Source organism: Pseudomonas sp. JZ134 (assembly GCF_051027695.1).
GTDB lineage: Bacteria > Pseudomonadota > Gammaproteobacteria > Pseudomonadales > Pseudomonadaceae > Chryseomonas > Chryseomonas luteola.
In genome coordinates, this window is record NZ_CP069251.1 from 115,343 (window position 1) to 173,013 (window position 57,671).

General features: G+C 54.2%; 54 protein-coding genes (1 of these 54 cut by a window edge). 20 read left to right on the forward strand and 34 right to left on the reverse strand.

Annotated elements, in window-relative coordinates; genetic code table 11:
* Positions 1–213: 213 nt before the first annotated feature.
* The 9 genes from JQR86_RS19980 to JQR86_RS20020 all read left to right on the forward strand — a co-directional run bounded on the left by JQR86_RS19980 (position 214) and on the right by JQR86_RS20020 (position 10,705).
* Positions 214–1,230 (forward strand): zinc-binding alcohol dehydrogenase family protein, encoded by a 1,017-nt coding sequence (locus JQR86_RS19980; RefSeq protein WP_434155277.1) that lies wholly within the window; start codon positions 214–216, stop codon positions 1,228–1,230.
* 192 nt (positions 1,231–1,422) lie between these two features.
* Complete coding sequence (locus JQR86_RS19985; protein WP_010798940.1) at positions 1,423–2,250, forward strand: M48 family metallopeptidase; 828 nt, start codon at positions 1,423–1,425, stop codon at positions 2,248–2,250.
* A gap of 216 nt (positions 2,251–2,466) precedes the next feature.
* Positions 2,467–3,177: a response regulator transcription factor gene (locus JQR86_RS19990; RefSeq protein ID WP_019364546.1), complete on the forward strand. Its 711-nt coding sequence runs from the start codon at positions 2,467–2,469 to the stop codon at positions 3,175–3,177.
* Positions 3,174–4,526: a histidine kinase sensor domain-containing protein gene (locus JQR86_RS19995; protein ID WP_434155278.1), complete on the forward strand. Its 1,353-nt coding sequence runs from the start codon at positions 3,174–3,176 to the stop codon at positions 4,524–4,526. The genes JQR86_RS19990 and JQR86_RS19995 overlap by 4 nt, the downstream gene beginning before the upstream one ends.
* A 95-nt stretch (positions 4,527–4,621) precedes the next feature.
* The gene (locus JQR86_RS20000) at positions 4,622–6,838 is read left to right on the forward strand and encodes a TonB-dependent siderophore receptor (protein WP_286786775.1); all 2,217 of its coding nucleotides are present in this window, start codon (positions 4,622–4,624) and stop codon (positions 6,836–6,838) included.
* Between the two features lie 66 nt (positions 6,839–6,904).
* Positions 6,905–7,825, forward strand: coding sequence for an ABC transporter substrate-binding protein (locus tag JQR86_RS20005; protein ID WP_407363667.1), 921 nt, complete (start codon positions 6,905–6,907; stop codon positions 7,823–7,825).
* Complete coding sequence (locus JQR86_RS20010; protein ID WP_434155282.1) at positions 7,822–8,826, forward strand: FecCD family ABC transporter permease; 1,005 nt, start codon at positions 7,822–7,824, stop codon at positions 8,824–8,826. The genes JQR86_RS20005 and JQR86_RS20010 overlap by 4 nt, the downstream gene beginning before the upstream one ends.
* Complete coding sequence (locus JQR86_RS20015; protein ID WP_434155283.1) at positions 8,823–9,884, forward strand: FecCD family ABC transporter permease; 1,062 nt, start codon at positions 8,823–8,825, stop codon at positions 9,882–9,884. Before JQR86_RS20010 ends, JQR86_RS20015 begins: the two co-directional genes overlap by 4 nt.
* Entirely contained in the window at positions 9,881–10,705 is an 825-nt protein-coding gene (locus tag JQR86_RS20020; RefSeq protein ID WP_434155284.1) for an ABC transporter ATP-binding protein, read from the forward strand. The genes JQR86_RS20015 and JQR86_RS20020 overlap by 4 nt, the downstream gene beginning before the upstream one ends.
* 8 nt (positions 10,706–10,713) lie before the next feature.
* Here the strand turns inward: JQR86_RS20020 and JQR86_RS20025 are convergent, their stop codons facing one another.
* Positions 10,714–11,733 (reverse strand): transporter, encoded by a 1,020-nt coding sequence (locus JQR86_RS20025; protein WP_434155285.1) that lies wholly within the window; start codon positions 11,731–11,733, stop codon positions 10,714–10,716.
* A 135-nt stretch (positions 11,734–11,868) separates the two neighbouring features.
* The gene (ppnN, locus tag JQR86_RS20030) at positions 11,869–13,242 is read right to left on the reverse strand and encodes a nucleotide 5'-monophosphate nucleosidase PpnN (protein ID WP_434155286.1); all 1,374 of its coding nucleotides are present in this window, start codon (positions 13,240–13,242) and stop codon (positions 11,869–11,871) included.
* 279 nt (positions 13,243–13,521) lie between these two features.
* Here ppnN and JQR86_RS20035 point away from each other — a divergent pair, with 279 nt between their 5' ends.
* The gene (locus JQR86_RS20035; RefSeq protein WP_434155287.1) at positions 13,522–15,885 is read left to right on the forward strand and encodes a DNA polymerase II; all 2,364 of its coding nucleotides are present in this window, start codon (positions 13,522–13,524) and stop codon (positions 15,883–15,885) included.
* A 130-nt stretch (positions 15,886–16,015) separates the two neighbouring features.
* Entirely contained in the window at positions 16,016–16,633 is a 618-nt protein-coding gene (locus JQR86_RS20040; RefSeq protein ID WP_434155288.1) for a histidine phosphatase family protein, read from the forward strand.
* Positions 16,634–16,955: 322 nt separating this feature from the next.
* On the opposite strand, the gene JQR86_RS20045 is transcribed toward JQR86_RS20040, so the two are convergent.
* The 9 genes from JQR86_RS20045 to JQR86_RS20085 all read right to left on the reverse strand — a co-directional run bounded on the left by JQR86_RS20045 (position 16,956) and on the right by JQR86_RS20085 (position 29,087).
* A complete protein-coding gene (locus JQR86_RS20045) occupies positions 16,956–17,753 on the reverse strand; it encodes an undecaprenyl-diphosphate phosphatase (RefSeq protein WP_074828313.1) in 798 nt (265 codons plus the stop codon).
* A gap of 402 nt (positions 17,754–18,155) precedes the next feature.
* Positions 18,156–18,917 (reverse strand): ABC transporter ATP-binding protein, encoded by a 762-nt coding sequence (locus JQR86_RS20050; protein WP_010798953.1) that lies wholly within the window; start codon positions 18,915–18,917, stop codon positions 18,156–18,158.
* Positions 18,914–19,954 carry a FecCD family ABC transporter permease gene (locus JQR86_RS20055; protein ID WP_074828310.1) on the reverse strand — a complete coding sequence of 347 codons (1,041 nt, stop codon included), beginning with the start codon at positions 19,952–19,954 and terminating at the stop codon, positions 18,914–18,916. Before JQR86_RS20055 ends, JQR86_RS20050 begins: the two co-directional genes overlap by 4 nt.
* Positions 19,951–21,021: an ABC transporter substrate-binding protein gene (locus tag JQR86_RS20060; RefSeq protein WP_404628456.1), complete on the reverse strand. Its 1,071-nt coding sequence runs from the start codon at positions 21,019–21,021 to the stop codon at positions 19,951–19,953. Before JQR86_RS20060 ends, JQR86_RS20055 begins: the two co-directional genes overlap by 4 nt.
* A gap of 188 nt (positions 21,022–21,209) precedes the next feature.
* Positions 21,210–22,448, reverse strand: coding sequence for a zinc metallochaperone GTPase ZigA (zigA, locus tag JQR86_RS20065; RefSeq protein ID WP_434155291.1), 1,239 nt, complete (start codon positions 22,446–22,448; stop codon positions 21,210–21,212).
* Entirely contained in the window at positions 22,432–22,836 is a 405-nt protein-coding gene (gene dksA, locus JQR86_RS20070; protein WP_434155294.1) for an RNA polymerase-binding protein DksA, read from the reverse strand. Before dksA ends, zigA begins: the two co-directional genes overlap by 17 nt.
* Before the next feature lie 195 nt (positions 22,837–23,031).
* On the reverse strand, positions 23,032–25,482 hold the full coding sequence (locus JQR86_RS20075; RefSeq protein WP_434155296.1) for an EAL domain-containing protein: 2,451 nt from the start codon (positions 25,480–25,482) through the stop codon (positions 23,032–23,034).
* A gap of 150 nt (positions 25,483–25,632) precedes the next feature.
* Positions 25,633–26,517, reverse strand: coding sequence for an EamA family transporter (locus JQR86_RS20080; protein WP_434155465.1), 885 nt, complete (start codon positions 26,515–26,517; stop codon positions 25,633–25,635).
* A 500-nt stretch (positions 26,518–27,017) separates the two neighbouring features.
* Positions 27,018–29,087 carry an acyltransferase family protein gene (locus tag JQR86_RS20085; RefSeq protein WP_434155298.1) on the reverse strand — a complete coding sequence of 690 codons (2,070 nt, stop codon included), beginning with the start codon at positions 29,085–29,087 and terminating at the stop codon, positions 27,018–27,020.
* 503 nt (positions 29,088–29,590) lie between these two features.
* On the opposite strand from JQR86_RS20085, the gene JQR86_RS20090 reads away from it, so the two are divergent.
* Positions 29,591–30,742: an acyltransferase family protein gene (locus JQR86_RS20090; RefSeq protein ID WP_181123519.1), complete on the forward strand. Its 1,152-nt coding sequence runs from the start codon at positions 29,591–29,593 to the stop codon at positions 30,740–30,742.
* A 129-nt stretch (positions 30,743–30,871) separates the two neighbouring features.
* On the opposite strand, the gene JQR86_RS20095 is transcribed toward JQR86_RS20090, so the two are convergent.
* Complete coding sequence (locus JQR86_RS20095; protein WP_010798964.1) at positions 30,872–31,198, reverse strand: hypothetical protein; 327 nt, start codon at positions 31,196–31,198, stop codon at positions 30,872–30,874.
* A 104-nt stretch (positions 31,199–31,302) separates the two neighbouring features.
* Positions 31,303–32,898, reverse strand: a complete 1,596-nt coding sequence (locus JQR86_RS20100; RefSeq protein ID WP_434155299.1) for an isocitrate lyase — start codon at positions 32,896–32,898, stop codon at positions 31,303–31,305.
* A gap of 744 nt (positions 32,899–33,642) precedes the next feature.
* On the opposite strand from JQR86_RS20100, the gene JQR86_RS20105 reads away from it, so the two are divergent.
* Entirely contained in the window at positions 33,643–34,512 is an 870-nt protein-coding gene (locus JQR86_RS20105; protein WP_125888829.1) for an alpha/beta fold hydrolase, read from the forward strand.
* A 401-nt stretch (positions 34,513–34,913) separates the two neighbouring features.
* A complete protein-coding gene (locus JQR86_RS20110; RefSeq protein ID WP_434155300.1) occupies positions 34,914–35,408 on the forward strand; it encodes a 3-phosphoshikimate 1-carboxyvinyltransferase in 495 nt (164 codons plus the stop codon).
* A 96-nt stretch (positions 35,409–35,504) separates the two neighbouring features.
* Here the strand turns inward: JQR86_RS20110 and JQR86_RS20115 are convergent, their stop codons facing one another.
* A complete protein-coding gene (locus JQR86_RS20115) occupies positions 35,505–35,849 on the reverse strand; it encodes a DUF1883 domain-containing protein (protein WP_173869118.1) in 345 nt (114 codons plus the stop codon).
* A gap of 184 nt (positions 35,850–36,033) precedes the next feature.
* Between JQR86_RS20115 and JQR86_RS20120 the strand changes: the two genes are divergently transcribed.
* Together JQR86_RS20120 and JQR86_RS20125 are read left to right on the forward strand one after the other, a co-directional pair.
* Positions 36,034–37,395, forward strand: a complete 1,362-nt coding sequence (locus JQR86_RS20120) for an aryl-sulfate sulfotransferase (protein WP_312270647.1) — start codon at positions 36,034–36,036, stop codon at positions 37,393–37,395.
* 84 nt (positions 37,396–37,479) lie between these two features.
* Positions 37,480–38,403 (forward strand): LysR family transcriptional regulator, encoded by a 924-nt coding sequence (locus tag JQR86_RS20125; RefSeq protein ID WP_434155301.1) that lies wholly within the window; start codon positions 37,480–37,482, stop codon positions 38,401–38,403.
* Between the two features lie 15 nt (positions 38,404–38,418).
* Here the strand turns inward: JQR86_RS20125 and madM are convergent, their stop codons facing one another.
* The 9 genes from madM to mdcA are packed head-to-tail and all read right to left on the reverse strand — an operon-like array spanning position 38,419 to position 45,745.
* Positions 38,419–39,183 carry a malonate transporter subunit MadM gene (gene madM / locus JQR86_RS20130; protein WP_026003682.1) on the reverse strand — a complete coding sequence of 255 codons (765 nt, stop codon included), beginning with the start codon at positions 39,181–39,183 and terminating at the stop codon, positions 38,419–38,421.
* Between the two features lie 8 nt (positions 39,184–39,191).
* The gene (madL, locus tag JQR86_RS20135; protein ID WP_010798972.1) at positions 39,192–39,593 is read right to left on the reverse strand and encodes a malonate transporter subunit MadL; all 402 of its coding nucleotides are present in this window, start codon (positions 39,591–39,593) and stop codon (positions 39,192–39,194) included.
* 60 nt (positions 39,594–39,653) lie between these two features.
* Positions 39,654–40,589 carry a malonate decarboxylase subunit epsilon gene (mdcH, locus tag JQR86_RS20140; RefSeq protein ID WP_434155303.1) on the reverse strand — a complete coding sequence of 312 codons (936 nt, stop codon included), beginning with the start codon at positions 40,587–40,589 and terminating at the stop codon, positions 39,654–39,656.
* Entirely contained in the window at positions 40,586–41,212 is a 627-nt protein-coding gene (locus tag JQR86_RS20145; protein ID WP_434155304.1) for a malonate decarboxylase holo-ACP synthase, read from the reverse strand. Before JQR86_RS20145 ends, mdcH begins: the two co-directional genes overlap by 4 nt.
* 23 nt (positions 41,213–41,235) lie before the next feature.
* Positions 41,236–42,036 carry a biotin-independent malonate decarboxylase subunit gamma gene (gene mdcE, locus JQR86_RS20150; protein WP_434155305.1) on the reverse strand — a complete coding sequence of 267 codons (801 nt, stop codon included), beginning with the start codon at positions 42,034–42,036 and terminating at the stop codon, positions 41,236–41,238.
* On the reverse strand, positions 42,033–42,896 hold the full coding sequence (locus tag JQR86_RS20155; RefSeq protein ID WP_434155306.1) for a biotin-independent malonate decarboxylase subunit beta: 864 nt from the start codon (positions 42,894–42,896) through the stop codon (positions 42,033–42,035). The genes mdcE and JQR86_RS20155 overlap by 4 nt, the downstream gene beginning before the upstream one ends.
* The gene (locus JQR86_RS20160; protein WP_010798977.1) at positions 42,889–43,203 is read right to left on the reverse strand and encodes a malonate decarboxylase subunit delta; all 315 of its coding nucleotides are present in this window, start codon (positions 43,201–43,203) and stop codon (positions 42,889–42,891) included. Before JQR86_RS20160 ends, JQR86_RS20155 begins: the two co-directional genes overlap by 8 nt.
* Positions 43,191–44,075 (reverse strand): triphosphoribosyl-dephospho-CoA synthase, encoded by an 885-nt coding sequence (locus JQR86_RS20165; protein ID WP_434155307.1) that lies wholly within the window; start codon positions 44,073–44,075, stop codon positions 43,191–43,193. Before JQR86_RS20165 ends, JQR86_RS20160 begins: the two co-directional genes overlap by 13 nt.
* Positions 44,075–45,745 carry a malonate decarboxylase subunit alpha gene (gene mdcA, locus JQR86_RS20170; RefSeq protein ID WP_434155466.1) on the reverse strand — a complete coding sequence of 557 codons (1,671 nt, stop codon included), beginning with the start codon at positions 45,743–45,745 and terminating at the stop codon, positions 44,075–44,077. Before mdcA ends, JQR86_RS20165 begins: the two co-directional genes overlap by 1 nt.
* 239 nt (positions 45,746–45,984) lie before the next feature.
* Here mdcA and JQR86_RS20175 point away from each other — a divergent pair, with 239 nt between their 5' ends.
* Entirely contained in the window at positions 45,985–46,914 is a 930-nt protein-coding gene (locus JQR86_RS20175) for an AraC family transcriptional regulator N-terminal domain-containing protein (protein ID WP_434155309.1), read from the forward strand.
* Between the two features lie 129 nt (positions 46,915–47,043).
* Here the strand turns inward: JQR86_RS20175 and JQR86_RS20180 are convergent, their stop codons facing one another.
* The 8 genes from JQR86_RS20180 to JQR86_RS20215 form a co-directional block, all read right to left on the reverse strand.
* Complete coding sequence (locus JQR86_RS20180) at positions 47,044–47,811, reverse strand: SDR family NAD(P)-dependent oxidoreductase (RefSeq protein WP_312270640.1); 768 nt, start codon at positions 47,809–47,811, stop codon at positions 47,044–47,046.
* Between the two features lie 40 nt (positions 47,812–47,851).
* A complete protein-coding gene (locus JQR86_RS20185; RefSeq protein ID WP_434155310.1) occupies positions 47,852–48,691 on the reverse strand; it encodes an oxidoreductase in 840 nt (279 codons plus the stop codon).
* A 30-nt stretch (positions 48,692–48,721) separates the two neighbouring features.
* The gene (locus JQR86_RS20190; protein WP_286790268.1) at positions 48,722–49,027 is read right to left on the reverse strand and encodes a putative quinol monooxygenase; all 306 of its coding nucleotides are present in this window, start codon (positions 49,025–49,027) and stop codon (positions 48,722–48,724) included.
* Between the two features lie 64 nt (positions 49,028–49,091).
* A complete protein-coding gene (locus JQR86_RS20195) occupies positions 49,092–49,847 on the reverse strand; it encodes an SDR family NAD(P)-dependent oxidoreductase (RefSeq protein WP_019364148.1) in 756 nt (251 codons plus the stop codon).
* A gap of 259 nt (positions 49,848–50,106) precedes the next feature.
* A complete protein-coding gene (locus tag JQR86_RS20200; protein WP_434155312.1) occupies positions 50,107–51,012 on the reverse strand; it encodes a LysR family transcriptional regulator in 906 nt (301 codons plus the stop codon).
* Between the two features lie 71 nt (positions 51,013–51,083).
* Positions 51,084–51,515, reverse strand: coding sequence for a nuclear transport factor 2 family protein (locus JQR86_RS20205; protein ID WP_407363685.1), 432 nt, complete (start codon positions 51,513–51,515; stop codon positions 51,084–51,086).
* A 41-nt stretch (positions 51,516–51,556) separates the two neighbouring features.
* On the reverse strand, positions 51,557–52,156 hold the full coding sequence (gene wrbA / locus JQR86_RS20210) for an NAD(P)H:quinone oxidoreductase (protein ID WP_019364151.1): 600 nt from the start codon (positions 52,154–52,156) through the stop codon (positions 51,557–51,559).
* Between the two features lie 122 nt (positions 52,157–52,278).
* Positions 52,279–53,184: a LysR family transcriptional regulator gene (locus JQR86_RS20215; RefSeq protein WP_407363686.1), complete on the reverse strand. Its 906-nt coding sequence runs from the start codon at positions 53,182–53,184 to the stop codon at positions 52,279–52,281.
* Positions 53,185–53,329: 145 nt separating this feature from the next.
* Between JQR86_RS20215 and JQR86_RS20220 the strand changes: the two genes are divergently transcribed.
* The 3 genes from JQR86_RS20220 to JQR86_RS20230 all read left to right on the forward strand — a co-directional run bounded on the left by JQR86_RS20220 (position 53,330) and on the right by JQR86_RS20230 (position 55,933).
* Entirely contained in the window at positions 53,330–54,250 is a 921-nt protein-coding gene (locus JQR86_RS20220) for a pirin family protein (RefSeq protein ID WP_407363687.1), read from the forward strand.
* Positions 54,251–54,512: 262 nt separating this feature from the next.
* Positions 54,513–54,950 (forward strand): DoxX family protein, encoded by a 438-nt coding sequence (locus tag JQR86_RS20225; RefSeq protein ID WP_407363688.1) that lies wholly within the window; start codon positions 54,513–54,515, stop codon positions 54,948–54,950.
* A 59-nt stretch (positions 54,951–55,009) separates the two neighbouring features.
* Positions 55,010–55,933, forward strand: coding sequence for an NADP-dependent oxidoreductase (locus tag JQR86_RS20230; RefSeq protein ID WP_407363690.1), 924 nt, complete (start codon positions 55,010–55,012; stop codon positions 55,931–55,933).
* A 249-nt stretch (positions 55,934–56,182) separates the two neighbouring features.
* Here the strand turns inward: JQR86_RS20230 and JQR86_RS20235 are convergent, their stop codons facing one another.
* The 3 genes from JQR86_RS20235 to JQR86_RS20245 form a co-directional block, all read right to left on the reverse strand.
* The gene (locus tag JQR86_RS20235) at positions 56,183–56,629 is read right to left on the reverse strand and encodes an SMI1/KNR4 family protein (RefSeq protein ID WP_407364009.1); all 447 of its coding nucleotides are present in this window, start codon (positions 56,627–56,629) and stop codon (positions 56,183–56,185) included.
* A gap of 178 nt (positions 56,630–56,807) precedes the next feature.
* Complete coding sequence (locus tag JQR86_RS20240) at positions 56,808–57,443, reverse strand: Imm43 family immunity protein (RefSeq protein ID WP_407363691.1); 636 nt, start codon at positions 57,441–57,443, stop codon at positions 56,808–56,810.
* On the reverse strand, positions 57,444–57,671 hold the end of the coding sequence (locus JQR86_RS20245) for an RHS repeat-associated core domain-containing protein (RefSeq protein WP_407363692.1). Its footprint extends 387 nt past the window's final position; only the last 228 of its 615 coding nucleotides appear in the window; the start codon falls outside the window, past its right edge — the gene reads right to left on this strand; its stop codon occupies positions 57,444–57,446.

Here is a 57,671-nt window from a genome sequence, read left to right on the forward strand (position 1 = left end):
CCGGCAAGTCAGCAGTCCCTTGGATCTACCTTGAAGGTAATCGACTCATGTGACCAGAACTTGACGACTATGTTGCAAGGCAGGGTGATATTCCTGGCTGAATGTAAACGCTATATGCACCTTGACGATCCGACCCCTGACAGTAGACTCTAAAATGAAACGTCGTTTCACAATGGCGAAACCTTTGATAATCACAACAATGAAAGGATCCCTATGAAAGCTCTCATGATCGAACAGGAGTTGCAGTGCCGCTTCCATGAGGTCGAGGCCATCGAGCCAGGGCCTGGAGAGGTTCAGGTAGCGGTTCGCCATGTAGGACTCTGCGGTAGCGATCTCAATACCTATAAAGGGTTGAATCCGTTGGTGGCACTGCCTCGTATTCCTGGCCATGAGATCGGTGGAGAGATCATCAAGGCAGGACCGGGCGTACCGCTGGACTATCGTGCAGGGCGGCGCGTCATTGTGGTGCCCTACACTGCATGTGGTCACTGCACCTCGTGCCGTCAGGGACGCGTGAATGCCTGCAAGACGAACCGGACACTCGGCGTTCAGCAGAACGGCGGGTTGGCCGAGCAGATCGTACTGCCCTACGAGAAGCTCATCCTGAACGATACCTTGCCAGCACGGCACCTGGCGCTGGTTGAACCCCTATCGGTAGGTTTCCATGCCGCGAGACGCGGGCGGGTTGCCAAGGGGGACAGAGTGGTGGTCATTGGCTGTGGAATGATAGGCATGGGCGCCGTGGCCGGAGCTGTGTCACGGGGTGCAACAGTCATCGCGATGGATGTTTCCGAGACCAAGACCGAAATGGCGCGTAAATACGGTGCTTCACACACAATCGTGGCCTCGTCTGGTCATGTGGACAAGCAGATCGAAGCACTGACTGACGGTGACGGGGCTGATGTCGTCATCGAATGTGTGGGCCTGCCGGCCACGTTTACCCAGGCGATCGATATCGTGTCCTTTTCTGGACGTGTGGTGTACGTGGGGTACGCCAAGGAGCCGGTTTCCTACAAGACGCAACTGTTCAATCTGAAGGAGCTGGACATCATGGGCTCCCGTAATGCAACAGCCGAAGACTTTACAGCCGTCGTTCGCTATCTGGAGACCTTGGATCACTCTCCAGATGATCTGATTTCCAAGGTGTTTCCCTTCGAGGATGCCGAGCAGGCCCTGCCGTACTGGGATGCGGAGCGCGCTTCAACCTTGAAGATTTTGATCGAGCGATAACCTTTCCGATACCACGACGCCGTATCGCTTCTGCTTTACGGCCTCGCTTGCGCCTGCGTCAATTATTCATCCGGCGGTGGTATATGTTTCTAGAAATTAAATCGATTACACTAACGCACCAGCCATAGGCTGTTTTTGATTCATTTATCGTGCTGACAAGTAGGTCGGCTCAACATACGCTAGGGAAAGCATATGCGTCGTGTCTTATTCATAACGGGTCTTTCGTTTTCGCTTTTTCTTACTGGCTGCCAGGTAGTCAATACAACCAGTGGCGGAGCAGTAGGGGTCGAGCGTAAGCAATACATGTTCAGCATGCTGTCTGCCCAGCAGGTTGATCAGATGTACGCAGAGTCGTATTCCAGTTCAGTCAACAAGGCCAAATCATCCGGTGCGCTCGCCAACGAGACAGCAGAGGGCAAGCGTGTCCGTACAATTGCCAAGCGGCTGATCGACAGGGTTAGCTACTTCCGTCCCGATGCTGCTGCCTGGGATTGGCAGGTCAACCTGGTCAAAAATGATGAACTCAATGCCAACTGCGGTCCGGGCGGCAAGATCTTTGTTTATACCGGTCTGATCCAACAGCTAAAACTTACCGATGATGAGCTTGCAGCGGTAATGGGGCATGAAATTGCCCATGCGCTCCGTGAGCACAGCAGGGAAAAAATGTCTCGGGCGTATGCATTGCAACTAGGCCAAAGCCTTGGTGGCGCCTTGCTGGGCCTTAACCAATCGTCAATGCAAATTGCGAATAAGGTAACGGAAGTTGGTTTATCTCTCCCGTTCAGTCGATCAAATGAAAATGAAGCAGATCTGATTGGCCTGGAGTTGGCTGCCCGGGCGGGCTATAACCCCAATGCGGCGTTGAGCCTCTGGCAGAAATTTGCACAAGCCTCAGCCAGGATGGGCAACAAGACACCTGAGCTTCTGAGCACGCATCCCTCTGATGAGAGCCGCATGGCCTCGATTCAAGCAGCCGTCCCCAAGGTGATGCCCTTGTACCAAGCCAGCCGCAAGTCTTGAGTTCGATCTTTATCCATGGCTTATATGGATAAGGATATGCACTGCGATATCCTTATCCAGGCGATTTTAAGACATTAATTAAGATCCGCCCGGGTATCTTAACGAGCAGCAATACCCTTCTTCTGCTTTCGAGTTAACATCAGTGTTAACACCTGTCTACGTGAAAAAAGCCTCGGACGGGTACTTTTGAAACCCTTTGGCTGTTCCCCAAACGCTATGAATTCCTTTGTTTCCCTGCTCAATATTCTTGTCGTTGAAGACGATCCGGTGTTGGGTATGCACCTGCAGGCTCAGCTATCGGCGAGGGGATATGCGGTAGTGCTATGCAGTGATGCCTGTCGAGTCGCCGCACTGTTGAAAGAGCAGGTGTTCGATCTGGTAGTACTGGATATTCTGTTACCCAATGGCAATGGGCTTCACCTACTGGAGCAGATTCGTTCCTATAGTGCCGTGCCGGTTATCCTGGTCTCGGCGCTGGGTAGCGAGTCTGATCGTATCGTCGGCTTTCAAAAGGGAGCAGATGATTATCTACCCAAGCCCTTTAGCATGGCGGAGCTGGATGTGCGAATCGGAGCGCTGCTCCGGCGCATTGCGTTTGAGCGCTCGGCCATGGAGACAGCGCCAACCGTGCAGGGAGAGCTGTACTTCGATCTTATCCGGACCGATGTGGTTTATAAGGGGCAATGGGCGGAACTGACCACAACGGAATTTCGTATTCTCGAGCTATTGAACCGGCACGCTGGAGAGGTACTCAGCAAACCAGTGTTGTATCAGGAAGCTCTGCAACGTGCCTACTCACGCTACGATCGTAGTCTTGACATGCATGTCAGCCATATTCGCCGCAAGCTCCAGAGCATTGATTACTCGGCTTGCGAAGTTCGTACAGCCTGGGGGAAAGGCTACGTGCTGGTGTGTTCGTCTTCATGATACGACTCCCGTATCGGCATTCCCTGTTCTGGAAGCTGTCTGGTCTTACCATCGCCGCCTGTCTGGTCATCGTCTGGCTGAGCTTAAGCTGGGGACGCAGCATGGAGCACAGTCATTACGAACTGGCACAAGCCGATAAAGAGGAACTGCTGAATTATGCTGCTTCCGTTGAGCAGGCATGGAGGACACAAGGCAAGGAGGGCGTTGAAACTGCATTACGACGTATCCGAGAGGGAGAACAGGTTTGGGCTGTAGCAGTTGATCGTCTTTATCAGCCGTTAGGTCAGCGCGCCCTGACGCCTGGTGATGCCGATCGGTTCAGCTTTATGCGCCGTCTGGATTGGCCGTTGAGTGGCCGTGCTACTGAATTGCCTGTAATGGATATTCCATTTCCTCAACATCCTGAAGCGGGCCGTTTGGCAATGGAATTGCCCGAGCGCATGTGGTCCGGCAAGCCTTCCGTTCTGGGCCGTCTGGTGATCCATGGGCTGTTTCCCATGGCTACCATGTTTCTGTTATGTGTTCTGCTCTATCGTCAGCTCATGGTGCCTTTGAGATGGCTCCAAGAGCAGGCATCCTCTGCTTGTCGCTCAGGCAGAAAGCCTACAATCGGCGTAAGCGCTCGCAGCGATGAGCTGGGTGAGCTGGGACGCGCCTTTGATCACATGGCGGAGCGGCTGGAAGGTCATGTCGACTACCAGCAACGACTTCTGCGAGATATGTCCCATGAGCTGCGCACACCGCTGTCACGGCTGCGTGTGCTGTGCGAGTCCTCCGAGGATGCGAATACGTTGCGTGCCCGCCTTGAGCGTGAGTTAGCCGGTATGCAGGAGCTGGTCGAGACCACACTGGAGCTGGCCTGGCTGGATACAGATAGACCCTCGTTACTATGCGAGCCGATCAGCATGCAGTCACTCTGGAATATTCTCATTGAGGATGCCTGTTTCGAGACGGGTTGGTCACGAGACGCTTTTGTATATCGCTTACCAGACAATTGCTATGTACAGGCTCATTTGAATAGTCTGGCCCGTGCCCTGGAAAACCTCTTGCGCAACGCGATTCGTCACTCACCGGAAGGAGGATATGTGATTCTGGGGGGGCATTATGAGGGCAGCGAGTGGTTGCTGTGGATACAAGACCAAGGTCCGGGGGTTGCAGAAGGTGCGCTCGACTACATCTTCGAGCCGTTTACCCGGCTCAATGGTGCCCGGCCTGGCGGTGACGGATTCGGCCTGGGTCTTTCCATCGCCCGATCGGCACTGATGATCCAGGGCGGCGCTATCTGGGCTGAAAACTGCAATCCAGGGCTTCGTGTGACCGTGCGCTTGCCTGCTGCTGAAATTGTATAGATTGTAAAAAAGCTTTCTTCTCAAATGGGAATGAATAGCATTTGCGCCAACTTTGGAGCGGTCTCGTTTCGAGATTTGTAGAACAGGAGTTGGTCATGCTGCGTATTCCTCATTCATCCACGCGACTGAGCATCGTACTGTGTGGGGTTCTTGCCAGCCATTCCGGCCTTGCGCTTGCCCAGTATGGCTCCAGCGAGCCGGTTGAGATGGAAGCTACCACGGTTATGGGTACCGCCGAGGAAGAGGCCAGGCAGGCCTTGGGTTACTCAGTGATTACCGCAGAGGATATTGCCAGGCAACCACCGGCCAATGATCTGTCGGAGATTATCCGGCGCCAGCCCGGTGTCAATCTCACAGGCAACAGTGCCAGTGGCGCGCGCGGTAACAATCGGCAAATCGACTTGCGAGGTATGGGGCCTGAGAACACGCTGATTCTGATCGATGGCCTGCCCAGTACCTCCCGAAATGCCGTCCGCTATGGTTGGGACGGTGACCGTGATACGCGGGGTGAGACGAACTGGGTTCCAGCTGAAGAAGTCGAGCGTATCGAAATCCTGCGTGGCCCGGCGGCGGCCCGTTATGGCTCCGGTGCCATGGGTGGGGTCATCAACATCATTACCAAGCGTCCTACGGAGCAATGGCATGGCTCGATGACGTTTTATGCCCTGGAACCCGAAAGCGGCGACGAAGGCAACGGACGCCGTGCCAATTTCAACCTGAGCGGTCCGTTGACGGAAGCTTTGGCATTTCGAGTCTATGGCAATATCGCCAGGACTGATGCAGATGCTTTGAGCATCAATGAAGGACATCAGGCCTCGGAAGGCAGTGTCACGGCGGGTCGGGAAGGCGTACGCAACAAGGACATCAATGCGCTACTCAGTTGGCAACTTGATCCGCAGCAAGTCCTCGATTTTGAAACTTCCTACAGCCGCCAGGGCAACATTTATGCCGGCGATACGATGCTCAATAACTCCGGCGGCAACGATGCCTTTGTTCGAAGTCTGTATGGCCATGAAACCAATGTATTGCAGCGCTCCAGCTTTACGTTGAAGCATAAGGGAACGTGGGATTGGGGTAATTCCACACTGGGCCTTTCCTATGATTACACCCGCAACTGGCGTCTGAACGAGGGACTTTCAGGCCGTACAGAGGGTGGGCCAAGTGAGGGGGATGGCGCGTTTATGTCGCGCCTGCGCAATACCCGCGCCTTTGGCAATCTTGATCTGCCTATCGACAGCGCAATGCCACAGGTCTTAACCATTGGCGCCGAGTATTTACACGAGTCGCTAAGTGACCCTGGTTCTCTGCGCGCTCAGTCTTCTGATCCTGAGCCTGGCCAGATAGCAGGTTTTGATCGCACCCAGACCAAGACGACAGCCAACAGCTACGCCTTTTATGTCGAAGATAATGTGCAGGTTACAGACCGGACGGTGCTGACCCCTGGACTACGCTTCGATGACCATCAGACCTATGGTGATAATTGGAGCCCAAGTCTTAACTTGTCCCATGAGATCACGGACCGACTGACGTTCAAGGGTGGGATCGCGCGTGCCTACAAAACACCGAATCTGTATCAGAGCAATCCAAACTATCTCCTGTACAGTCGTGGTAATGGCTGTACAGCGATTACGTCTGGCAACGGAGGCTGTTATCTGGTCGGTAATGAAAGCTTAAGGCCTGAGATCAGCATTAACAAGGAGCTGGGTCTGGCTTATGACGCCGGAACATGGAGAGCCAGTGCGACCTATTTCCGTAACGATTACAAAAACAAAATCGTGGGCGGAAACGAATTTATCTATCGATTGGGCGACACCGGGCCTCGTGTACTGGAGTGGGAGAACACCGGTAAGGCGGTTGTCCAAGGGGTTGAAGGCAACCTGTTCATTCCGCTGACTGATACCGTGGATTGGAACACTAACTTCACCTATATGATCGAATCCAAGGATAAGCAGACAGGCGACCCCTTGAGCATTATTCCCAAATACACCATCAACAGTACGCTGGACTGGTACGTCACTGAAAAACTCTCTGCACAGCTTAATGTTACCCATTACGGAAAGCAGGAGGCTCCTTCATACTCTCGGCGTACCAATACGGATTATGAGGCTGCTGCCCAGAAGGACATTGATCCGTATACGTTGGTAGGCGTCAGCAGTGGTTATGAGTTTAATGAGCATTACAAAGTGCGTTTTGGTGTGAATAATCTGTTCGACAAGCGCATCTATCGAGAGGGCAACGCTTCGAGCGCCGGTGCGGTTACATACAACGAGCCGGGTCGTGCGTATTTTGCTTCCTTTACCGCCTCGTTTTAATGTTATTAAATCGGGCCGCCTGGCTAACCCGCCGCCCGTGCCGTATTTCTATTGTGGAGTTGTGTCATGAAGCGTGTTGATTCCAGTATTTTCCGTCTTAGTGTTCTTTTGTGCAGTCTCGTGCTAACTACCACGGCAGGTTCGGCTTTGGCGGCTACTGTTCCCACTGCCCACGGCGAGCTGAAAACCCCGGATACACCTAAGCGGGTCGTGGTGCTGGATGAGGCGGCTATGGATACCGCGCTGGCAGTAGGTATTAAACCAGTCGCTACGCTGGCGAGTCGTGGTGGCACCAGCGTATCAAACTATCTGCAGGATCAGGCGGGGCAGCCCGCTATCGTGGGTACGGCTCGTGAAATTAATCTGGAAGCAGTTTTCAACCAGAAGCCGGACCTTATCCTGGCGCGACAGGATTTACCGCAAGAACAATATGCCAAACTTAGCCTGATTGCTCCGACGGTAGTACCAAAAGGAGGGGAGTCGTTAGCTGACTGGCGAGCCAACGCAGAGCTTTATGCCCAGGCGCTCAACCGTAGTGATGAATTGAAAAAGCAATTCGATCAGATAGACCAGCGTGTTGCCAAATTAAAGACGCAAGTCAAACCAGGGCAAGTGTTGTCGGTCGTTCGTTGGAATCCACAGGGACCGATGGTCATGTCGAGCCATCTCTTTGCAGGCCAGTTACTGGAGCAACTAGGCTTTGCCAGTACGCAACTGGCCTCAGAGCTCAAAGATCGTCCTCATAGCGATATCTTGAGCCTTGAGAATCTGTCAAGCGCTGATGGAGACTGGATTTTCCTGGCTACCTTGAATGAGAAAGGTGATGAGGCCTTGGAGGCTGCTCGCAAACAGCCTGCCTTTACTCGCTTGAAGGCCGTTCAGGCGAAGCAGGTGGCCACGGTTGATGGGCAGGTGTGGAGCAGCGGGTCAGGTCCGCTGGCTGCTGAGCATGTACTGGATGACGTGGAACGTATCATTCTCAAATGAAGGTGTCCGCTTCGCCTCGTTTGGGTGGTCCGTTCATTGCCTGTTGTCTAACGCTGCTGGTGATTCTGCTCACCAGCTTGCTGCTTGGTGCTGGGGAAGTTTCCGTGCTCCGTAGCATCAATGTCTTGCTTGGGGGTGGGGACGATGAAGCTCGCTTTGTTGTCCTCGAGCTGCGTGGGGCGCGCACGTTATTGGGACTTCTGGTGGGTATGGCCCTTGGCGTTGGTGGAGCCGTTTTGCAAACGGCAACCCGCAATCCGCTTGCGGAGCCCGGACTCCTGGGTGTCAGCGCTGGTGCATCCTTTGCCATGGTGGTTGCCATTGCGCTCGGCGCCAGCGCAGCTACTGTCAATCTTGGCATGGCCATTACTGGAGCCATGCTTGGATGTCTGCTCGTTGTGGCGGTGACTCAAGTGCGCGGATTTGACGCCGACCCTGTTCGCTTGATCCTGGCGGGAATGGCGCTCACAGGAATTCTGGGCGCCGCCAGTACCTTACTGCTCCTGTATGACCAGCGTACTGCCGATGAAATTCGGTTTTGGGTCATTGGCGCCTTGGCAGGCAGGCCCGCAGATACCCTGTCCTGGGCGCTGCCGGGCACACTGGCAGGCCTGTTGGTCGTGGCCCCTTTGGTCAGACCCCTGGCCGCCTTGAGCTTGGGAGAGCGTATGGCCATTGGATTAGGGCATCACCCTCAATTGACCCGATTGATCGCACTACTAGGCGTTGCCATTTTAGTAGGGACTGCCACTGCAGTAGCTGGGCCTATTGGCTTTGTCGGATTGGTTGTGCCGTTCCTGGCGCGGAGAATGGTCGGGCCTGATGTCCGCCGTGTCCTTCCATTATCACTTGTCCTGGGGCCCGCGGTGCTGCTATTGGCTGATATCTTGTCGCGCCTTTTGGTCAAACCTTACGAGCTTCCCATTGGTGTTGTGGCTGCCTTCATCGGTGCGCCAATCCTGATGATAGTCGTCCGTCAACATCGCCTGCCTTCCCTATGACCAAACCTTTTTCATCTCCAGTTACAGCTCGGTTTTGGTGGCTACAGGCAGGCCGTCAGGTGAGTGTACTCGTCTCGCGGAGAGGCAGTGTCGTTGCGCTGTGCCTGACGGTGCTGTTGATCCTCATGAGCGGTATCAGCCTGGCGTATGGCGTAACCGGGCTTAATCCCTGGCTGGCGCTGAAGGCTGTCATCGGGCACGGCGATCCCATGCATTTATTTTTGATTCAAGAGCTTCGCTTTCCCCGGCTCCTGGCTGGACTTTTGACAGGGGCCGCATTCGGGTTGGGAGGGTGCATGTTACAAACCCTGGCACGTAATCGGCTTGCAACGCCCGGGGTTATTGGTATCGACAATGGTGCAACGGCCTTTGCTGTCGCTTCCATCGTTGCTGTCTCGACAAGCCTCGCGCCATCAGCCCTTGCCTTGAGTGGTGCGGCAACCGCAGCGGCCATGGCGTTTGCCTTGGGCGGTGGTGCAGGCGCACGTGGGTATCGCTTCATTGTTGTTGGAATCGGAGTTGGTGCATTGTTTGGCGCCTTGACTAATCTGATGCTGGCACGTTCGTCCATCGATGCGGCCAACCAGGCCTATCCCTGGACGGTTGGCAGTCTTAACGCACGCTCCCCAGCCTCGGTTCAACTATTGGCTATTGGTTTGCTGATAGGTTTACCGCTAGCCAAGATCCTGGGGCGCACCTTAGCGGTTCTTAGATTTTCCGATTCGGTCGCCATCGGGCTGGGCGTGCGTATACGCCTGGCCCGGGTACAGATTCTTATGCTAACTGTTCTGCTCACGGCATTAGCGGTCGCGGTTGCCGGTCCTGTTGGGCTTATCGCCTTGCTGGCACCCGAAGCGGCCCGCTATCTGGTCGGACAACGCGGTGTCCCTATCGTGACCTCTGCATTAGCAGGAGCCCTTCTGATGATCCTGGCAGACTGGGTAGGAAGAACCTGGTTTGCTCCTATCGAAATTCCAGTAGGTGTAGTGACTGCTGTCATCGGCGGACCTTACCTGCTCTGGATTTTATTGCGTCAACCTGTCCGGAAGTCGTTATGAGTAGTACTGTTTCACCGTTGCTGATGGCGACTAACGAGCATTCGGTTATTTTGGAGACCCGTCTTCTCGAGCTTTCTCATGGTCAGACGACCATTATCAATGGGCTTAATCTTAGAATCCAGCCGGGGCGGGTCACCGCTATTGTAGGGCCCAATGGGTGCGGGAAGTCTACGCTTCTGGCGGGTCTTGCTCGCCTGCTCAAGCCGCGTGCGGGTGCGGTTCTACTCGATGGGAAGGCCATCGGTGAGCTGCCTTCCCGGCAGGTCGCTCGACAGCTTGCACTGCTGCCCCAGGATGCCAGCGCACCGGATGGATTGACCGTATCTGACCTCATCCGCTTTGGCCGGCAGCCTCATCAGGGCTTGCTAAGGCAATGGTCTACAGATGACGAAGCTGTTGTTGATGCGGCATTAAAAGCAGCGGATCTGATTGAACTGGCCGAGCGGCCCCTTGATTCGATGTCGGGTGGGCAGCGCCAGCGTGCCTGGATTGCCATGGCCATTGCTCAGCAGACACCGCTACTCCTGCTTGATGAGCCAACCTCTGCACTGGATCTTGGGCATCAACTGGAGGTATTTGAGCTGATTCGCATGCTGGCCAATGCGGGCAAGACGGTGGTCATGGTGGTACATGACCTCTCTCAGGCCTGCCGCTACGCCGATCATCTGGTCGCCATGCAGTCTGGTCGTATTATTGCTGAAGGTGTCCCGGCCGACATTGTCACCCCTGAGCTTGTTGAGACCTTATATGGCGTCCGTTGTGTTCTATTGACGGATCCGGTTAGCGGAACACCCTTGATCGCCGGGGTCAGCCAGCGCTAATGGGACGCTCAATAGTCGTTTCTTTTCCTGAAGGCCCAGCGCCCTGCCAATAAGGTAAAGCTGGCAACCAGGATGACCAATATCCAGAAGCCGTGAGGCGCATCGGCGAGGGGGATGCCGCCCACGTTCATTCCAAAGAAACCTGCCACGATATTGATTGGCAAGGCCAGCACCGTGACCAGTGTCAGGGTGAAAAGGGTGCGGCTGGTTTGTTCGTTGATCTGTGCGGCGATTTCTTCCTGAATGAGTTTGATCCGCTCAATCAGCACGGCCAAGTCGCTGATAACCAGTGAAAACTCGTCGGTCGCTGCCCGCAGCTCCCTTACATCCTCCTCCATGAGAAAGCGCGGCGGGCGATTGAGCAGCCGCATCAGGGAGTTAGGCTCTAAGGCCAACAGGCGTTGGATACGCACCAGGGTACGACGCATGTTGCCAAGCTCGGCGCGGTTGTCGGCAAGTCGGGTAGAAAGTAGGCGGTCTTCGATACGATCGACACTCAGGTTGGTTTCTCGAACGATCTGGGTAAGTACCTCTTCTTGGTCACGCAACAGGTGGATCAGGAGTTCCAGCGGGGAGCGAAAACCCTCGCCCTTCTTGACCGCCGCGCGCAGGCGGTCTACCGAACGAAGCGGTTGATGCCGTACGCTGATCAGCATGCGCCGGTTGGCACAGACATACAGCGTGGCTACATCATAGGAAGCCTGTCCGAAGTTCAGGACGACATCGTTGACAACCGCGAGCAGGGTTGCATCGACATGTTCAAGACGAGTAGAGCGTGACCCTTCACTCAGGATTTCAAAAAAGTAGTCGGGCAGATTCAGGTGGGTCATCATCCAGCGTTTGCAAGCGGCATGGGCCAGGTTCAGATGCAACCAGACAAACTCGTCTCGCTCCTCTAGTCGCTCAAGTGTCTCCGTTACTCGAAGTGTGTCGATCTGTTCGCCAGGCTCGCCGGGGCGGAATATGAATCCATACAGGATTCCGGAAAGGTCAGAGTATTGCACGCCTGAAAGCAGCGATTGATCCATGCCAGCCCAAAACGGAGGAGTAATAAATCGCTGAGTAAAGCCAAAGAATATGACAAAAGGATGACGGGTGAGCGGACGTGGAACATCCTGTTGTTCGAGGGCTGGGAGAGCATGGGCTGCTCTCCCAGATCTGGCTCAGGTGACGACACGGTAGCAGGGTACATAGGGCGCGCCACCGGGCAGCTTCATCCGATGCTGGTCCACAAAGGCCTGCAACAGATGATCCAGCGGTTTCATGATGGCCGGGTCACCATGAATTGTGTAGGGACCGTATTGCTCGATCAACCGGATACCCTTGTCCTTGACGTTACCTGCCACAATGCCTGAGAACGCCCGACGCAGATTGGCGGCCAGCTCATGGGGCGGTATCTCGCGGCTCAAGGTGAGGCTCGCCATATTTTCATGGGTTGGATCGAAGGGGCGCTGGAAGCCCTCTTCAATCTTGAGCATCCAGTTGAAGTGAAAGGCATCGTTACGCTCGCGACGGAACTGTTTGACGGCTTTGAGACCTTTGGCCATTTCACGCGCCACTTCAGAGGGATCATCGATGATGATCTTGTAATGCTTTTGCGCCGCTTCGCCCAATGTGGCGCCAATGAAGGCATGTAGCTGTTCCAGGTACGGTGCAGCGCTGCTTGGGCCGGTCAGGATCACCGGGAAAGGCAGACCGGCGTTTTCGGGGTGCATGAGAATCCCGAGCAGGTAGAGAAACTCTTCCGCCGTGCCTGCTCCGCCTGGAAAGATGATGATGCCGTGGCCGACCCGTACGAAAGCCTCCAGACGCTTTTCGATGTCCGGCAGGATCACCAGCTCGTTAACGATCGGGTTGGGGGCTTCGGCGGCAATGATGCCTGGCTCGGTCAGACCCAGATAGCGACCACCCAAAATCCGCTGCTTGGCATGGGCAATCGTGGCGCCCTTCATCGGGCCTTTCATCACGCCCGGGCCGCAACCAGTGCAGATATCGAGGCTGCGTAGGCCCAATTCATGACCGACCCGCTTGGTGTACTTATATTCCTCGGTGCTGATTGAATGGCCGCCCCAACAGACAACCATCTTGGGCTCCACGCCGGGTCGCAGGGTGCGGGCATTACGTAGCAGGTGGAATACGTAATCGGTAATGCCTTGCGAGGTATTCAGGTCGATCCGAACGCTTTCCAGCTCGCTTTCGGTGTAGACGATATCCCGTAGTGCACTGAACAGCATCTCACGAGTGCTGGCAATCATTTCGCCGTCGACGAAGGCATCTGCCGGTGCGTTGATCAGCTCCAGCCGTACGCCTCGATCCTGCTGATGGATGCGAACCTCAAAATCCTGATAAGCCTCAAGAATGGTCTTGGCATTATCGCTATGGGCGCCTGTGTTGAGGATCGCCAAGGCGCATTGGCGGAACAGGGTGTAGACGCTTCCTGAACCGGCAGCACTCAGTTGTTGTACTTCGCGTTGCGAAAGTGTTTCCAGGCTCCCCTTGGGGCTGACGGAGGCATTGATAACGTGTCTTGGAGCCATGCTTGATTCCTTATGACGAATACCACCACGCTAACGCGTGTAACATCAGGATGATGATCGCCGAGGCGATCGTGTAGTGCAGGGTGTTCTCTTCGGTACTGACCACCGGCGAGCTATGAAATCACAGCAATTTGTATCATTGGCTTCTCCCTGACGCGAAAAGATTCCCAACGCAAGTGGCGCATGTATCCAACTCTATCCCTTGTTCACGTGAGTTACCAATACAGGCATGACGCGGCAACTGGGTAGAATGCGGCGGTTAGTACTGAGGAAGTAGCGGTGGATCTACAACAGGGTTTCGTCCTGACCCGCCATTGGCGTGATACAGCGGCCGGTACGGAAGTAGAGTTCTGGTTGGCGACCGATCAGGGACCACGGCGGGTACGCCTGGCCATGCAGCGTTCCGTGGCATTTGTGCCGCTGGAACAGGTTGAGCCGATTCGTCGACTGATTGAGCACGAGCGGGAGGTGGAACTACGCCCGCTGGCGCTGTCCGATTTTCGTCATCGGCCAGTCCTGGGGCTTTATTGCCACCAGCATCGACAGCTGATCCAGCTTGCCAGACAGATCAAGGACGCCGGGCTGGATATCTACGAAGCGGACATCCGGCCACCCGAGCGATATCTGATGGAGCGCTTCATTACAGCACCTGTCTGGTTCACCGGTACTCCTGACGCGCACGGCGCAGTCCTGCAGGCCCAGCTCAAGCCCGCGCCTGACTACCGACCGCATTTAAAACTGGTCTCCCTGGATATCGAAACCAACGAACGAGGCGATCTGTATTGCATAGGTCTGCACGGGTGTGGCCAGCGGCAGGTCTATATGCTCGGACCCGCCAACGGTGACACCGAGGCCGTTGATTTCTGTCTGGAATACTGCCAGACACGTGCCGAGCTGATTGAGCGGCTCAATGGTTGGCTCACCTTGCATGACCCCGACGCCATTATTGGGTGGAACCTCGTACAGTTCGACCTACGCATCCTGCGGGAGCATGCGCAACGCTTCGGAATGCCGCTCATGCTGGGGCGTGGTGACGAGGCCGTCGAATGGAGGGAGCAGGGGAGCGAACATAGGCACTATTTCGTATCAGCACCGGGACGGTTGATACTCGATGGAATTGAAGCGTTGCGTTCAGCTACGTGGTCCTTTTCCTCATACAGCCTGGAGAATGTTGCCCAGAGCCTCTTGGGCGAAGGCAAGGCCATCGATAATCCCTATCAACGGATGGCATCGATCAATCGCATGTTCGCGCAGGATAAACCTTCGCTTGCACGCTACAACCTCAAGGACTGCGAGCTGGTTACCCGCATCTTTGAAAAGACGGAGCTTCTGCCTTTCCTGTTGGAGCGAGCCAGCGTAACGGGCCTGCCGGTAGACCGTAGCGGGGGTTCGGTGGCAGCCTTTACGCACCTTTACCTGCCACTCATGCACCGGCAGGGTTTCGTGGCGCCCAATCTGGGCGAAAAGGTGCCGGAGGCGAGCCCGGGAGGGTTCGTCATGAACTCGCGGCCCGGGCTGTATGATTCTGTGCTCGTACTGGATTATAAAAGCCTGTATCCGTCGATTATTCGGACCTTTCTGATTGACCCGGTGGGGCTGATCGAGGGGCTGCGCCAACCCGGCGATGACTACGCTGTTCCTGGTTTCAAGGGTGCGCACTTTTCCCGTACCCGGCATTGTCTGCCCGCGATGGTGGAGCGTGTGTGGGAAGGGCGTGAGGCGGCCAAGCGGGAACAGAACAAGGCGCTTTCCCAAGCGCTAAAGATCATCATGAATGCGTTTTACGGTGTATTGGGATCAAGCGGCTGTCGATTTTTCGATACCCGTCTTGCGTCATCAATCACGATGCGCGGACATGAAATCATGCACCAGACGCGCGAGTTGATCGAGGCCCAGGGGTATACCGTCATCTACGGCGATACCGATTCGACCTTTGTCTGGCTCGGTCGGCCCCATGCCGAGGCCGAGGCTCAGCAGATAGGTCAGTCTCTTGTCCAACTCATCAATCGTTGGTGGCGCGAGCATCTACAGGAGACCTACGGCCTTGCCAGTGCCCTTGAGTTGCAGTTCGAGTCGCACTTCCATCGGTTTCTCATGCCCACCATTCGCGGTGCTGAAGAGGGTAGTAAAAAACGCTATGCGGGGCTGGTAAAAGGCGCTGACGGCACGGACGAGATGGTCTTTAAAGGGCTCGAAACGGTACGCACCGACTGGTCGCCATTGGCCCAGCGCTTTCAGCGGGAGCTTTATCTACGCATCTTCAATGCCGAGCCCTACCAGGATTACGTCCAGCGCTATGTCAGCCAGACCCTCTCAGGCGAACTGGACGAGCTGCTGGTCTATCGTAAGCGCCTGCGCCGTCGCCTGGATGACTACCAGCGCAATGTGCCACCGCATGTACGAGCGGCCCGCATGGCAGATGCTTACAACGACGAAAAAGGTCGACCGAGGCAGTACCAGAACGGCGGATGGATCAGTTACCTGATGACGAAAGCCGGCCCGGAACCGCTCGAAGCGCGTCGATCGCCGGTGGATTATGACCATTACATCGAGCGCCAGCTCAAGCCCATCGCTGACGCTATCCTGCCTTTCGTGAATGACCGGTTCGCCAGGTTGATCGATGTTCAGCTGGATCTCTTTTGATAGTAGACGCATCCATCAAGCGCTCTTTCAGGCTACCGATATGGCAAGAGGCCATAAGGTGTTTATATGAAGAGGTGAAGTGATAGGCTTGTGGTCCCGCCGCTTAACTGATCCGATAAGGAAGCATGTGATGACTGCTCAGGCACCAACGCTCTATGTGATCCGGCATGGAGAGACCGACTGGAACGTTGAGAGTCGCATGCAGGGCCGCCGAGACATACCGCTCAACGCCAAGGGTCGAGAGCAGGCACAGGCGGTGGGGGTTCTGCTCGATTGGCTGTTACCCAGTCCTGGTGCGCTGGACTTCGCTTCAAGTCCTCTGATTCGCGCCCGTGAAACAATGGCGATCGTTCGGGCCCAGCTCACGTTGCCACCCGAGCAGTATCGTGCCGACGAACGCCTTGCTGAGATTTCGTTTGGTACATGGGAGGGGCTTCGTTGGGATGAGATTGAGGGCCGCTATCCTGAGGCCTTTACCCACTGGAGAAAGGACGCCTTTAACTTCCAGTTCGAAGAGGGCGAAAGTTATGCCCAGGCCCTGCTTCGACTGGCTTATTTCCGAGAAGATCTGAAGCAAGACACCGTGCTGGTTGCCCATGCAGGCATTATCCGAACGTTGATGGCGCTATATGGGTGTATTCCATACGAACAGGCGCCACACCTGCTGATTCCGCAAGGGCAGGTACTCATGCTTCGCCCTGAATCCTTCTGCTGGCTAAAGGGAAGTCAGGCTCCCAGCGGCAACTGAGCTCTGCCATCTGCCAATGCTGAGACTAGGGGTTTTAGAACCGTGTCAGCCTATTTCCCGCTCGGTATAGCAAAAGGCTTACACGCTGTGTGCAGGGTTGGCGCTGTGGCATTCCTGTATTGCTCTGTATTCTATGCGCATCACTTGAGCACAGGATGTGCTGCATCAGATCACGGATGATTGATTAGCCAGGATGGCTGCTCTGCAGGATGCAGAGAGAGTGAGTAAAAAACCCCGCTTCGGCGGGGTTTTTGTTTTTGCGCTGAAAACATCTAGTTTTCACCAGGGCAGGCCGCCTGTAGCAGACCGCCCTGTGAGTGATTTAGATAAACAAGGCGAACAGGACTGCGCCAAGCACGAGGCGATAGATCACAAATGGAAGCATGCCGATTTTGTCGAGGGCCTTCAGGAACAGCTTGATGCACAGCAATGCTGAGATGAACGACAGCCCGACACCCCAGGCAATATCGACCCATTGTGCATCGGTGCCCGTCTGGATCAGTTCAACGGTCTTAAGTCCCCCGGCAGCCAGGATGAGCGGAATCGACAGTAGGAAGGAAAAACGGGCTGCTGCCTGACGCGTAAAACCAAGCAGTAGCGCTGCGGTCATGGTGATACCGGAGCGTGATGTGCCGGGGATCAGCGCTAGTGCTTGCGCCAGACCAATCACCAGGGCTGATTGCCAACTCAGGCTATCCATGTCCCGGGTACGGCTGCCTTTGGCGTCCGCCCACCACAGGATCAAGCCGAAAACGATGGTGGAGGTCGCGATTACCAAGGCTGCACGGGCATAGCTTTCGATGTAATGCTCCAGCATGAGGCCTGCCAGTGCTGCTGGAATAGTACCGATAATGATCGCCCAGCCAAGCCGGCTTTCCGGGCTCGACTGGCGCGTTACAACTTGGCGGGTCCAGCCCATGGCTGTCGCCAGAACCTCATGACGAAAGGCCAGAACCACCGCAAGAAGGGTTCCTACATGTACGGCCACATCAAAGGCGAGCCCCTGGTCCGGCCAGCCAAAGAGCTGGGAGGGTAGAATCAGGTGTGCGGAGGAGGAGACAGGTAGAAACTCGGTAATCCCTTGAATGAGTGAAAGGATTAATACGTGGAACCATTCCATTAGGTGTCCTTACTGCATAGCGGTAACTGAGTTAAAGCTGGACACTGCTAGCCCTGCAATGCAAACACAGCAGGCAGTTGCCCAAACATGAATTGCATTGGGGGGCAAAAATGGGGTTAGTTCCTTTTAAAGCCAATAAGCTTTTGAGAGTGTGATTCCTTTCACTTAAAGAGATCCCATTTTCAGGATTATTTACAAAGACTAAACATTTTTTTCACGTAATTTTTACAAGCGATCTAGTAAGGAAGCATTGCCGATTGGGTTGGCGATGGTGACGGTACTGGCTGTATCAGTCGGATAAAGAAGACATACACAGGGTGAGATGGCTGTTGAAACTGGCTATGGTTCGGGCTGACAGGCAGGCGTTATTCCGGACCCTCGATACTTGAGAAGTGGCGCGACTCATATCAGGTATTGAATATGCAGTCTTCCGTGATAGGCGGAGGGGGCTACCTCTGCTCTGACGCCATACACCGAATGGATAAGCTCTGCCGTAAGCACCTCTTGCGGCCGTCCCGAGGCAATGCAGCGGCCCTTGTGTAGAACGGCCAGCGTATCGCAAAACATAGCCGCCAGGTTCAGATCATGGATGGCCAGGACGCAGGTCAGTGGAAGGCGGTGAATCAGTGAAAGCAGCTCGAGCTGATGCTGGATATCCAAATGGTTGGTCGGCTCGTCCAGCAACAGTTCGGTTGGCTCCTGGGCCAGGGCGCGCGCAATCTGTACCCGCTGGCGCTCACCACCGGAAAGCGTGTGCCAACGCTGATGCCGGCTGTTGTGCATGCCAACATGCTGTAGCGCTTGCTCCACCACCTGGTCATCCCTGGCTGTCCAGGGCGAGAGTACCGTTCGGTGAGGCGTTCTGCCCAGGCGTACCGTTTCCAGGACCGATAGGTCAGCCTCGGTCGAAGCGTGCTGCTCGACCATAGCGATTCGCCGCGCCACCGTACGGCGAGGCAGGCGGCTTACCGGGTCGTTATCCAGCGTGACACTGCCGTCCGTAGGGGTGCGCAAGCCTGCCAGCAACCGGAGCAGCGAAGATTTTCCCGACCCATTAGGGCCGATCAGACCTATGACGCCTCCCTTGGGAATTTCCAGCGTTACGCCATCCACCAGCAGGCGACGACTCACCGACCAGGAGACGCGATGTGCAGCCAGGGTCATGGTGATGTCCTCGTACGATACAGGATCAGCGCAAAGGCCGGCGCACCTACCAGCGCGGTCACGACCCCGATAGGCAGGACCTGATGGGGAACCAGTATGCGAGAGACGATATCCGCCAGCACGAGAAAATTGGCACCCAGCAAAATGGATGCGGGCAGAAGTCGAGTGTGCGACGGACCTACCAGAAAGCGTGCGGCATGGGGAATGACCAGGCCTACAAACCCTACCGCGCCTACAAGGCTGACCATCGTAGCGGTAATCAGTGCTGTCAGCGCAAAAAGAATCAGGCGCACGGCGATTACCGGAACACCTAGAGAGGCTGCGGTTTCTTCACCAAACGAGAACGCATCCAGCGTACGGGCGAAAAACAGGCAGGCCACGAGGCCAATGCCGACCGCACCCACGGCCAGGGTGACGTCCGGCCAGCGGATACCGCCCAGACTCCCCAGGAGCCAGAACATCACGCTTCGAGCCTGCTCGGCGTTGGCGGACGTCGACACGATATACGCCGTCAGGGCGTTGAAAAGCTGGGAGCCTGCTACGCCTGCCAGCAAAATGCGGGTCGGTCCACTGTTGAGCTTTGCTGCCAGAAGCAGAACCAGTACGAAGGCCAGCACTGCACCTAGGAATGCCCCAACTGAGAGACTTAGGGTGCCGGCACCTATGCCCAGCAACATAACGACAACCGCTCCGGTAGACGCACCCGCCGAAATGCCCAGCACGTAGGGTTCGGCCAGCGCATTGCGTAGGAGAGCTTGCAGAATCGCACCGCATAATGCCAACCCGGCACCGCAGGATGCAGCGACCAGAGCGCGGCTCAGTCGATATTCCCAGACAATGCCTTGCTGAATTGGGTTAAGTACATAGTCTCCCCAGCCCAGCCCATTGAGGATGGCCTTCAGCGTAATATCGAAGGGAATCTGCATTTCTCCCAGCGATGCCGCCATTAATATCGAAACGCCCAGCGAAACCAGTGACAGCAACGCAAACAGCAGGCGCCAGGGCCTGCCGCGATCATTGGACAGCGGTTGTATCATTGGACTGGCCTGGAGTGAGACGTTTCCAGAGCACTGGAAATCGCCTCGATACCGTCCAGAACGCGCATCGAAGGATTAAGTGACTGCGCATCCACAACGATAATCTGATTATTCCGGACGGCCTTGAGCTGACGTGTTACGGGATCGCTGCGAAGAAAGGCAAGTTTTTTCTCCACATCGTCTGCTGGATAGAGGCGTCTTTCCATCCGCGTGATGACAAGCAGATCCGGATCCTGGGCGGCAATCTGCTCCCAGCTGACGCTGGGCCATTCATCGTTGCTCTGGATAACGTTATTCAGGCCGAGCACCTCTGAAATATACGCCGGGACACCCTGCTGACCGGCTACCCATGGATCACCTTCCAGGCGTGAGCTGGAAAACCAGTACACGACCGACTGAGGCATATGCGTGTGTTGCCCGGCTTGGGCAATAGCCTGCTTCAAGCGCTCATCCAACTGATGGGCCAGGGCATCGCCGCGCGCCTGGACATCAAAAATACGTGCAAGCTCGTGGATTTCCTGGGTTATCAGATCGAGCGTGAACGGTTTGGTGCGGCTACCGTCGGCATTGGACGTAGCCGTTACCTCTTTCCCCTCGCAATCGCTCGGCGCTATATAGGCAGGGATACCCAGTGACGCCAGCTGTTCGAACGTGGCCACTTCGCCATTCGGCCCAATATGGTAGGTGTATTGCGCAGCGACGAAATCCGGCGATGTGTTGGCGACCGCTTCAAAGCTGGGTGCGTTATCAGCAAGCCGAGGAATCTTATCGTTATCGGCCTTGAGGGTGGGCTGAATCGGACCGAACCAGATGCCTGTTCCCACCATACGATCAGCTAGGCCTAGTGAGAGCAACAACTCTGTACTGGCCTGTCCCAGCGTAACGGCTCGCTTGGGCGAATCCGCAAAGGTCAGTGTATGTCTGCAATTTGTCACGGTAAGCGGATAGGTCGTATGGTTTTCAGCCAAGGCAACGCTGGTAAATGAGGTGACTGATACCAGAAATAATCCCAGCAGTGGAATGAGTCGACGAGCAGGCATCGCCGATTTAACGCAAGCAAACCGCATGATATTCCTTGTAAGGGATGACACGTCCCATTAAACGCCCATGATAACCCTCAAGCCGCTATCCATGCTTGAGCCTGAATAGCGAGAGGGGTTTTAGGCAGGTTCTACACTCAGGCACAACGGTGCGACCAAGTAATGCTCGGCATGAAAGAGCGAAGCACGCTTCTACAATCTACTGTGGTGTCCGATCAGTTGGTTGCCTGATCGTCTGTCCAGTCCCCAAAAGGATCGGGCCAGGTACGCCAGACGTGCGACCCTAGTGCAAACTCCTGATCGGTTAGCAGGCAACAGTCAAGCTCATTCTTCAATAGGTTGAAGTCCACATTCTGACCGATAAACACGAGTTCCTGGCGGCAGTCGCCTACCTCCGGGTTCCAGCAAGCCATGATGCTCTCCAGGCTTTCTTCATCCTGAGGCCAGGACGTTTTAGGGACGAAGCGCCACCATTGGCCCGCCGGGCCATGGCGCATAAGCCCTCCCGCCTGAGACCAGCTACCGGCTTCTTCTGGCTTGGAGGCCAGCCAAAAGTATCCTTTGGAGCGAAGCAGTCGCCCGTTATGCCAATCCTGATTCAGAAAGTCGAAGAAACGTTGGGGATGAAAGGGGCGGCGTGCCTTATAGGACGTAGAGGCAATGCCATACTCCTGCGTTTCAGGAATATGCTCGCCACGCATTTCCTTGAGCCAGCCCGGCGCATGTGCGGCGCGTTCAAAATCGAAAAGGCCGGTGTTGAGAATCATATCCAGTGGGACGTCACCCATTACCATTGAATGAATACGGGCATGCGTATTGAGTCGCTTCAGAATCGCAACGAGTTCTTCACGTTCGGCCTGGCTGATCAGGTCTATCTTGCTGATCAGAATGACGTCTGCAAACTCTACCTGCTCAATCAGCAAGTCGGTAATGGAGCGCTCATCATCGTCACCCAACGTCTCACCGCGCGAAGCCAGGCTGTCGGCATTCTGGTAATCCTGCAGAAAGTTGACACCATCTACAACGGTGACCAATGTGTCGAGCCGTGCGAGATCGGCAAGACTGGTACCCTGTTCGTCTCGGAAGGTAAACGTCTCGGCAACCGGAAGCGGCTCGGAAATGCCAGTCGACTCGATGAGCAGGTAGTCGAAGCGGCCTTCGCGTGCCAAGCGGCTGACCTCTTCAAGCAGGTCTTCACGCAGCGTGCAACAGATGCAGCCGTTGCTCATTTCGATCAGTTTTTCTTCCGCGCGATTGAGGCTGACGTCACGTTGCACTTCGCTTCCGTCGATATTGACTTCGCTCATGTCGTTAACGATGACCGCAACCCGCCGGTTTTTACGGTTTTTAAGGATATGGTTCAGCAAGGTGCTCTTGCCGGCACCCAGAAAGCCGGACAGTACCGTTACAGGCAGTGAAGAAAGATAAGGGGAGGGATCAATCCTGGCGGACATGGCGTTCACGTTGTTCCTGTCGTTGCTTGGCTTCGATACAAAGGATGGCTGTCGGGCGTAGCAGGAGTCGGCCAAGGCCTATAGGCTCACCCGTTTCCTCGCACCAGCCGTAGGTACCTTGAGCTAAGCGATCGAGAGCGGCGTCGATCTTGTCGATCAGCTTTTTCTGGCGCTCCAGTTGGCGTAGCTGCCACTGCTGCTGCTCTTCCCGGGTGGCGATGTCCGCGGCATCTGCAGAATACTCAAGCGTTCGTAGGGCCTGGAATTCAGCATCGATCTGGCGAGACAACTCTTTCCGTTCGGTCTCCAGCCGCTGTTTGAAAAAAGCCTGTTGGGCTTCACTCATATAGGCTTCTACAGGTTGTGCCATGAGCTCATGCTCGTTCATAAGAAATAATCTATAAATGTTATAACATAACAATACAATATCGTTTAGGACGAATCAATACTTCTCCAGCTGTGCCTTTTACAGTAGCGAGATCAGTTAGGCCGAGCTACGCAGCCAGTCTATAAGTGTAACCACGCACCTGAAGGGGATTAAAAGTCAACGTGCCCCAACCGATCCGTTGGGGCAGTGAGGGATTCAGTTGAAATGAACAGGCTTTGTGTCTGCCTGAGGCTCCTCAGGCGCCCATAGTTCGGTAGCCCATTGAGCGCATATCTGACGGGTGAATGGCTGAGGGTGGGAGACGGCATAACCCTGTACATAATCCACCCCGAGCACTTTCAAGGCCTCGATAATGGCGGAAGTCTCTGCAAATTCGGCAATGGTGCGCTTGCCGGTGAGATGACCCAAACGATTGATCACATCAACAGTGGCTCGGTCGACCGGATCTTCCAGCAGGTTTTTCACAAAGCTGCCATCGATCTTGAGATAGTCCACCGGCAAATGTTTGAGGTATGTGAACGAAGACATCCCTGCGCCAAAATCATCCAGAGAGAAGCGAAAACCCAACTCTCTTAGGGTCTCGATAAACGTACGTGCGGCATTGAGGTTGGCTATGGCGTGGGTTTCGGTAATTTCAAAGCAGATCCGGTTGGGCGTAACTGCGTGCAGGGCCAAACGATCCTGAATGTAATCGATCAGGGACATATCGCCCAATGACGAGCCTGACAGGTTAATGGCGCATACGCTTAACAGCTTCGGCGGCAAGGTGGCGCAGATAGCAAAGGCCTCGTTGATGACCCAACGATCCAATAACCCCATGAGGCCGTAGCGTTCGGCAGCAGGAATGAACGCGAACGGGCCTATCAGCGTGCCTTGTTCATCGTGAAGCCGGAGCAGGACCTCGACATGGCGATCATGTGCAGTCTGTGGGCCAACTCCATAGATAGGCTGGGCGTACAGACAGAAGCGATCCTCGTCCAGCGCCTTGTGAATTCGCTGCACCCAGGTCATTTCGCCCTGACGCTGGGTCATTTCCTTATCATCATAGGTATAGACCTGGATCCGGTTGCGGCCTTTGTCCTTGGCGGCATAGCAGGCAAGATCCGCCATGCGTAGGGCATCTTCACTACTGAGTTCCCGGCCGCCCAGATGGACGATACCGATGCTCAGGCCCACCTTGAAGCATTGGCCTGCTGCCTGGAAGTCCTGACTGCGGGCCAGCAGCCGCAAGCGCTCGGCAAGGGACTCGGCAGCCTCAGGGGTGCAGTTTTCCAGCAATACACCAAACTCATCGCCCCCCAGTCTTGCCAACGTGTCGTTGGCATCCAAGAGGCTTTGAAGGGAGGTGCAGAGCTGCAGCAGCAGGCGGTCGCCCTGAAAGTGGCCGGTGGTGTCATTGACGATCTTGAACTGGTCTACATCGAAAAAAAGCAGAGACGCGTGCTTGTCCTGTGTGTTTTTCAGCAGCAGTGTTAGTCGCCGCTCGAACTCGCGTCGGTTAAGCAACCCTGTCAAAGGATCGTGAGCGGCCTGCCATGCCAGCTGATCAAGGTATTCCCGTTCGCGAGTCCGGTCATGCAACACCAGGACAGCGCCCGCCTGTCCATTCACCTGTCCCAATGGAGCGCTGGCAAGGGCAACGGGAAGTGACTTGCCGTTACTGCTGCGCAAGGTGTAGTGCGTGGTTACGTCGCTGGATTGCCATTCGCCTGCAAATAGCCGAGTGCTGACAGGCACTGGGGTCGAGGTGCCACTGTCTTCAGTCTGGATATCCAGTAGCGCATCGACAGGCTTTCCTACAGCCGCTTCCGCTGTATGACCAATCAGGCGCGCCGCGGCCGGATTGAGATATTCCAGACGCCCATTGGCATTGACTGCCATAACGGCATCGACGATAGAGGCGAGGATAATCTGTGCCCGTTCTTTCTCTTTTTGAAGTGCCCGCTCGAACGCGCGGCGCTGCATGACCAGCGTATGCATCCGCCAGGTCGTCAGGCCCACCAGCAGCAGAGCAGTTCCCAAATTGATGAGAAGCAGGACGTGAATGAAGTGACGTGAGGCTTCCCCTAGCACACGAGAAAAGGCAATGGTTTCCGGTAGCATACGGTTATGCAGCATGAGCAATTGTTGCTTCCAGTGCTCACGGTCTCGCAGCGACGCGTCCGCTGAGCGGGCGTACACCGTTTGAGCCAAAGCCTGAAGCTCATCCATATGAGGATCGGTCACATGCCAGTGATTGATAACTTGCCGAAGTGGATCGACAGTATGAGCCCAGCGAAACAGGCGGATCATACCCGGCATATCAGCAGGGTGATTGCCCGCCGCAACCAGCAGTTTATACGCCTCTTCAGGGTCGCCACGTGCCGCTAGCAGGTCACGCGCCTGCCGATCGAGCTGATTGACCTTGAAGTAGTCCAGAAACATCTGATAGTGGCTCGGCTCGCCCGTATCGATGTAAGTGTTCAACGCCAGCATGGCGTTGCCCAGGCTTTTGCTCCATAAGCTCTCAGCCGTCACATAGCCTCTGACAGTCGACAGCAGATTCAGACTGGCAACAGCCACCAGCGCCTGCAGGCAGACGATAAAGATGAAGGGCCATACGACTCGATAAGTACGTTGGCTGGTGGCTTTCGAACGTTTGAACATGAAACCTTTCCAGCAATGCCATAAGTGGCAGTTTGATGAAAAGGTATCGGCGGAAGGTGTGTTTAACTGTTGCCGGATTTACGGTTTTTACAAAAAAAAAGCGAACCGCTGGAGGACGGCTCGCTAAAGAAAACAGCAGGAACAGGTGTGTCAGTTCAATACACGTTGCCGCGGTGCAAACAGACGGCCACCAAACACATTGACTGCTAGGCCCCCCATGACGAGCAGAGCACCGACCAGCTGGAACGACGTGAGCTTCTCATCCAGAAATACAGCTGCCGAAGCGATACCGATAATCGGCACCAGCAGCGAAAACGGTGCAACCTGGCTTGCCGGGTAACGCGAGAGCAGACGGCTCCACAAGTAGTAGCCCAGCAAAGTAGCAACGAAGGCCAGATAAACGACGGCCAGAATCGATGATGTGCTGATCCCTTGCAGGGCGCTTACTATCAGGTCAGGACCTTCAAGCCAGTACGACAGTAGGTAAAAGGGGATCGGTGGAACAATGCTGCCCCATACGACCAGCCCCAGCATATCGACCTGACCAATACGCTTGGTGACGATATTTCCCATCCCCCACATGGCGGCCGCGCAGAGGGTGAGGACAAATCCCAATACGCTCAGGTTACCGCCACTTTCCATCCCAATGAAAATCAGCCCACCTGCAGCAATGATAAGGCCGATGAGGTTCTGGGGGCGGAAGCGCTCGCCCAGAAACAGAACGGCCATCAGCAACGTAAAAAATGCCTGAGCTTGAAGTACCAGAGAGGCAAGACCTGCGGGCATACCCACATACATGGCCGAAAACAGAAAGGAAAACTGGCCCAATGAAATGGTGGCGCCGTAGGCCAGCAACCATTTCCATGAAATGGCGGGTCGCTTGACGAAGAAAACTGCCGGTAAGGCAGCCAGGGTAAAGCGCAGCGCGCCAAGCAGCATGGGAGGTACGCCATGCAGTCCGATCTTGATAACCACGAAATTAAGACCCCACGCCACAATGACGACCAGGGCTAGAAGCAGATCCTTAGGGGACATGTGCAACCCGTTATCCAGATGAGGCAGCCGCAGGCTGCGAAATAAAGCCGGTCTGGCATCCCTGACTGGCCCCATGGTTTGTACCTTAGGTGGTAACACCTTGTAACTATAGATACAGCTGGATGAATTTCAGGGCGAACAGTAAGGGGAGAGCGCCTGGTATTCGTGTCGTTGCACGCCGTGCTCTGGCTAATTGCGTCCAATACCCGTTTCGTTTTATTGGTGTGTTCGACACGCTGCGCATGGCTAGGCGAAACTTTGACCCTGCGAGCTGCGTATGCCTACACCTTCCCGCATTATTTGCTTTGAGCTTATCTGATTTAAAAACCGGGTAGCGGCGCTAAGCGAGACTTGATAACTACTTCTAGGCCATTAGAAGTCAATAATACCAGCCTATTTAAGAGTGCTACTGACCAAGACAGTATCGGTGCTAAAAACAGGTAATCAGCTTTAAGGATAGTGTCTGATGTGGCCCGCCGTTTGGGCGGGCCATTTTCTTTCTATCGTATAACGGTACTGGATTGACTGCTCGCAGCGTTGGATGTCTGCAGCAGACCTTGAGGCACCTTGAACGGATTGCCATAAGCCGTGATGTATTTGCGCCCAATGAGTGAGGAGCCGACCGTGTTCAAGTGGTCCCCATCCATATAGAGCGGTACATTCTCGAGCGACGAGTAGCAGCGTTCGGTATCACAGATCACCCTTTTCGGGTCGATCACAACAATGCCTGGATGTACCTTGCTCAGGTTATCGATAATCGTGTCGAAGTCCTTTTGCCGCTCATTCACCGCAACGACTGGAATAGAGCAGTCGCCATCCAGTTCGAAGGCCAGCTTCTTGATATCGCAGCGGTGCAGGTCTTCGCCCATTTCTGGAACGTCCTCAATAATGACAGGCGTAGCACCAGACGCCACAATCTTGGCCACTGCGTTTTGAAGACCGGTCTGCAGCGTGTTCATGGCGATAAAGTCGTCACTAGGCGCGTCGGGGCGGATACGGTAGAAATCCGTCATCCCCGGCTCGTTCAAGCCATACAGATACATGGCCCAACGCCCGGACAGAATCACATACTTGAACTGACTCTTTTCAATCAGGTTACTGATAACCGGGGAGGTCAGCTCAATCGACTTGTCGACGTGATTGCGACGTGGGTTCACATGAACACCCGCCACACCTGGCAGGTAGATAGTATTGGAGCGGGTTATATCGTATCCGCGGAGGTTGGCCTCCTTGAGCATGACATCGATCATGCCGGTAATTGCCCCGGCGTGCGAATCACCTACCAGCAGAACATCTACTTCTTTCTTGTCCTGAACACCGAGTTTGCACTGATCTGCAGATAACGGATTCAACAGGTCCGCGCCGTTGAAACAGCCTGCCCTTAGCTTGGGGAAAACTTCCTTGACGTTTTTATCCATTGTCAGGAGCGTACTGTCGTACCTGGACGCAAAGCCTTCCAGCTTGGCAGCTACCACCAGAAATGACGTGGTCATCAGGACCGGCAAGAGATAAAGAAATGCGAATGTGTTTTGCGGCTTGAATTTGATTTGAGTACGGAAAGGCTGCTCCACGAAGCGCCAGCTGAGGTATGCCAGCGCAAGGGAAACGCTGACCAGCATGATCTGATCTGTCGCCGTAATCTTTCCATGAACATAGTTATGAAAAGCGATCAGCGGCCAGTGCCATAGATACAAGGAATACGAAATCAGGCCAATGAACACCAGCGGCCGCAACGACAACAACTGAGACGCTACGGTACGATGATGACCGCCGGACCAGATAAGCAATGCTGCTCCCAGGCATGGCCAGAGTGCATTCAGCCCTGGGAAAGGACTTGCCTTGTCCAGTACCAACGCCGGTATCAGGATCAGAGCAAGACCTGCCAGACCTGCAAGGGTAGACAAGTGTTTGCCGGGACTACCCAGTGTTCTCCAGTGCATGGCCAAAGCGCTTCCAATCAGTAACTCAAAGGCCCGTGTCGGCAAGAGATAGTAGGCAGACAATGGCTTGTATAGTGCGCCTAGCTCGGAGATGACAATGGCAACGACCAGTACGGCAAGGATCGCCCAGTTGAACAGCTGTTTACCTAACAGACGGTAGCCGAGCAGAAATAGCAACGGCCAGACAAAATAGTACTGCTCTTCAACCGCCAGTGACCAGGTATGCAGCAGGGGAACCTCGTGACTGCTGGATGAAAAGTAGCCATCCGTATCTTTCCAGAAGTAAAAATTCGAAAGTCCGAAGTAGGAAAACAATGCACTTCGGCTAAAGCCAATCAAATCGTTTGGTAATAAAACAAAAAAAGCGGCAATGCTTGTGCAGAAAATGACTACTGTCAGTGCAGGCATTAAACGCTTGATGCGGTTTAAATAAAAACGGGTAAAGCTGAAACTGCTCCTTTCGGCCTGAGCGGCAATGTTTTGTGTAATAAGAAAACCTGAAATCACAAAAAAGACATCGACCCCTATAAATCCACCCCCAAAACCAGAAACCCCAACGTGGTTAAGTAATACAAGCAGCACAGCTATTGCTCTTAGACCATCTATGTCACTTCTGTAATCCCTTTCCATGAATAAACATGCTCCGATGAGATGAGAACTTTCACGGCTGCTAAGTTAGTTCATGGCAAAAAAAGAGTAGAAGTTTTTTTGAGAATTAGATCAATTATTCGACATGTACTACGTGGTTAATTTATAAAGTAAACTACAAATAATGTGCGCTTAATATCTAGGACTATGTGATGTCAATATGGGTTGCAACGATTTTAATGAGTTATCAAATTGCCACTATATAAGGCGCAGCAGCTGATTGGTTCTCGTTGGTTTGGCTTTTAAAAAAAGAGTAAGAGGATAGGGTGAGGGAGCGGGCTGCTTCATCTTTGCGGCATACAAGATGTATTGGTCAAATGGCTATCATTGTTTAAGCAAGGTGAGTTTCTTTACGATGAAGGGCTCTATCGCACTGCTTTCATAGTGCGCGTCTGGTTAAAACTGAAGTCAGATGAGCCGTAGTGGCTGTCATGGCGTTTATCTGACCGATCATAAATGGAATTATTGAAAGAGAACTCAACCAAATGACGATGACCTTTGGAATTATATCGCTGTATATAATTTCGCTCTTCGTACTTGACCATGTCTTCAGCAAGACCACTATCCTGTCAAGTCAAGCGCTTTCACGATCTTCTCCGCTGGATGCACTCAGGGGCTTGCTGGCGACATCGGTCGTATGTTCCCACTTTTTTGTTACCTATAACTGGAAGGCAACGGGAGAGTGGGGCAGGTCTGATAATACCATCATGAACAATATGGGCGCGGTTCCCGTATCTATGTTCTTTATGATCACCGGATTCCTGTTTTTCGGAAAAATTTATAACAAAAGTAGTATTGACTGGAAAAGGGTTTTTAGCTCTCGAGTCAAAAGAATAATGCCTTTGTACGTTTTTGCTGTTCTAGTCGTAGCGGCTGTCAGTTTTTATCAGACTCAATTCCACTTGGTCAGTTTGCCTCAACTGGTGAAAGAAATAATACGATGGGGAATATTCAAGGGATCCTCCTTTAATGGATTTGAAGACAGCTGGTTGATCACGGCAGGTGTTCAATGGACACTAAAATACGAGTGGTTTTTCTATTTACTGTTACCGGTATTGGCAGCTCTTTTGAATCGCCAAGGCTATGGTTGGTATCTGGCTGGTTCTCTGCTTGTCGCCCTTGCTGTAATACCTGCACATTATTTTCACTTTATTGATGCGTCATTAGGCATTCTGTTTCTGGCCGGTTTCCTACCGGTGCTTGTTAAAAACCACCGTCCTCATTGGATTTCCAAGCTCAGGAGCAAACCTGCGGCGGTGCTTGCCGTGGTATTGATTGGTATCAGCATGGGGTTGGATGACTATTTTTCGTTGTTGCAAGTAAGCATGTTGGGCATAGCTTTCCTGATCATGGCGTTGGGAAACGATCTGTTTGGCCTGCTTAGTCGGCGCGGCCTCAAGACTTTGGGCGAGATCAGCTACAGCATCTATTTGCTGCATGGCATCGTTCTGTACGTTGTCTTTACGCTGTGCAATGGCTTTGCCGTAACCGGCGGAAGCGTTACCAGCTACCTTGCGTTTTTACCTTTTATCCTGTTGCTGGTGTGCGGTATTTCGACGATCACGTTTCTTATGATTGAAAAGCCATTTATCCTTAAGCCCAAGCAAGGCATTGAAGCATTGGCACCGCCTCCTTGATGAGTTGTTAGTCGCTACGCGGCCTTGTGGGAGGTTGCTTTTTTGCGATCGGATCACAGCATAAAAAACCAGGGCATGCCTTGGTTTTTGTATGTAAGAAGGGCAGCCGCAAGGGCTGCCCGAATAGTCTTAGAAGTATTTTTCTATGTATTGAACACGTGGGCTGCTTTGAGCCTTCGACCATTGTTCGAGAAGCGTGCGGTACATACGTGACATGAACGTCTCGTCAGCCGCAGCGGTCTTGCCAACATAGCCTTTGCCACGATGATAGGTCTTGAAGCGAACCTTCATGTTCGGTTTTTCCTTCTCGAAGGCTTCCGGGTCGACGTTTGCCGGAAGCCGATCGATATGCACCTTGCCGGATGAGCAAATCCACAGGATGTGGTGATCATTTTTGTCCTTGCAGGAGGCATAAAGTTGTTTCAAGTCATCAAGGGTTGGGTTGTTGAGATCCATGATAGGGCTCCTCGTGAGACAGCTTCCGGTGGCACTCGGAAGGAAACGGTAAACAAGTCACTTACGGTAAAACCGGCCCGGATGGGCCGGAATAACGTTACTCGTCAATGGAACTGGTTCATGGTGTTGTCCTTGCCGCTCGCCTTGAGGGCTGCCTCGCCTGCGAAATATTCCTTGTGATCGTCCCCGATATCGGAGCCGGCCATGTTCTGGTGCTTCACACAGGCGATTCCCTGGCGAATCTCCTGGCGCTGAACGCCTTTTACATAGGCCAGCATGCCTTCATCAGCGAAGTAACCCTTCGCCAGGTTATCCGTCGACAGCGCCGCCGTGTGGTAGGTTGGCAAGGTAATGAGGTGATGGAATATCCCTGCCTCCCGGGAGCCGTCCCGCTGGAAGGTCCGAATTTTCTCATCAGCGATACGGGCCAGTTCTGTCTCGTCGTACTCTGCGCTCATCAACTTGGTACGGTCATAAGCCGATACGTCCGTGCCTTCGGCTTGCAGACTGTCGAAGACCTGTTGTCTGAAGTTCAGCGTCCAGTTGAAGGAAGGACTGTTGTTGTAGACCAGCTTGGCGTTTGGAACGACCTCGCGGATGCGGTCAACCATGCTTTTGATCTGGCCAACGTGGGGCTTTTCCGTTTCAATCCATAGCAGGTCTGCCCCATTTTGCAGCGATGTGATGCAGTCCAGTACAACGCGATCCTGCCCGCTGCCCTGACGGAACTGGAACAGGCCGCTTGCCAGACGTTTGGGACGCAGCAGCTTTCCATCACGGTTGAGAATGACGTCTCCGTTCTTCAGTTCGGCAGGGCTGATCTCTTCACAATCGAGAAAACTGTTGTATTGATCGCCTAGGTCGCCCGGTTGCTTACTGACGGCAATTTGCTTGGTCAGCCCGGCGCCCAAGGAGTCTGTGCGAGCGACGATAACGCCGTCATCTACTCCCAACTCGAGGAATGCGTAGCGAACCGCATTGATCTTGGCCAGAAAATCTTCGTGGGGGACCGTGACCTTTCCATCCTGGTGACCGCACTGCTTTTCATCCGAGACCTGGTTTTCCAGCTGGATACAGCAGGCTCCGGCCTCGATCATCTTTTTGGCCAGCAAATAGGTGGCTTCCGCATTACCAAAGCCCGCATCGATATCGGCAATGATCGGTACGATATGGGTTTCATAGCTGTCGATCTGTTGCTGGATTGCTGCAGCCTTGGCGTTTTCATCTGCTGCACGGGCAGCATCCAGCTCACGGAACAGGCCACCCAGCTCGCGTGCATCTGCCTGACGCAAAAAGGTATACAGCTCCTCGATCAAAGCCGGAACAGCCGTCTTCTCGTGCATGGACTGGTCCGGTAGTGGGCCGAATTCCGAGCGCAACGCCGCAATCATCCAGCCTGACAGGTACAGGTAGCGCTTGTTGGTGGTCTTCAGATGCTTCTTGATGGAGATAAGCTTCTGTTGGCCGATAAAGCCGTGCCAGCAGCCCAGGGACTGGGTATATGCCGAGGAGTCGGCATCGTACTCAGCCATGTCTTTGCGCATGATGGCCGCGGTATAGCGCGCAATATCCAGTCCGGTCCTGAAGCGGTTTTGTATCCGCATCCGGGCGGCATATTCGGGGTTAATAGCGTTCCAACTCTTGCCTGCTGTTTCTCTCAAGGCTGCGATGGCATTGATTTCGTCTTGATAAATGGACATGGGGTCAATCCTTCTCGGCTGAAAATGACTTTCGAACAGTTTTTCCTACCGTGACCTGCGTGCCGCGTATAAGCGCAGCACTGGGCTCAACGTCGAGCGCGACTGAAGGAAGCGAAACAGCAGACAAGAAATCTCTAGTGATACACCCTGCAGGGATACCGCTAAAGACGAATACCTTGGATCAGGTCGTTCACCTGATGCTGACCGAACCGCTGGGGTCATCTAACCGTTTCCGTACAGTTACAACTCTATGTAGTGCTTTATGGGCAGTTACTACAAAGGATGGCCCGAGGGTTACCCGGAGCGCAGCCAGAAGGCCTTTTTGGCCTCTTTCTAGCGAAAGCAGGGTCAGATTGCATGACCTTAAAAAGGTCGTCAATGCTTTTTTGTAGTGAAATTATATTTGTACTACAAAAGTAGTAGTGATCAGACGATGCGGCTACAACCCAGAGTTCATGCACCTTTTAGGGTGAAGGGGCATCCTGCTTTTGACTGATAAGTCACCTGGAAGCATGGAGTTTTGTGCCGCTGAAGGAGAAAACAAAGAGGGAAGGCTCTAGGGTGAGGGCGGGCACTTTACAAGTAACGCCGCAGGCGATGGTCTAGTTTGCTCATTTCAACCCTTGCAACATGGTGACCGAGGTTGTCTGCCGTCCTTTGATTCAGTGGACGATGCTATCGGAACGATGTCAGGGCAAAGCGGTTCTTAACGTCATACCTTTGAACACTGCTGGAGCGTTCACTATGCAAGAGGTTGCAGTCACTCATCACAAGAGGCGTGCAAATGGCATTCTCCAGCATTATGTGGATGCCGGTAGCGGGGCGCCCGTCGTGCTGTTGCACGGCTTTCCTGAAACTTCCTACGCTTGGCGCCAACAGATCCCGGTGCTGGCGCAGCACTATCGCGTTATTGCGCCTGATCTAAGAGGTTATGGTGAGACTGAAAAGCCGTCGACAGGCTATGACAAGCGCACCATGGCCAATGACCTGTGTGCCCTGTTGGATAGTCTTGGGATAGAGCGTATAGCTCTGGTAGGCCATGACCGCGGTGCACGTGTTGCTACGCGCTTTGCCAAGGATCATCCACAGCGGCTCGAACGTCTGGTCGTTATGGACAATGTGCCAACACGAACGGTTTCCACCCAGATGAATGCAATCATTGCAAAGCACTATTGGTTCTTCATGTTTCATCTGGTGCCTGATCTTCCAGAACGTCTCATTTCAGGCAAGGAGGACATATGGCTTCGACATTTCTTTTCCGATTGGTGCTACGACCCCACGACGATTACGGGCGAAGCCTTTGACCATTATGTCCGGGCTTATCAAATGCCAGGTGCGGTCCGAGGTGCCATGGCCGATTACCGTGCTAATGCTGAAGACCTGGCGCAGGATAATGAAGATGCGGACGTGAAAATCAGCTGTCCGACATTGTCACTCTGGGGCGCTAATTTCGAAGCAGTAGGCAAGTTGTTCGATATGCCGTCCGTATGGGCAGAGCTGGCCACAGACCTAAAGACCGTTGCCATCGACCAGTGTGGTCATTTACCCCATGAGGAGAGACCCGAGCGCGTTAATGAGCTATTGCTGGAATTCCTGAAGCCTTGGAAGGGCTAGCCCTGATGACCTCATGAGAAAGGTTAGACTGCGAACCGCCTTGAAAAAAGGCACCTCGTCTCATTTCTTCCAAAACGTGCCGCACATGGCGCCTGTGACTGCCTGCACATGGGCTAAATAAAGTTTCTGGCATGAACTAAATAGCATTGATTTGTCTACATGGCACATTGATGCTATTTCGTGAAGTAGATCTTCGTAACGAGGTATTGCATCTGCTGACGCAGGCGTGCCGTTACAAGACGCTTCATCATCCCCATGGAGAAGGGTCATATCTGAACAAGAGGAGGCTCGACGTAAAGCCCAGCAGTAGTACCTGCATGGTAAGGAAGAAATCTGGCAGTTAAAGAAGTCGCTGGAATGCAGCGTGGGATAGGCATACGCAACTTAAAAGGATTAAGGCGATGCAGGAAACAATCGTACAACCTGAGTCATTTGTTCAGGGATTAAGTGATTACGTCAGCAAAGAAGACGCAGTCAATACCCAGAAGACCATTCATCAAGACGCCTTTATCCGGGGACTTAAAGAGCGGCTACCCGCCGAGACGCGGGACACCTTTACCGCCGAGCAACTGGCCTCATTGAAGCTGGCCTTCGGTACTCGCCCTTGGAGCAAACACCCGGTCGATGTCCGGACTAGGTTCAAGTTCTTTCGTAGTCGTTACTACTTTGTAATGGTGGCTGGCAAAGGCCATGCAGACGAGCAGAAAAGAACATCAGAGCTTTCGTTATTTGCCAAGGCCTTTGTCAAAGGCTCGTTGATGCTGATCTGGTTCACCGTCGCCTCCATTCTGCTGACTTTCTGCCTTTACATTCTCAAGTCAGCTCTGAATATCGACTTTTTCCCGGACTTTTCCTTTGGTATCTGGGACTGGTTTCAAAGTCTGTTTGATCGTTGAGCCCGGGGCACGTCAGCCAGTGTCAGTCACCTGCTGGCGGGCCCGAAAGCCCACGAATCGCCTGCTCGTGCTACAGAGCAGGCGGAGGGTCATTGCCTAACGAAAATCGGAAGGGGATTTCCGGACGATCTTAATGGAGTGGGTAAACGTCGGCTTGCGGGTTACGCTGATTGGGCGCCGCGTCACGACATCAAGCGTAATGTTCCAGAAGCCTGTGCTTGGAACCTTGATCTTGGCGGGGAACCGGTCAAACGCGCCGCCGTGATAGGTATGCCGACCGCCGTTTTTGAAACTGCGAAAGTTGGCGTCGTTCATGAGGCGAATATTGCAGGTCTGCGAGCAGTCGATAACGACCATATCACCTTCGTTAAGGTGCTCGCGCTGGTGTACGAATTTCATTGCAGCTCCACAGCGCTGTCTTTCAAAGGTGAACGATACCATAGCCCGGGCGTGGCTATCCCATGTGATTGGTCGTGTGCTGAGTCAGTAGTCGGTCTCACCTCTTCAACACAGGTGCCTATCTCCCGATCATCCTTGCGCGTGCAGTGCACTTACCCTTGCGTTGCTCTCTAATGCATCCACAGGCGAGCCATTTAATGGCGAACGTTAAGGGGATGAGGGTTCAATGACTATACGCTCGAAGATATCGTTTCTGCTTCTAGCTGGCCTGCTGGCTTGCGGCTCTGCATCAGCCATGTCCAGCTCAGTACCAATCGGCACGACGTTTTATGATCCCCAAAAGGCGTATGGCAGCTTTGTGCTGTTTGATGGCAGCGACCAGCATACTCACCTGATCGACATGAATGGCAATGAGGTAAAACAGTGGCGTTATCCTGGCTTTCCGTCGATTGCGCTGACGCCGGAGCAGGCTGGTGGAGAAAAAGGGCACGTACTTGTGCAGTTGGGAAACCTGGACAAACCGGTTTCCCTGGCATCATCAGGGAATGGACTCTACAACCAGGTAGTAGGGGAAGTGAGCTGGGATGGACAGGTGCGCTGGCAGTGGGGAAGCCGTGAAGCCCCAGCCTATCAACATCATGACATACGCCGTCTGGCGAATGGCGATACCTTGATGCTGACCAGTGAACTGACCCCGTTGGCCGGTTTTTCGGCGCCGCAAGTGATTGATAATCTGATCCGACAAATTGATCAAACTGGAAAACAGGTCTGGCAATGGCGGGTATCGGATCACCTGGATGAGCTGGGATTTACACCCGAGCAGATCTCACTGATTCGTGAGTCGGATGATCCGGATTTTCTGCATCTCAATACGGCAGCACCCCTTGGCGCCAACCATTGGCACCAGCAGGGCGATTCTCGCTTTGCGCCTGACAACATCATGGTTAGCGCTCGCAACGCCAATGTGGTCTTTATCGTAGAGCGCAAGACCGGCAAGGTCGTATGGCGGCTTGGGCCTGATTATCCTGAAGTAAAGCTGGCCGGTCCGGTGCCACGACCTGTAGACCAGATCATAGGCCAGCACGACACCCACCTCATTCCTGAAGGTTTGCCGGGTGCTGGCAACCTCCTGCTGTTCGATAATCAGGGCAGTGCCGGTTTTCCTCCTGCACGCAAGGGCATTTTTTCAGCGTCCCGTATTCTCGAGATCGACCCCGTGACCCGCAAAATCGTATGGCAATATACAGCCGTACAGTCTGGCCGCGCACCCTGGACCTTTTTCAGTGCATTTATCAGTAATGCCCGCCGCCTGCCTAACGGCAACACTCTTATCAATGAAGGTCAGAATGGCCGTCTCTTCCAGATCACGCCCGCGGGGGAGATCGTCTGGGAATACATCAGCCCGTACACTGGCAAGTCGGCCCCAACGGATCGCTATGTGACCAACCGCGTGTACCGGGCAGAGGCGGTAAACTACGACTGGGCCCCATCCGGCACTCCGCATAAGGAAAATGCTGTAATGCCTGATTGCAAGCTATATCCAATGGCACCCCAATGCGTAAAAGTCGAGATGGATTCGGGGCAATAGCCTGGAAGGAAACAAGTGCCAGCGTAGCCCGGTTGCGACGTGAAACAATGGGACCATCCCTGTCAATGAACGATAAGGCGTTTCATGGCGATCGATGAAGAACTGACTCTCAAGAAGCTGGAGATCTTTCTGGCATTCATGCGCAGCGGCAACCTGGGGCGGGCCGCAGCCGAGCTCGGAACGAGCAATGTCAGTGTCCACCGGGCTATCCATTCGCTGGAGAGTGCGCTGCGCTGCCCACTGTTCAAGCATGAAGGGCGCAACCTCACGCCACTGGATGGGGCCTTCGTTCTGGAAGCACGGGCACAACAGCTCATGCAGGATCTGACCGAGACTATACGGCTGACGCGTCTGGCAGCCGGTTTCTCATCCGACCGTTTCCGCCTGGGTGCGTTGTACTCGCTTACAGTCAAGACCGTGCCTCAGCTGATCATGGGGCTCAAGCTTCGCCGTAGCGAACTCAATATCGACCTGATTCTGGGCTCCAATGCCGACCTGACCTACCAGCTCAAGAACATGAAGCTGGATGCCATGCTCATCGCATTGGATGACGGAGTGGCTGACCCCGATTGCGAGAGCGTTGAACTCTTTCGCGATGACATTTATCTGGCCGCGCCTGCAGACTCACCATTCACTCATCAGGATATGGTGGACCTGCGTGATCTGCATGGAGTGCCTTTCGTGACGTTGACTGAAGGTTTTGCCACCTTTAGGGATGGACGGCAGGTGTTTCATCAAGCCGGGTTCGAGCCGGAGGTCATCATGCAGGTCAACGATATCTTCTCGCTCATGAGTATGGTCAGTTCGGGCGTGGGCTACGCGTTACTGCCGGGGCGGGTCGAGGCGGTGTATGAAAACCGCATTCGTCTGGTGCCGCTAGCCCCTCAGTACCGCTTGCAACAACGAATTGGCGTAGTGTTCTTGCGTAGCAAGGAGCGTGATCCAAACCTGCTGGCGTTTCTTGCTGAATGCCGGATGTATGCACGCAAGATGAATGCGGAGCCATAAGGCTCCGCATCACGCTCAGCCAAAGATTGCACGTGTGACGAGAAAGAGTAGCGAAGGTCCGAGCAGGCAACCGATCGCTGTATAAAATGCAGCCGTCAGACAGCCATAGGGCACAAGTTTCGGGTCGGTTGCAGCCAGTCCCCCAGCCACGCCGCTAGACGTTCCGACAAGCCCACCAAAGATGACAGCCGTGCGTGGGTTGTCCAGGCCAATATAGCGCGCCACAAACGGGGTCGCGACCATGGCCACGATGGCCTTGACCAGGCCTGCCGCAATGGAGAGCGCCATGACTTCCGAGCTGGCACCAATCGCGGCTCCGGTGACAGGGCCAACGATATAGGTGACGGCACCGGCGCCAATTGTGGTCAGGCTTACGGCGTCGGTATAGCCAAAGGCAAGCGCCACGGCAACCCCTGCAATGAACGACGTCCCCACCCCTACAAACAGTGACAGCACGCCGGCAAGACCCGCCTCCTTGAGCTCGTCCACGTTAACGCCGAAGGCGGTGGCGGCAATGGCAAAATCCCTGAGCATGGCGCCGCCCAGTATGCCCAGGCCGGAGAGCAGCGGAATATCTACCAGTCCCTTCTGGCCGCCCGTCGTGACCCCGCCGATATAAGCCAATAGCAGTCCAAAAAAGATCGCAATGGCGGAGCCGTGCAAACGTCCTTTGGTCAGCTTGGCGCTGAGCCAGTAAGAGACCCACATGGTAACGCCGATCAGGGCAAAGGCGCTGATCATGCCGTACGCCTGGGTGACCTTGGTCAGTGATTCAATAATCATGTCAGTCACCGTTGTACGCTGGCCAGCTGATCAAGGGCAGGTGCCACCGTTTTTTTTCGGCCTACCTTGTTCAGTACTGGCACCAGGGCAAACGCGATTGCAATGGCCAGAAAGCCGGCAAGAATAGCCGCCGGGCCGCCCTTGAGCGCACCAGCCACATTTTGCTGGGCCGCCATGGCCACGACGATGGGAATGTAGATCGCGCTCCAGAACTCTACGCCTTGTTCGGTCTTGGGATGAAACTTGCCGTGCTTGCCGATCCAGCTACTTAGAAAGATGAGCATCAGCATGGCGATGCCAACACCGCCCACGTTTGCAGGGACACCGATTAGTTTGCCGAGCACTTCACCGATAAAGATGCCGGTCAGCGTGCAGATGGAGAGTAGAGCCACACCGTAGATAATCATTGTTATTGTCCTCTGGGTCGAAGTTCTTGTTCTTGTGCTTCGAAACGCTAGGCGATCTCTCTATCGGTCGCGATTGGCCTCCTCGCGCAGCAGCGCAGTAATGGTGTCGGTCCGTGTACCTTGAAACGCCACCGCAGTTCCGGGGTTGATGACGCGTTTGGCAAGCGTGGTCAGCACCGTACCGGGCGCCAACTCAACGGTCAGGCGAACGCCGCGCTCCTGAGCATTCTGCAAGGTCGCATGCCATTCCACGGTGCGGGACATATTAAAGGCCAAATCATCAGCAAGCCGCGCTGGGTCCATGATGAGCCGGGCAGAGCTACCACTCAGGTAGCGTATCTGGGGACGACGCAAGGTTATCAGCTGGAAGGCGGCGGCGAGCCGATTGGCCGGCTCGGTCAATAAAGCGCAATGGGAGGGTACGCTGACGGCCAGGCGGCGTGTAACGCCGGTACCGCCTGAGCGAACCTTCTCGGCCAGGGCTGCCAGCGCAACGTTCGAACCGGACGCGATGAACTGTTGTTCGGCATTGCTGTTGGCCAGGAAAACAGGCGCATTGGTAGTCGAGGTAGCCTCTATCAGGTATTCAGCCTCATGACGTTGTAGCCCCAGCATCGCCAGCATTCCATACCCGTTGGGAAACGCCTCTTGCATCAGCTTGCCGCGCAGATCCACCAGCCTTAACGCATCGGTATAGTCGAGCGCGTTGGCTGTCACGGCGGCTGGGTAGGCGCCAATGGAAAGGCCGGCGACATAGTCCGGGGCAGGGGCCTGTTCCAACAACAGACGTGCACTGGCAACGCCTGCAATCAACAGGCAGAGCTGAACGGCATGTGTCGATTGCAAGGCCTCAGCGGTATCCAGCATGTCTAGCGACACATTGAGGATGGCTTCAGCTTCCTGTAAGGCATCTCGCACAACCGGCTCGTCTGGCAGCGCGTGTAGCATGCCTGGCTGCTGCGCGCCTTGGCCGGGGAACAGGAAAAGGCTGCTCACGCAGCGATCTCCGCCACGTGCCAGGGATCAGTGACCAGACAGGCTCCGCTGGCTCGCTTGAGCAGCACGCGGTGGCTTGACTGTGCCCACTCGCGCAGGGCAACGCCCCCCTGTGAGGTTTCCAGTTGAATGTCCAGGCGGCACGGTGCCTTGTCCAGCTTATTCAGCAGGACTAATGCCTGTGACCGGGAAAGAGGTGCGGGTGCACGTATGAGCAGATCGAGATCGCTTTCAGCGTGTAACGTGCGGATACCCGTCGCAAGCTGGAAACCCGCACTGCCAGTAACCCCCCAGGCCAGACCGGTAGCATCCAGGCAGGGTTTGGCCCATACCAGGGCTGTCATGGCAGGTAGATCAATCGGGTGGCTGCTGACGGCCGCAACCAGTTGTTCGGGTGACCGGCTACGAACGACATGGTCCAAGGCCATCCAAGTACCGAAACGCTCTTCGCGCCCACGGCCGCGTATACCTATGGCCACAACGCCGGGTTTGCCCTCGGCTCGACGAACAACGACTGGCTCCCCACCCGCGACTGCTGTGAAGGCCCATTGCGGTGCTGTGGCAGGCAGCTGTTCCGGGGTGAATCCCCATAGCAGATCATGTGGGCGAGGGCCTGGCTTCATAAAGCCTCCGTAATCAATTAGAGTCACCATTGTTCCAGCAACTTTTCCCGCACCTGTCGTGATGCGCTGCGATTGGGGGCGTCCAGGCGGCCACGCAAATCATGTGATCCTGCCGCAATATCGGCCACGGCCTGTTGCAGGCATTCGCTTACCCGATTGATATCGCCTTCGGTAGGACGTTCGATGCGCTCGACCGACAGCGTCTCCCATAGGAGACCCAGCGAGGCATAGTTATCGAGGTCGTATGCCATGGGTGGAATGTTTGCCGCCAACGCTTCCAGCTCGTCGACGCTGCGCAGGGTGATGCGTGCTGCTGATGCTTTGCCCATTGCATGCACCTCAACACCGGGATCGCGCAGCGCAATAAGACGATTGGCCTGATAGCCATGAGCAAGAAACGCACCGGACATCGCCTTGCCCACAATCAGACCCACTACCGGATGGCCTGCGAGCCGAGCGCGTGCATACGCATCCACTGCACCTGCTAGGGCCTGGTGGATACCCAGTGCTTCCTCACGGCGGCCATACGCCTGGCTTGGTACGTCAATGATGGCGACCAGTGCGCGTTTGGTGTCGTGATCGCGGTCGGCCTCTATAACTTCATCAATGATCTGACCCAGGCCCCAGCCTTCGAGCAGCCCCACCTCACCGCGGCGAGCGCGGGGAAAGGGGTTTTGCTCATCGGGGACCACTGCAATCACGCGAGCCGGTAAGCTGCCCAGTGTTGTATCGCCAACCTTCAACGAGGCGGGCAAACTTTCAAAGGATTTCGCATTAGGTGAAAGTGCGTTGAACCAGATCAGTCCACGTGTAGAGAGGTTCATTTCACACTTCCTTCATCGCCCGCGGCATATAGGTTGCGGACGGTTACCGCCTCGATGGGTTGTTCGGGTTCAATACGGCGGAGGCGGTCAAGAAACCAGGCGTGCCGCCGGCTGCGTTCGAGCGCAGGCTTACCCTGTCTGAAACAGGTACGAATCTGCGCATGAATCGTCTCGGTATCATCGGGCACATAGGCGTCCACAAGATTCGTTACGTGGCGCTGCTCACCCCCGGTCAGGCTCCAGATGAAGGGGCGATCCCGAGAGTCATATTCTTCGATTCCCGCTTCCTGCTCGATGACTTGAGGACCATTAAGGCCCAGCCGTGCCTCTTGCGTCACGATCAGATAGCTGCACAGTCCGGCAGCGATGGACATACCACCAAAACAACCAACGGGGCCAGCGATAACGGCCACGACCGGTTGATACTCTCGGAGATCGACGATAGCCGCCTGGATTTCAGCAATAGCGGCCAGTCCCAGGTTGGCTTCCTGCAGACGTACGCCACCGGTCTCCAGCAAAAGCACGGCGCGGGTTGGGATACCGTTACGGTTGTCTTCAGCCGCCAGCTCCAGAGCGCCGGCAATCTTGGCTCCGCCCACTTCACCCATGCTTCCACCCTGGAAAGCGCCTTCAATGGCAGCAATCACAGCAGGCTGGCCGTCAATCGTACCCTTGGCAATGACTACGCCATCATCCGCTTGCGTCACGATGCCCTGCTTGGGTAACCAAGGCGACATCATGCGTTCAAACGGGCCGATCAATTCGCGGAAGCTGCCCTGATCAAGCAGGGCGCGAGCCCGCTGCCGGGCACCCAATTCAATGAAACTACGAGGTTGGAGTAGGCGTGCGGTATCAGTCATGGCGCGCTCCCTCTAGCTGTAGTTCTTCCAAGCCCTGCTCAAGACGCAAACGCACGACGCCGGGCGTAGCGCCAAAGTCGTGGATTTCGATATTTAACGCCGGTGGCGTCTGCTCACGAAACATCCGCTCGAACAGGTTTTGCCAACGTGCCGCACTGCCATTTACCGATGTCACGACATTCAACGTGAGCGTGCCAGCCTCACCAGGCTCCAGCAGCACCTCCAGGTCTCCCGAGCCAACACAGCCCACCAGGGCTTTACCCTGAGAGGGCTGGCCGGCCGGAAATTCAAACGTTAAGGTTTCCATGAGATAGCGCTCCTCTGCAGGCGGAATTCCAGGCGATCAAGAAACAGTGTGGCGGCCAGCAGATCGGCCGCGCCACCTGGGGACGCATTCAGGCGTAGTAACGCGTCGTCCAGCTGGCGCAACGCGCGTCTCCCAGCCAGGGTTGCGCTGCCACCTTGTGCGAGGACTACCTGCGCGCCTTGTTGAAGTGCATCCAAGCCCTCAAGGCCCGCCCGATGCAGGACGCAGGTGTCCGGTAAAACGGCCATGATGGCGATAAGGGCATCCAGCCGCGCATTCTGCTCTCCGGAGCCTTCCGCCCGGCTTTTCAACAGCTGTGGCAAACTGTGCCTTACCACAGCGGGAAAGCCCGCTTGCGCCTGTTCACGGGCGCCGGGAAGACCGTATCGGGCGCAGGCTCTGAGACCATGACTGTTCTGTACCTCAGGCGCAAACCGATCAGGCAGCCGCGCCAGCAGAGCAGCGCGGTGAGCCACGTCCGCAGGAGAACAGTGTTCCGGCTTAAATGCCGCAGCAGCAGTCAGCAGGCCCAGGGCCCAGATCGCGCCACGGTGCGTATTGACTCCGCCAGTGGTTTCCAGCATGACACTTTCGCCCTTGCGGCCCAGCTGACCCAGCGTCTCGCGCAAGGACTGGTCCAAGTCCTTCGCAGCACTGGCGGCTTCCGCTATGTCTTGAAAGGTTTGCCGCAGTGCATAGGCCGAGCTGTGCATCAGCCCTAGGTTCAGATCTGTATGCGCGCCATTACTGCGGCGATCGACCAAACCAGGTTTGGGTGAAAGATCTGCCTCGTCAATCAGAACCTGCACAGCCAGATCAGCCAGCTGTCCGGCGATGGAAGAGGGAAGGGGTACCGCGATCAAGGCACGCATTACCAACTCCTGAATTTGGCTGGAGGGTTGTAGAGGCCGCCTGACCACTCGACAAGATCGGCAATACTCTTGGCTGCCAGGAGTTCACGTGTAGCGTCGGTACGGCGAATACCCAAGTCTTCCGGCAGAGCCAGCAGGCCGTCACGGCGCATCTGCTCGGTTCGTTTAGGATCGTGGCGTAAACCGATATCAGTCACACCCGCAACCGCTGCAATCAATGCTCGACGCTCCTCTTGAGAGCGGGCCTTGTACAGGTAGGCAATTCCTTCCTCTGTGAGCAGATGCGTGACGTCATCGCCATAGATCATCACGGGCGCCAGCGGCATACCGCTTTTCTTGGCTACATCGACGGCATCGAGCCTATCGACGAACGTGGGTTTGCCACCTTCCTGAAAGGTCTCGACCATCTGCACCACCAGTTTACGGCCACGCTCAAGCATGGCGGTCGGACCTTCCTCCACTCGCATGTCGAGCCATGCGGGTGTGCCGTGGCGACGGCCATGAGGATCATGTCCCATGTTGGGTGCGCCCCCAAAACCGGCCAAACGTCCACGTGTTACGGTGGAGGAGTGTCCATCACCATCCACTTGCAGCGTTGCGCCGATAAACAGGTCGACGGCGTATTGCCCTGCCAGCTGGCACATCATTCGATTAGAGCGCATGGAGCCGTCACGTCCGGTGAAAAACACGTCCGGTCGGGCTGCGATGTAGTTTTCCATGCCCAGTTCGGTGCCAAAGCAATGAACGCTTTCCACCCAGCCACTTTCAATCGCTGGAATAAGCGTGGGATGCGGATTGAGCGTCCAGTTACGACAGATCTTACCCTTGAGACCCAGGCGTTCACCGTATGTAGGCAGGATCAGTTCAATCGCAGCCGTATTGAAGCCAATCCCGTGATTGAGCGATTGCACGTTATGCTTCTCGTAGATCCCACGGATTGCCATCATTGCCATGAGCACATGGACGGGTTTGATATGACGAGGGTCTCGGGTAAACAGAGGTTCGATGTAAAAGGGCTTGTCCGCCACCACTACAAAGTCGACCCACGAGGCAGGGATATCCACGCGGGGCAGATCACTTGTGTCGTCCACCAATTCGTTGACCTGAACGATGACGATGCCATCGCTAAAGGCACCTGCTTCGATAAGGGCGGGTGTGTCCTCGGTGCTGGCGCCGGTGTAAATATTCCCGTGGCGATCTGCCTTGAAGCCAGCGGACAACACAACGTTGGGAATCAAGTCCACCAACAGCCGTGAGTAGAGCTCGATATAGGTATGGATAGCGCCAACTTCCAACAGTCCGTCTTCGAGCAGCTGACTGATACGCAGACTCTGTGTGCCGGCAAAGGAGAAGTCCAGTTTATGGGCGATACCGCGCTCAAACAGATCCAGGTGTTCGGCGCGCCCTACGCTTGGCATGATCATGTGCAGATCATGGAGCTTGCCAGGATCGGCCTTTACCAATGAGCGAGACAGAAAGTCAGCCTGTTTCTGATTGTTGCCTTCCAGCACCACGCGATCACCGGGAGCAATCAGCGCTTCAAGGGCTTCAACGATCCGATCGGTTCGGATGACCGCGCCTTCGGCATAGGCACTTGCCTTGGCGACTCGCCGCTGCTTTTCGGTGCGCCGCCGCGACCATTGAGGTGGAGGAGAGGTTATTGTCATGATGACTCCACGAAGTCCGCTGTCGTGGTCTCACGCTAGACCTCCTCAGGCGGACCTTCAATCAACCTCACCGTCAGATCGTTAACCTGAGCGTAACGATTTGAGGCGTGAGCCATGTGGTGATGGTGCCCATACCGAACGCTGAGCAGTGATTACTTTCCTCGCGATGCGCAGGCTGCTAAAACATACATACCTGATTTCGGCTAAATCCCTGACTGGATATTGCGCAGGAGAACCGCAAGATGACGAACCTTGCAAGCGAGTACGTTGAAGCGTTGGACTCTATGACGTCCCGTCGCGTTGAGCTGGTCCGTATCGTTGAGCGCTTTGCTCCTGACTTTGGTGTCCATCCAACTGCCATTCAGCCACTGCATCTGATTCGTAGCGATCAGCCGACACAAACCATCCATACTGTTCATAAGCCGGGTCTTTGCATCATTGTGCAAGGAGCAAAAGAAGTTCAGCTGGCGGAAGAATGCTACCGCTACGATCCGCTTCACTATCTCGTGGTTTCCGTTACCCTGCCGCTGGCAGGCAAGGTGATCGAAGCGACCAGTGATAAACCGTATCTGTGTCTTCGTCTCGATCTCGACCCTTGCGAAATCGCTCAGCTGGTTTCAGATGCCAGTCCGATCGGCGTCCCTGATCGCCCGGCGGAGCGCGGGTTGTTTCTGGACCAGATTGATCCGTCCATTCTGGACACCATGCTGCGCCTGTTGCGGTTGCTGGAGTCTCCAGATGACATTCCCATGCTTGCGCCCATGGCGATAAAGGAAGTCTACTATCGATTGCTTAAAGGTAAGCATGGGCATCGCCTGTATGAAGTGGCGTTTGGGGATAGCCAGGCCCAGCGGGTGGCGCGTGCGATTGATTGGTTGAATAACCACTTTTGCGAGCCGCTCAGTATCGATGCCTTAGCCAAGCACGTAAACCTTAGTACATCTGCGTTTCACCATCGTTTCAAGGCGGTTACCGCCATGAGTCCCTTGCAGTATCAGAAGCAGTTACGCTTGAACGAAGCGCATCGGCTGATGATGTCCGAAGGTCTGGATGTGACCAGCACCTGTTACAGAGTGGGCTATGAGAGTCCCTCGCAGTTCAGCCGGGAATACAGCCGCTTTTTTGGCGTATCGCCGGCCAAGCACATTGGGCAATTCAGGCGAAAGGCATAATCCGCTTTGGTATCAATATGATGCTATCCCGACTAGGGACTTTTAGGTCTGGAAAGCCAGTTAAATGTTTTGGCATCATACTCTGAAGGAGGTTAATGACTTCAGAGCATGATGCCTTTTTAATAGTGATTACTTGCCCCATTCAGGCCCACCATCGGTGGCGGTTTGTCCTCCATCCACAGGTAGCGTTACGCCTGTAATGTAAGCGGCCTCTTCGCTGGCCAGGAAGGCAATGGCGGCGGCAATTTCTTCCGGTTTCGCTGCACGGCGCAAGGGAATACGCTCCCACGCCTTTTCAAGCAAGGCCTCGTCATCCATGATCTTTTCTACCATACCGGTAAGAGTAAGACCGGGACACACCGTGTTAGCCCGGACTCCATATTTGCCATAATCACAGGCGATGGAGCGTGTCAGGTTGGCTACGGCTGCTTTGGCTGCACAATAAGCAGCGTGCGACCAGCCGCCACCCAGTGAAGAAACGGACCCAACATTGATTATGACTCCCTTTGCGCGAGCCAGATGTGGCACTGCACGACGGCTGATATAAAACACGCTATCCAGATCCGTGCCCATACAGGCTCGCCAATGATGGTCACTGGTTTCGCTGATGCTGCCGACCAGATTCATACCTGCCGCATTAACAACTGCGTCTAACTGACCAAACCGTTCGACAGTATGATCGACCAGTCGGTCGCACGCTTCGCGTTGCGACACATCTGCCACCTCGGTCATTACCCGGTCAGAAGAAAATCCATCGGCTACTGCTTCAAGGCGTTCAGCGTTTCGCCCAGAGAGAACAACCGAAGCGCCCTCTGAAAGAAAGCGGCGGGCCGCTGCTTCGCCGATGCCAGAGCCTCCGCCTGTAATAACAATGACTTTTTTGTCAAATCGATTCATGGTTTATTCCTCGCAAGGTGAACAAACAAAAGGTCATCTATCAGTCGGGATAGTCGGCACCGCGCGAAACGGCTTCCCAGTCTCCAAAATCTCGCGCAAGTTCATCTAACTTGCCTAAGGCGCACTCGAATGCGCTATTGCCCAGCAGTAGGCGTGCCGGTTTTTCCTGGCTTTCAACTGCTTTAAAAATGGCAGCGGCGGCTCGGGCGGGATCGCCCGGTTGCCTGCCAATCGACTGGTGATAGGCTTCGATAGCTGCACCGGCTGTCGGTGCATAGTCTTCATGGGTGTGCGGCGTTTCCTGCGCTGACCCTGCCCACTCTGTACGAAACGCACTGGGCTCTACCGTCATGACATGAATGCCTAACGGCGCCACTTCCTGGCGGAGTGTTTCTGATAATCCTTCAACGGCGAATTTGCTGGCGCAGTAGTATCCCACTGCCGGAAAGCCGCAGAGCCCGCCGATGGAGGTCAGATTGACGATGATGCCCTGCCGCCGTTGGCGCATACCAGGCAAAGCGGCTTGAAGCATATTCGCAGCACCATAAAAGTTAACATCCATCATCTGGCGTACCTGGTTGAGATCGCTTTCCTCCACTGAAGCGAAATACCCAACGCCGGCATTGTTCACCAGCACATCTACAGCGCCGAAAGCAGCTTCGGCTGACTCGATAGCGGTCATTGCCTGCCGCGGGTCTGTAACATCCAGCGGCAGTACCAGGGCCTCACCTTTATTCTGAAGGTCCTTTAACTGCTCGGGCTTGCGTGCCGTTACCACTACACGGTAACCCTGCGCCAGTACGTATTCCGCAATGTGACGGCCAAACCCAGTGGAGCAGCCTGTCACAAACCATACGGGGGAGTGTGCTGTCTGATTCATGGGATCTCTCCTGTCATGTTGATAACGGGGTTATGCAGGCTCCAGATCGATCAACTGGAAAGCCCGCATGTCAATCTCACCGTCCATAAGTGCTGGGAGCTGCGCCAGAAAGGCTTTTACATAAGGCCGCTCAAGGTGAGCGGCGAGGTCTTCTGGAGAGCGCCAGACCTCGTGGATAAACCACTCGTTCGGCTCGTCGCGACCTTGATGAACCGTATAGGCGAGGCAACCCGGTTCATGGCGTGAGGGTGCTATTAATGACATCAGCTGCTGGCCCAGCACCTCTGTCTTACCCGACCGGGCGCGAATGAAAGCGATATTAGTAAACTGAGACATAGGGAGGTCTCCGTAGTCATTCAGGGCCTGCTGCCCTGATAGAGCAGCAGGTGTACGAAAGGACTCAAACGGTGGTATAGCCACCGTCTGCCATGACAACCGAGCCGGTCATGAAGCTGGCGCGATCGGAAGCGACAAACGCAATCACTTCGGCAATCTCCCTGGGCTGGGCGACTCGCCCAATCGGAGCACGGGTGGCATGTTCACGCAGAAAGGCGCGACCGTCGGGCATGATGTCATCCAGAATGCCGGTCTCTACATCGCCAGGCGCGACGACATTCGCGCGAATATTATGCGGCGCGCCTTCAAGCGCCAGAACCTTGGTCAGCTGGGCGACAGCCCCTTTCGATGCGGCATAGGCGCCGATAGTGGGAAACGCTACCTGGCAGGCATAAGAGCCTACATTGACGATGGCGCCGCGCTTGTTATCGACCATAACGCGCATCGCCTCACGGGAATGCAGGAACATGCCTCGCGCGTTGATATTCATGACCTTGTCCCATTGCTCGATGGACATATCGGTCACATTTACATTGAGAATGACCGCAGCATTGTTGACCAGAATATCAACCCTGCCAAAGCGCTCTATGGCAAGGGCAACCGCACGCTGCGCGGTGGATTCTTCGGCTACGTCGCCTACCAGGGCAGCGATGCGCTCTGATCGCTGCTCAAGCTCGACGACGGATGGCTTGATATCTTCAGCGACGACATACGCGCCACGCTCGGCAAACAGTGTGGCCACAGCTTCGCCAATCCCACCGGCTGCACCGGTCACAATGGCAACTTTACCTTCAAGTTCTTGAATGGAAGTGGTAGTCATCATGTCTCTCCTCAAATGCCGCAGGCGGCTGTTGTTGAAGTCGAGATCACGATATCGAGTTTGCCCGGCATGATAATCGCCGCGCTTCTTCATGCCTTATGAAGGAGGGCTAAATAATCGAGAGGTAGATAGGGCAGGGATGAAAGGGACGCATAGGACGGCCGCTTCTACGGCAGACATAACAAGCGTTAGTGTCGGTTAGCTAAATCCAAATGCTGATAAGGGCTTTACTGGCCGCGAATTATCATGTGTTGGCTCGTCAACGCCTGCGCGCGGAGTCTTTTTTCAGAAAATCGATAAATGCCCGTAGCGAGGCCAGCTGTTGGCGCTGACGAGGGTAGCTCAGATAAAAACCATCAAACGGCGCGCACCATTCCTGCAGTAGCGGGACCAATGTTCCAGCTTGGATAAAGGGCTCCATCTGGTCTTCCAACCAAAAGGCAATGCCCACGCCGTTGACTGCAGCCTCAATGGCTACACGCTGATCGTTGACGATGAGCGGGCCTTTGACGGCTATGGCGAACCACTCAGTATCACGCTTGAATTCCCAGCGATACGGATGGATCTGGCCTGGCCAGCGCCAGTTGATACAGCGGTGATTTTCCAAGTCATACGGCGTTTCCGGATACCCGTACCGCTCAAGATAACTCGGCGAGGCGGCTGGAATCTGTCTGAGTTCAGGCCCTAGCTTGATGCCAACCATGTCCTGCTCAATAAGCTCTCCCAGGCGCAGAGTGGCATCGAACCCTTCCGCAACAATATCCACGGGCCTATCATCTAATACGACATCCAGCTCTATCTCGGGATAGGCCTCGGAGAAAGGCTGGAAGATTGGCTCAAGAAAAACACGTGAGGCCAACCGAAGGGCATGCACACGTAATCGACCGGAAGGCTTCTCACCAAATAAACAGGCGTTCTCTACAGCGTTTGCCACCTCCTGTAGAGCGGGCTTGAGTCTTTCAAGCAAGTGCTCGCCAGCAATGGTCAGGCTCAGACTACGGGTCGTACGGTTAAACAGACGAACCCCCATGCGCTCTTCCAAACTACGTATCGTCTGGCTAAGTGCAGAAGGGGATACCTGCAACTCTTCAGCAGCCCGAACGAAACTGCCACGTTCAGCAATCGCCACGAATGCCTGGAGTTCCGCATAATTCTGACCACGCATGGTAAGCATCCTGTCTGGTAGGTCCGCCTGAAAAGCACAGCGTACGGAAGCACTATGAACGCAAAGGCTCTTTAATCAGCACTGATCACCTCAAAACCCGGTATCGGAGCCTCAAGTGCAAGTGCAGCTCTGACCGGATCAAAGTACTCGCGAATAAATGCAATTTTTCCGTCTTTTACGCGAACGAACAGCACATAGTCCTGACGATATCTCCTACCCGTTGCCGTAATAATACCTTCCGCCTTTACTTCCGCACTCGCTTCATCGGGACTATCCGAGGCATGAATTCTAAGGTCATAAAAGCGGAACTGCTCTACCGCACCCACGAACCAGCCTACGTGATGAAGCACCGTTTCACGCCCCGCCAGTTGTGCGGGATGACCCAGCGAAGGGGCAAAGGGAAGCTCCCATAAAAGATCATCCGCAATCAAGGTTTGCCATTGGGGCTGATTGGCTACGAATGTGTCGAAGTGTTGTTGCAGCAGTTCGGTTGCAGTGCGCATTGCGGTCTCCTGATTATGTAAGTGAAGAACAAAAGCGCTGCTCAGCCGAACAGCTTGATAGCGGTTGTTGCCGTTAATTCACCCTGGTGCCGCGCACCCTCAAGCTCTGTTTCGCTCGGCAGACGTGAGCCGTCTCCCGCTGTGATGGTAGTAGCGCCATATGGTGCGCCACCTACCACCTCTGTAACACCCATTTGCCCTTGATGGCTGTAGGGGAGTCCCACAATCGTCATGCCGAAGTGCAACAAGTTGGTGATGATGGAGAAAAGGGTCGTTTCCTGGCCGCCGTGCTGTGTAGCTGAGGCCGTAAAGGCACCGCCCACTTTGCCATTTAATACACCGCGTGCCCATAAGCCGCCTGCTTGATCCAGAAACGCGGCCATCTGGCTGCTCATCCGGCCAAAGCGGGTCCCTGTGCCCACAATGATCGCATCGTAATGCTCAAGATCGGCAATGGTCGCTACCGGTGCTGCTTGGCCAAGCTTGAAATGCGCACTCCTGGCGATCTCTTCCGGTACCGTTTCAGGGACACGTTTGATATCTACGTCAGCGCCTGCCGCACGCGCGCCTTCTGCTACGGCTTCAGCCATGGTCTCGATATGACCGTAAGAGGAGTAATACAGAACCAGAACCTTAGCCATGTGACGTCTCCTGAGTGGAATAAGCGGCCAGTGCCGCAGTGGAGAAACTTTCGCATGGCTCAAGATTCGAAAATAGCTAGCTAATATCGACTGATTCGTTCGATAAAATAGAACAGTGGCAATCAGAGGTTTTGTGCGGCCTGTGCCTTGAAGCGCTCAATTAACCATGTGGCAGCAGGGCCAGGCGGTGAATCGGTACGATAAATCACGGTAAAGTCGTACGTGCCACCAGGGCAATCTGGCAAATCCAGTAATACCAGCTTATTTTCGGCAATATCACTCTCTACCATGGGCTGCGGCATGTTTCCCCAGCCAATACCTTCCTTGAGTAGCATGTGTTTGGAACCCAGGTCAGCCAGACGCCAGGTGCGGGCGCTCATAACGGCGTATTCCTGCCCCTCGGTCAGTGTGGAGCGGTCCGTCAGGACCAGTTGCACATGCTCACGGGTAGCGCCAGGAGCGTTGGCGCTTGAGGCCAATGGATGGCTGGGGGCTGCAACGGGCACCAGGTCAACGCTGCCCACTGCAATCCGCTCCAGACCGTCAAGGTTAGTGATCAAAGGACCGCTGACACCCAACGCGGCGCCTCGATTCAGTACCCGTTGCGTGACGGCGCCTAATGCTTCTATATGAAGGTGGAGAGAAACAGTGGGAAAGGTTTCTCGAAATACCTTCAAGGCATCCACTACCCGCGCACTGGGCAACATGACATCCAGCACCAAATGGATCTCGGCTTCAAGACCTTGCAGGAGTCCCTTTACCTTGGCGCGCAGTCCGTTGATGCCGCTATATACCATGCGCGCTTCGGCTAATACCGTTCGCCCAGCGTCTGTCAGCTGAGGTTTACGGGTGGTTTTGCGATCAAAAAGAGTCACACCCAACTGCATCTCAAGGTTAGCAATGGTATAGCTGATAACAGACGTAGCCCGGTGTAGCTTACGAGCAGCCCCGGCAAAACTCCCCACCTCAACAACAGTAAGAAAGACACGCAACTGGTCCAGCGTAGGCGTACCGGGATCAGACATCATTTCGAATTCCTCGAACGTTTTAATGCATATTATCTGGATTTTGCTGAACGCCCATCTGTTTTAGGCTGGCCTGGTAATCACTTCCGAGTGAAGTCTTTTGCCTGCAATCCGCCGATTGCACCTATGCCCTGCGAGGCCCGCAACCATGACGTTATCGAACTCTGCATCCGCTATTGAGCATCTTATCCTGCCAGCCGTAAGAGACTTGGGTGATGGCTTTAAAGTACGCCGCGCCTTACCTTCTGCACAGCGACGTACCGTAGGTCCCTTCATTTTTCTGGACAGCTTTGGACCAACCGTTTTCAAGGCAGGCGAGGGGCTTGATACACGGCCCCATCCGCATATTGGTTTGTCGACCATGACTTATCTGTTGGAGGGTGAGATGCTGCATCGCGACAGCGAGCACTATGTCCAGATCATACGGCCGGGCGAAATCAACCTGATGACGGCAGGTAAAGGAATTGTTCACTCCGAGCGCAGCACCGAGTCAGCCCGGCAAGCAGGTGGTACGGTATTTGGCTTTCAGTCATGGCTAGCGCTACCGGTTGCCCATGAAGAAGCTGACCCAGGCTTTCAACATGTCAGCGCAGGAGAGATTCCTGTAATAGAGGACGAGGGGGTTACCGTCAGGGTACTAGCTGGCGCGTTGCATGATAAACAGGCACCTACACGCACGTTTTCTGATCTGTTCTACGCCGACGTGGTACTGGAGGCCGGAGCGCGCTATCGCATCCATAAAGAACATGTCGAAAGGGCCATCTACGTCGTAAGCGGTGAGGTTACGGTGAGTGGGCAGGATGGTCGCTTCGGCCGGGACCAGCTGGTTATCTTCAAACCAGAAACCGAGATTGTACTAAGTGCAACGGGACTGACTCGGTTGATCTTGCTGGGAGGGGAGCCGCTTCCTGAAAAGAGACATATCTTCTGGAATTTTGTATCGAGCCGCCGTGAGCGCATCGAGCAGGCTGCTGAAGACTGGCGTTTACAGCGTTTTCCAGGCGTACCTGGAGAGCATGAATTCATCCCGTTACCGGAAACACGAATCCGTTTAAAAGCCACTGTGTAAATATCATCGCGTTATCCTGATGCCCGCCCGGATGCCATTCGGAGCGGGCATTGTCTTTTCTGCGCCTACCCAGAGACTACTAGCCGCCGCTAGTTCCTGAGCTTCACACCTTGAAGCTCAGGAGAGTTAGGCCTACAGATTATGTTCGATTAAATCGAATCTAATGGTCTAAATTAATCGGCTATTGCGAATAGCAAACCGCAGGCAGACTTCTCCCCATCGAGACACATCATGGTGATGCGTCCTAAATGAGGATCTACTCATGTCACAGTCAGCCAATCTTGTTCAAACTGCTCCGCATACAGCCGCTTCCAATGCTTCAGCAGCTACAACTGCATTGCTGGGCCGGATACTGATCAGCGCAATCTTCATCCTTTCAGGCATCTCCAAAATTACTGCACCCGCCATGATCATGGGTTATATCGAGTCGGTCGGTTTGCCGTTTCCTGCCATCGCTCTCGGAGTTGCCGTGTTGGTTGAAGTGGTAGGCGGTATTGCGTTGGTCCTCGGCTATCAGACACGAGCAGTGGCTGCGTTCCTGGCCTTGTTTAGCGTAGTGACCGCACTGGCCTTCCATAGCAATCTAGCTGATCAAAATCAGTTCATTCATCTCTTCAAGAATATCGCCATGGCCGGTGGGCTTCTTCAAGTAGTGGTTCTTGGGGCTGGCCAGTACAGCCTGGACGCCCGTCGTAGCTGATGGCAGATGCCAGGCTAGCGGCCTGGCATAACTTGCAACCCTTCGCTAGAGAAATCATCATGAAAGCCATACGTGCACAGCAATATGGGAACCCCGACGTACTCCGCCTTGAAGAAGTAGCTGATCTGACGCCGAGTAAAGGACAAGTGTTGATCCAGGTAGCTGGCAGCGGAATAAATCCAATCGACTGGAAAGTCCTCTCCGGTGCCATGAAGCAATTTATCCCCTTACCGTTACCCTATACGCCAGGGGTTGAAGTCGCAGGAACGGTTATCGCATTAGGTGAAGGCGTAGACACATTCAGCCTGGGCGACGAGGTTTTTGGCTTTATCGGTATTACAGGTGGGTACGCCACCCAGGCCGTAGCGGATGCCGACCGTTTGGTCTTAAAGCCCAACAGCCTTTCATTGCTAGAGGCAAGCGGTGTGCCGGCGGCAGCCTTGACGGCTTGGCAAGCCTTGCATGAGCATGCCGCCATTAAGGCAGGCCAACGTGTCCTGATCCAGGGAGCGGCGGGCGGGGTTGGCAGCATGGCCGTACAGTTGGCTCGTATAGCTGGCGCTGAAGTCATCGCGACGGCATCTGCCCATAATCATGATTACCTACATGCACTAGGCGCTACGCAACTCATTGATTACCGCCATGAAGCCTTTGAGAAAGTCGTTTCGGATATAGATATCGTAATCGACCTTGTAGGCGGCGAAACTCAAGCCCGCTCCTGGTCGGTGTTAAAAAAGGGCGGTGTGCTGGTATCGCCTGTTAGCGCGCCTAGTGAAGAAGCTGCTCGTAGCATAAGAGCAACAGGCAAACGCTTCGCTACCCGCTCAGATAGTAAGCAACTGGCACAGATTGCCGACTTATTTAACCGGGGAGCACTTAACGTGGAAGTAGAAACCATGCCCTTGTCCAACGCAGCTGATGCGCTACAGAGAAGCCTGGCAGGCCATACGCGGGGCAAGATTGTGCTGGATGCTCGGGAATAGCTAGATTCCAAATGTTAAACTGATGAATACTTAATGGCCGGTTCTCTAAAACCGGTCATTTATTTTGGCTAATTTTTGAGAATTTATCATTGCCCTATCCAGCAGCCCTATGGGGTCTTGCACTTGATTACCTGCAACAAGTTGAAGGCTTTTGAAGGGCTTGGCAGAGACAGGCCAATTAGCTTAATAACTAGCTTTAGCGGTGTGGCCGAGCTTATTTTGAGGCTGGCGTTTGAGGAGCGCACCAATTTATATATTGTCCTCCGTCTTAAGGGCATCTAGAAAGTCAGAAAATGAGTAATTTAGTTCCTGCCATAGGTCTTTGTGATTTTCATTATTTGATTTTTCATTATTGTAGGAGTCCATGGCGTAATATCCTGCTGAGTTGTTATCTAAGTTTAGGCAAAAGAAATTTCCACCATCATCTAGTCCGAATGGTAAAATATTCCGAGGAATCGCATTGCGATGAATCATTGCTTGATAGCACCCTCCGATATATTTTGTCCTTTCTTTATTTAGAGTGGAGATCAAAGCTATTGGTTTAAACTCGTTGAATCTTAACGGCTCATACTCTATGTCGCAGACATATAGATCCTGGTCGGTATGGAAGTAGTATCGTTTAGACTTTTGATTAAGCTGGTGCGAGTTGGTATCTAGCCTAGCGAGCGTAGCTGCCTGCCATGCTTTATATAGGATCCAATTGGTTGGTCTCGCGACCTACTAAACTCAACTGCAGCTATAGTCACCGGATACGTGAGCAATCGGTTACCGCTACAGTGATCTCTGGATCTTAAAAATTAAACAACAGTTGAAGGTTAAATTAAGGATACTTATATTTTATAATGATAAAAATAATGCCAGAGCACATGATCGATCAGAGGTCATTTAAGGTGCCCCATATATCGAAAGAATAACTATCATCCAATGTTTCGTAGCTTATTCCAATAATTTTATTTTTTTCTGCTTCTAGTTTGAATCTTTCACTGACGATGATTTTTAAATTCTCGATGCATCTAAAAAGATCTAGAGAAATATCGCACTTCGGGACAAATTTTTTGATTTCATCATATAGTTCTATGTTTGGCCAAATTTCACTTTTTAAACAATCTCCGGTTCTATCATCTTTAGAAACAGTAAATTCTGAGTATCTCTTATCCATGGCCTCAATGCTTTTTCCTGGTAAAAAGTAAAAATAAGATGAACTTATTTCTTTGCCTTTATTAATTATTTTTAAAGGTATCGCTCTATAAGGCACCGAAAATTTATTACATATATCTAGGAATCTACTTGATACAATTACTTCAGGGTTTTCATAATAATCGAACCCTATATTTTCAATATTACTCTCAGTTATATCTAGAGTATAAGATTCGTTGATTTTAATTTTTTCTGGTGATGGCTCATAAAGCTGCCACTCCCATTTTTCTGGGGTCCCGATAGACCCAAGCATATAGGGATTTGATAAACTATCAGCTTCATAGTTTAGAATATAAAATTTAGTTTCAATCATCTATAATAATCTCGAGGTTACTTGATCAATTACAAACTTACCAGACTCTAAGCCCTCTCGCGCAAAGCTCTGGATTTTACCTATTCCAAGAGCCAACTGAGTATCGGTTAGTCTCCCAGCTAAGAAGACTCTGTTCAAGTCGGTCAGCTTTCTGTTAACAGCCTCTGTATAAAGTCTATGACTAGACCAATGTCCTGGAAGACCTAAGGTTTTTGCAAGACTCTGGCT

Bases quoted from the DNA above. Each gene is read 5' to 3' on its own strand.
- JQR86_RS20025 (WP_434155285.1), bottom strand. From the start codon at position 11,733: ATGGATCAATCGCTGCTTTCAGGCGTGCAATACTCTGACCTTTCCGGA.
- JQR86_RS20155 (WP_434155306.1), bottom strand. From the start codon at position 42,896: ATGACTGATACCGCACGCCTACTCCAACCTCGTAGTTTCATTGAATTG.
- JQR86_RS20100 (WP_434155299.1), bottom strand. From the start codon at position 32,898: ATGTCCATTTATCAAGACGAAATCAATGCCATCGCAGCCTTGAGAGAA.
- JQR86_RS20075 (WP_434155296.1), bottom strand. From the start codon at position 25,482: ATGTTCAAACGTTCGAAAGCCACCAGCCAACGTACTTATCGAGTCGTA.
- JQR86_RS20090 (WP_181123519.1), top strand. From the start codon at position 29,591: ATGACGATGACCTTTGGAATTATATCGCTGTATATAATTTCGCTCTTC.
- JQR86_RS20205 (WP_407363685.1), bottom strand. From the start codon at position 51,515: ATGCGCACTGCAACCGAACTGCTGCAACAACACTTCGACACATTCGTA.
- JQR86_RS20195 (WP_019364148.1), bottom strand. From the start codon at position 49,847: ATGACTACCACTTCCATTCAAGAACTTGAAGGTAAAGTTGCCATTGTG.
- JQR86_RS19980 (WP_434155277.1), top strand. From the start codon at position 214: ATGAAAGCTCTCATGATCGAACAGGAGTTGCAGTGCCGCTTCCATGAG.
- JQR86_RS19995 (WP_434155278.1), top strand. From the start codon at position 3,174: ATGATACGACTCCCGTATCGGCATTCCCTGTTCTGGAAGCTGTCTGGT.
- JQR86_RS20145 (WP_434155304.1), bottom strand. From the start codon at position 41,212: ATGAAGCCAGGCCCTCGCCCACATGATCTGCTATGGGGATTCACCCCG.
- JQR86_RS20225 (WP_407363688.1), top strand. From the start codon at position 54,513: ATGTCACAGTCAGCCAATCTTGTTCAAACTGCTCCGCATACAGCCGCT.
- JQR86_RS20055 (WP_074828310.1), bottom strand. From the start codon at position 19,954: ATGATACAACCGCTGTCCAATGATCGCGGCAGGCCCTGGCGCCTGCTG.
- JQR86_RS19990 (WP_019364546.1), top strand. From the start codon at position 2,467: ATGAATTCCTTTGTTTCCCTGCTCAATATTCTTGTCGTTGAAGACGAT.
- JQR86_RS20105 (WP_125888829.1), top strand. From the start codon at position 33,643: ATGCAAGAGGTTGCAGTCACTCATCACAAGAGGCGTGCAAATGGCATT.
- JQR86_RS20115 (WP_173869118.1), bottom strand. From the start codon at position 35,849: ATGGTATCGTTCACCTTTGAAAGACAGCGCTGTGGAGCTGCAATGAAA.
- JQR86_RS20050 (WP_010798953.1), bottom strand. From the start codon at position 18,917: ATGACCCTGGCTGCACATCGCGTCTCCTGGTCGGTGAGTCGTCGCCTG.
- JQR86_RS20060 (WP_404628456.1), bottom strand. From the start codon at position 21,021: ATGCGGTTTGCTTGCGTTAAATCGGCGATGCCTGCTCGTCGACTCATT.
- JQR86_RS20175 (WP_434155309.1), top strand. From the start codon at position 45,985: ATGACGAACCTTGCAAGCGAGTACGTTGAAGCGTTGGACTCTATGACG.
- JQR86_RS20200 (WP_434155312.1), bottom strand. From the start codon at position 51,012: ATGCGTGGTCAGAATTATGCGGAACTCCAGGCATTCGTGGCGATTGCT.
- mdcE (WP_434155305.1), bottom strand. From the start codon at position 42,036: ATGAACCTCTCTACACGTGGACTGATCTGGTTCAACGCACTTTCACCT.
- JQR86_RS20160 (WP_010798977.1), bottom strand. From the start codon at position 43,203: ATGGAAACCTTAACGTTTGAATTTCCGGCCGGCCAGCCCTCTCAGGGT.
- JQR86_RS20045 (WP_074828313.1), bottom strand. From the start codon at position 17,753: ATGGAATGGTTCCACGTATTAATCCTTTCACTCATTCAAGGGATTACC.
- JQR86_RS19985 (WP_010798940.1), top strand. From the start codon at position 1,423: ATGCGTCGTGTCTTATTCATAACGGGTCTTTCGTTTTCGCTTTTTCTT.
- JQR86_RS20095 (WP_010798964.1), bottom strand. From the start codon at position 31,198: ATGGATCTCAACAACCCAACCCTTGATGACTTGAAACAACTTTATGCC.
- madL (WP_010798972.1), bottom strand. From the start codon at position 39,593: ATGATTATCTACGGTGTGGCTCTACTCTCCATCTGCACGCTGACCGGC.
- wrbA (WP_019364151.1), bottom strand. From the start codon at position 52,156: ATGGCTAAGGTTCTGGTTCTGTATTACTCCTCTTACGGTCATATCGAG.
- JQR86_RS20240 (WP_407363691.1), bottom strand. From the start codon at position 57,443: ATGATTGAAACTAAATTTTATATTCTAAACTATGAAGCTGATAGTTTA.
- JQR86_RS20085 (WP_434155298.1), bottom strand. From the start codon at position 29,087: ATGGAAAGGGATTACAGAAGTGACATAGATGGTCTAAGAGCAATAGCT.
- JQR86_RS20005 (WP_407363667.1), top strand. From the start codon at position 6,905: ATGAAGCGTGTTGATTCCAGTATTTTCCGTCTTAGTGTTCTTTTGTGC.
- JQR86_RS20010 (WP_434155282.1), top strand. From the start codon at position 7,822: ATGAAGGTGTCCGCTTCGCCTCGTTTGGGTGGTCCGTTCATTGCCTGT.
- ppnN (WP_434155286.1), bottom strand. From the start codon at position 13,242: ATGGCTCCAAGACACGTTATCAATGCCTCCGTCAGCCCCAAGGGGAGC.
- JQR86_RS20015 (WP_434155283.1), top strand. From the start codon at position 8,823: ATGACCAAACCTTTTTCATCTCCAGTTACAGCTCGGTTTTGGTGGCTA.
- JQR86_RS20190 (WP_286790268.1), bottom strand. From the start codon at position 49,027: ATGTCTCAGTTTACTAATATCGCTTTCATTCGCGCCCGGTCGGGTAAG.
- JQR86_RS20185 (WP_434155310.1), bottom strand. From the start codon at position 48,691: ATGAATCAGACAGCACACTCCCCCGTATGGTTTGTGACAGGCTGCTCC.
- JQR86_RS20110 (WP_434155300.1), top strand. From the start codon at position 34,914: ATGCAGGAAACAATCGTACAACCTGAGTCATTTGTTCAGGGATTAAGT.
- JQR86_RS20125 (WP_434155301.1), top strand. From the start codon at position 37,480: ATGGCGATCGATGAAGAACTGACTCTCAAGAAGCTGGAGATCTTTCTG.
- JQR86_RS20215 (WP_407363686.1), bottom strand. From the start codon at position 53,184: ATGATGTCTGATCCCGGTACGCCTACGCTGGACCAGTTGCGTGTCTTT.
- JQR86_RS20180 (WP_312270640.1), bottom strand. From the start codon at position 47,811: ATGAATCGATTTGACAAAAAAGTCATTGTTATTACAGGCGGAGGCTCT.
- JQR86_RS20165 (WP_434155307.1), bottom strand. From the start codon at position 44,075: ATGCGTGCCTTGATCGCGGTACCCCTTCCCTCTTCCATCGCCGGACAG.
- JQR86_RS20120 (WP_312270647.1), top strand. From the start codon at position 36,034: ATGACTATACGCTCGAAGATATCGTTTCTGCTTCTAGCTGGCCTGCTG.
- JQR86_RS20000 (WP_286786775.1), top strand. From the start codon at position 4,622: ATGCTGCGTATTCCTCATTCATCCACGCGACTGAGCATCGTACTGTGT.
- JQR86_RS20230 (WP_407363690.1), top strand. From the start codon at position 55,010: ATGAAAGCCATACGTGCACAGCAATATGGGAACCCCGACGTACTCCGC.
- zigA (WP_434155291.1), bottom strand. From the start codon at position 22,448: ATGTCCGCCAGGATTGATCCCTCCCCTTATCTTTCTTCACTGCCTGTA.
- JQR86_RS20080 (WP_434155465.1), bottom strand. From the start codon at position 26,517: ATGTCCCCTAAGGATCTGCTTCTAGCCCTGGTCGTCATTGTGGCGTGG.
- dksA (WP_434155294.1), bottom strand. From the start codon at position 22,836: ATGAACGAGCATGAGCTCATGGCACAACCTGTAGAAGCCTATATGAGT.
- JQR86_RS20040 (WP_434155288.1), top strand. From the start codon at position 16,016: ATGACTGCTCAGGCACCAACGCTCTATGTGATCCGGCATGGAGAGACC.
- JQR86_RS20020 (WP_434155284.1), top strand. From the start codon at position 9,881: ATGAGTAGTACTGTTTCACCGTTGCTGATGGCGACTAACGAGCATTCG.
- JQR86_RS20220 (WP_407363687.1), top strand. From the start codon at position 53,330: ATGACGTTATCGAACTCTGCATCCGCTATTGAGCATCTTATCCTGCCA.